General features: G+C 66.4%; 31 protein-coding genes (2 of these 31 running past the window's edge). 14 read left to right on the top strand and 17 right to left on the bottom strand.

The features are described from left to right. A protein-coding gene (locus tag ABD810_RS18480; protein WP_344941242.1) for an ATP-binding protein crosses the window boundary here: on the top strand, positions 1-558 show its 3' portion. Its footprint begins 135 nt before the window's first position; 558 of the gene's 693 nt are visible here — the last part of the coding sequence; its start codon lies off the left edge, out of view; it ends in the stop codon at positions 556-558. Here the strand turns inward: ABD810_RS18480 and ABD810_RS18475 are convergent. The 7 genes from ABD810_RS18475 to ABD810_RS18445 form a co-directional block, all read right to left on the bottom strand. Beyond that, positions 503-1,024 (bottom strand): hypothetical protein, encoded by a 522-nt coding sequence (locus tag ABD810_RS18475; protein ID WP_344941239.1) that lies wholly within the window; start codon positions 1,022-1,024, stop codon positions 503-505. The two genes, ABD810_RS18480 and ABD810_RS18475, sit on opposite strands and share 56 nt — an antisense overlap. Further along, positions 996-2,219, bottom strand: a complete 1,224-nt coding sequence (locus ABD810_RS18470) for an McrC family protein (RefSeq protein WP_344941236.1) — start codon at positions 2,217-2,219, stop codon at positions 996-998. The genes ABD810_RS18475 and ABD810_RS18470 overlap by 29 nt, the downstream gene beginning before the upstream one ends. Next, positions 2,216-4,297: an McrB family protein gene (locus tag ABD810_RS18465; protein WP_344941233.1), complete on the bottom strand. Its 2,082-nt coding sequence runs from the start codon at positions 4,295-4,297 to the stop codon at positions 2,216-2,218. Before ABD810_RS18465 ends, ABD810_RS18470 begins: the two co-directional genes overlap by 4 nt. 68 nt (positions 4,298-4,365) lie before the next feature. Then, on the bottom strand, positions 4,366-5,688 hold the full coding sequence (locus ABD810_RS18460) for an HNH endonuclease signature motif containing protein (protein WP_344941230.1): 1,323 nt from the start codon (positions 5,686-5,688) through the stop codon (positions 4,366-4,368). Next, positions 5,685-9,803, bottom strand: a complete 4,119-nt coding sequence (locus ABD810_RS18455; RefSeq protein WP_344941227.1) for an Eco57I restriction-modification methylase domain-containing protein — start codon at positions 9,801-9,803, stop codon at positions 5,685-5,687. Before ABD810_RS18455 ends, ABD810_RS18460 begins: the two co-directional genes overlap by 4 nt. Continuing rightward, entirely contained in the window at positions 9,800-12,667 is a 2,868-nt protein-coding gene (locus ABD810_RS18450) for a helicase-related protein (protein ID WP_344941225.1), read from the bottom strand. Before ABD810_RS18450 ends, ABD810_RS18455 begins: the two co-directional genes overlap by 4 nt. Further along, positions 12,664-17,811 (bottom strand): DEAD/DEAH box helicase, encoded by a 5,148-nt coding sequence (locus ABD810_RS18445; protein ID WP_344941223.1) that lies wholly within the window; start codon positions 17,809-17,811, stop codon positions 12,664-12,666. Before ABD810_RS18445 ends, ABD810_RS18450 begins: the two co-directional genes overlap by 4 nt. Before the next feature lie 243 nt (positions 17,812-18,054). Here ABD810_RS18445 and ABD810_RS18440 point away from each other — a divergent pair, with 243 nt between their 5' ends. Next, on the top strand, positions 18,055-20,148 hold the full coding sequence (locus ABD810_RS18440) for a UvrD-helicase domain-containing protein (protein WP_344941220.1): 2,094 nt from the start codon (positions 18,055-18,057) through the stop codon (positions 20,146-20,148). A gap of 82 nt (positions 20,149-20,230) precedes the next feature. After that, positions 20,231-21,151, top strand: coding sequence for a hypothetical protein (locus tag ABD810_RS18435; protein ID WP_344941217.1), 921 nt, complete (start codon positions 20,231-20,233; stop codon positions 21,149-21,151). Positions 21,152-21,216: 65 nt separating this feature from the next. On the opposite strand, the gene ABD810_RS18430 is transcribed toward ABD810_RS18435, so the two are convergent. Then, positions 21,217-22,770, bottom strand: coding sequence for a serine/threonine protein kinase (locus ABD810_RS18430; protein ID WP_344941214.1), 1,554 nt, complete (start codon positions 22,768-22,770; stop codon positions 21,217-21,219). Between the two features lie 171 nt (positions 22,771-22,941). Further along, entirely contained in the window at positions 22,942-25,818 is a 2,877-nt protein-coding gene (locus tag ABD810_RS18425; protein ID WP_344941210.1) for a DEAD/DEAH box helicase, read from the bottom strand. A gap of 641 nt (positions 25,819-26,459) precedes the next feature. Between ABD810_RS18425 and ABD810_RS18420 the strand changes: the two genes are divergently transcribed. After that, entirely contained in the window at positions 26,460-28,205 is a 1,746-nt protein-coding gene (locus ABD810_RS18420) for a serine/threonine protein kinase (RefSeq protein ID WP_344941207.1), read from the top strand. A gap of 129 nt (positions 28,206-28,334) precedes the next feature. On the opposite strand, the gene ABD810_RS18415 is transcribed toward ABD810_RS18420, so the two are convergent. Both ABD810_RS18415 and ABD810_RS18410 read right to left on the bottom strand, forming a co-directional pair. Then, positions 28,335-28,718 (bottom strand): hypothetical protein, encoded by a 384-nt coding sequence (locus ABD810_RS18415; RefSeq protein WP_344941205.1) that lies wholly within the window; start codon positions 28,716-28,718, stop codon positions 28,335-28,337. A gap of 501 nt (positions 28,719-29,219) precedes the next feature. Next, entirely contained in the window at positions 29,220-33,644 is a 4,425-nt protein-coding gene (locus ABD810_RS18410) for a P-loop NTPase family protein (RefSeq protein WP_344941202.1), read from the bottom strand. A 309-nt stretch (positions 33,645-33,953) separates the two neighbouring features. On the opposite strand from ABD810_RS18410, the gene ABD810_RS18405 reads away from it, so the two are divergent. Further along, complete coding sequence (locus tag ABD810_RS18405; RefSeq protein ID WP_344941199.1) at positions 33,954-34,517, top strand: hypothetical protein; 564 nt, start codon at positions 33,954-33,956, stop codon at positions 34,515-34,517. A gap of 45 nt (positions 34,518-34,562) precedes the next feature. Continuing rightward, positions 34,563-35,096, top strand: a complete 534-nt coding sequence (locus ABD810_RS18400) for a hypothetical protein (protein WP_344941196.1) — start codon at positions 34,563-34,565, stop codon at positions 35,094-35,096. Positions 35,097-35,322: 226 nt separating this feature from the next. Here ABD810_RS18400 and ABD810_RS18395 read toward each other — a convergent pair whose 3' ends face one another. Together ABD810_RS18395 and ABD810_RS18390 are read right to left on the bottom strand one after the other, a co-directional pair. After that, the gene (locus tag ABD810_RS18395) at positions 35,323-37,590 is read right to left on the bottom strand and encodes a hypothetical protein (RefSeq protein ID WP_344941193.1); all 2,268 of its coding nucleotides are present in this window, start codon (positions 37,588-37,590) and stop codon (positions 35,323-35,325) included. Further along, positions 37,587-43,424, bottom strand: a complete 5,838-nt coding sequence (locus ABD810_RS18390; protein ID WP_344941190.1) for a DEAD/DEAH box helicase — start codon at positions 43,422-43,424, stop codon at positions 37,587-37,589. The genes ABD810_RS18395 and ABD810_RS18390 overlap by 4 nt, the downstream gene beginning before the upstream one ends. Before the next feature lie 1,324 nt (positions 43,425-44,748). Here ABD810_RS18390 and ABD810_RS18385 point away from each other — a divergent pair. Continuing rightward, positions 44,749-45,822, top strand: coding sequence for a hypothetical protein (locus tag ABD810_RS18385; protein ID WP_344941187.1), 1,074 nt, complete (start codon positions 44,749-44,751; stop codon positions 45,820-45,822). 111 nt (positions 45,823-45,933) lie between these two features. Here the strand turns inward: ABD810_RS18385 and ABD810_RS18380 are convergent, their stop codons facing one another. Next, on the bottom strand, positions 45,934-46,773 hold the full coding sequence (locus ABD810_RS18380) for an SPFH domain-containing protein (RefSeq protein WP_344941184.1): 840 nt from the start codon (positions 46,771-46,773) through the stop codon (positions 45,934-45,936). A gap of 361 nt (positions 46,774-47,134) precedes the next feature. Continuing rightward, on the bottom strand, positions 47,135-47,878 hold the full coding sequence (locus ABD810_RS18375) for an IclR family transcriptional regulator (RefSeq protein ID WP_344941179.1): 744 nt from the start codon (positions 47,876-47,878) through the stop codon (positions 47,135-47,137). A gap of 108 nt (positions 47,879-47,986) precedes the next feature. Here ABD810_RS18375 and ABD810_RS18370 point away from each other — a divergent pair, with 108 nt between their 5' ends. The 6 genes from ABD810_RS18370 (at position 47,987) to ABD810_RS18345 (ending at position 54,822) form a co-directional block, all read left to right on the top strand. Continuing rightward, on the top strand, positions 47,987-49,135 hold the full coding sequence (locus tag ABD810_RS18370) for a CaiB/BaiF CoA transferase family protein (protein ID WP_344941176.1): 1,149 nt from the start codon (positions 47,987-47,989) through the stop codon (positions 49,133-49,135). 85 nt (positions 49,136-49,220) lie between these two features. Continuing rightward, the gene (locus ABD810_RS18365; RefSeq protein WP_344941171.1) at positions 49,221-50,552 is read left to right on the top strand and encodes an MFS transporter; all 1,332 of its coding nucleotides are present in this window, start codon (positions 49,221-49,223) and stop codon (positions 50,550-50,552) included. Between the two features lie 55 nt (positions 50,553-50,607). Then, a complete protein-coding gene (locus ABD810_RS18360) occupies positions 50,608-52,017 on the top strand; it encodes an aldehyde dehydrogenase family protein (RefSeq protein ID WP_344941166.1) in 1,410 nt (469 codons plus the stop codon). Positions 52,018-52,026: 9 nt separating this feature from the next. After that, entirely contained in the window at positions 52,027-53,127 is a 1,101-nt protein-coding gene (locus ABD810_RS18355; protein WP_344941161.1) for a zinc-binding dehydrogenase, read from the top strand. Between the two features lie 43 nt (positions 53,128-53,170). Further along, on the top strand, positions 53,171-54,055 hold the full coding sequence (locus ABD810_RS18350; protein WP_344941156.1) for an alpha/beta fold hydrolase: 885 nt from the start codon (positions 53,171-53,173) through the stop codon (positions 54,053-54,055). Then, the gene (locus ABD810_RS18345) at positions 54,052-54,822 is read left to right on the top strand and encodes an enoyl-CoA hydratase/isomerase family protein (RefSeq protein WP_344941153.1); all 771 of its coding nucleotides are present in this window, start codon (positions 54,052-54,054) and stop codon (positions 54,820-54,822) included. Before ABD810_RS18350 ends, ABD810_RS18345 begins: the two co-directional genes overlap by 4 nt. Before the next feature lie 70 nt (positions 54,823-54,892). On the opposite strand, the gene ABD810_RS18340 is transcribed toward ABD810_RS18345, so the two are convergent. After that, positions 54,893-55,444, bottom strand: coding sequence for an amidohydrolase family protein (locus ABD810_RS18340; RefSeq protein ID WP_344941148.1), 552 nt, complete (start codon positions 55,442-55,444; stop codon positions 54,893-54,895). Between the two features lie 133 nt (positions 55,445-55,577). Between ABD810_RS18340 and ABD810_RS18335 the strand changes: the two genes are divergently transcribed. Continuing rightward, positions 55,578-56,528 carry an AsnC family transcriptional regulator gene (locus ABD810_RS18335; RefSeq protein WP_344941145.1) on the top strand — a complete coding sequence of 317 codons (951 nt, stop codon included), beginning with the start codon at positions 55,578-55,580 and terminating at the stop codon, positions 56,526-56,528. Here the strand turns inward: ABD810_RS18335 and ABD810_RS18330 are convergent. Next, positions 56,503-57,671, bottom strand: partial view of an NAD-dependent succinate-semialdehyde dehydrogenase gene (locus ABD810_RS18330; RefSeq protein ID WP_344941142.1) — the 3' portion only. The gene runs 247 nt beyond the window's last position; the window shows 1,169 of its 1,416 coding nt (coding positions 248-1,416); its start codon lies off the right edge, out of view; its stop codon occupies positions 56,503-56,505. The genes ABD810_RS18335 and ABD810_RS18330 overlap by 26 nt on opposite strands.

Genomic DNA, 57,671 nt, shown 5'->3' with positions numbered 1-57,671 from the left:
CAACCCGGCTCGGCCGCACGACGCGCGCGTACCGTGGTCCGGGAAACGCTCCAACAAGCGGGGCTTGACGACGACGCCATCGCCGATGCCGAAGTCATCGTCGCGGAGCTGGCGGCGAACGCCGAGAAGCACGCACCCCAGCCGTACGAACTGCGCATTTTCAGCGTGGACGGGATCCCCACTTGGTGCGAGGTCGTCGACGGCGATCCCCAAATCCATGAGATCCACGCGGTCCTGAAGCGCCTCAACACGCCCGAAGGGAGCAGCCTGGACCTACTCGCTCTCGCGGACGGCGACCTGTTCACTGAGAACGGCCGTGGCCTTCTGATGGCGTACCAGCTCTCCCACGGCCGCTGCCGGGTCTACCCGACCACAGCCCTCGCGACCAAGACCCCCGGCAAGGCCGTCGCCTTCGCCCTCCCCATCCGCTCAGGCAGCCGCCTGGTCTTCCCGCCTCCGGCATCGGTAGCTGAGCAGCAGGGACCTGCTTCGCGAGTACGGCTCAACGCCTGGTCTGCGCCGACACCGGCCGGATGTTCGCCAGGTAGTCAGGAATGACGTCGGCGGGCTCACCGCTCACCGTGGCCAGCGCGTCGCGAAGAAGATGCGCATCCGCTTCAGCGAGCTCCAGCAATGGCCGCCGCAGGCGTATCGACCATGCGCCCGCTCGCTTGTCGGGGAAGGTCTCCAGCCGAGGCACCAGCGGAACGAGATCGACGCCGGTGAGATAAGGCGTGAGCTGCTCCACCTCGATCTCACAACCCCGCGTGAAGTCACGACCTGCGATGCTGACCGGCTCCTCGTAGGCGACGACATCGGAAACGACCTTCGCCAGACCGATCACCCGCGTACGATCTCGCGTCGGATTGTGCCAGCAACCTCGGGTGGTGAGCACGAAGAGCTCGTCCCCAACCTTGAGCTTATTCACCTCGCTGCGGCTCGTCGGAGGAAAGGCCATCCGGCCTTCCCGGAGCACCCAGGCGACAGCCTCGCGTTCACCGAGAATCAGCAGGTACGAGCTCACGATCGTCACCGTATCGAATAATTGATCCAGCAAGCCGATCGACGGTATCGAGCAGCTCGGCCGGCTGCAGGGTCAGGTCGATCGCGTGTTGCACGATTTCGATCCCTGCCCGGTGCACGACGTGCCGGTACGGCTCCGTCTCGCCTTTGGCGTAGACGAGGTGACCGCGCCGCAGGCCGAGCACGGTGCAGTAGGCGAGCATCTGGTAGAGGTCGCCATTGCTGCCATCAGGCCCGGTGATGATCTTGTATTTGCTGTCCACCACCGTCGCGGGTCGTTCGACTCCGTCGGAGCCAATGACATAGCGAACCAGGTCGGGACGGAGCGGCACCCATCTTCCCTCATCGAGATGGTGGCGCCGGTCCTGGAGGTCGGTGCGACCGCCGTACGAACGGAAGGCTTCGGACAGCGCCAAGCAGATGAAGTCCTCGAAGACCCGCCACATCTCGATCAGCACGCCGTCCACGCGCACGCTCGTACCGTCGTCGAGCTCGTACGACGCCCCGCGCAACACGAGCTCTGCGAGTCCCAGCGCGGTGTGATAGCGGGTGTTCAACCGGGTTGCCCGCCATTCCGGCAATGGTCTGCCTGGCGTCAGGATCGACACTCCTGCGAGCCGCGCAAGCACGTGCCGCAGCATCTTGCGGGTTGGAGCCGCGAGGCCAGGAAGCCGCAACAGCCGGGTCGTGGCCGCAAGAAGCAGCCGGTTCTCCGCGATGTCCACGGTGAACTCGTCGTAGCGCACCTCGACCGGGAGCGGCAGGCCGTACCGCCGCCGGATCTGGTCCGCCTCCCGGATCCGCCCGCGGACGACCTGCAGCGACTCCTCGACTTCGAGGTACCCCTGAAGGACTCCCTGCCGCAGCGCCCGGTCAGCGGCTCGGGCGTAGGCGTGCGCGAGTGCGGGAAGCAGGTCCGGATGCTCGCCGGCGTCGACCGCCTCCTGCCGCCATCCCTTCAGCGAACGGGCATAGCCGAGAAGGAAGAACAGCCGATCCATCGGCATCTTCGGCCTGATCCGGATCTCGACGCCGCCGATTGTCGCGGCACCCACATACCCGTTGTCGCGGATACGCCACAGCCCGGCTCGCGACCCGGGAGCGATCCGTACGACTTTTGCTGCAACAAGAGCAGCGGCCTCTTCGGCCGAGAGCTCAAAGTCCTGGGGTGGAGCGCCCTCGACAAGAGGGATCACGAGAGTTGCAGCCGTAGCGTCTCAAGCCCGTACCGCTCGGCCACATCGACACCGTCGCCGTAGTGGTGCTCTTCGAGCAGCGGGAGGATCTGAGTTCGCCAGACCCGCTCGAACCCTCTCGCGTCTTGGTAGATACGTGGCCGCATCAAATAGGACGGGCCGATCTTGAAGTCGCGATCCTCGATCCGGGCGTTCAGCTCATCGAGCAGCAGTGCCGCCTCCTCCGGAAGCTCTCGGCCAGCCAGCCAGCGACGGAGGACGTCTGCGGTGGGCTTCTCCTCCGGGTGCAGCTCCACGAACGCGAACCGCCGCCGCATAGCCGCGTCCACCAGGGCGATCGATCGATCGGCGGTGTTCATGGTGCCCAAAATAATCAGGTTCTTCGGTAGCGTGAACGGCTTCCCCGCCTCCTCCGCCGAGGAGTACAGCAGGTCGATGGCCTTGTCGCGATACTCCAGCAGGAAGTACAGCTCCCCGAAGATCTTGGCGAGATTGCCCCGGTTGATCTCATCGATGATGAGTACGAAAGGCTCCTCCGGACGTTGCCGGGCGGCGTCCACCAGCCGCAGCAGTGGACCAGGTAACGGCTTGAACGCGACCCCCTGCCCGTCGGCGCTCTGCACCGGCCGGAAGCCCTCGAAGAAGTCCTCGTAGGAGTACGCAGGATGGAACTGCACCAACTTCACGTTCTCCGGCTTGCCGCCGGCCAGGTGCTGGGCGAGATGCTGCCCGAGGAAGGTCTTCCCCGTTCCCGGGGGGCCGTACAGGATCAGTTGCGGACGGTCCCGGAGCAGTTCGACACACTCCTGGAGCCAATCCTGATCGACCAGTAGATCGGCCGCCAACTCCGCGGTGGCGTCCGGAAGCGCGAACTCGCGTGCAAGCGGTCGGTCCTGGCGAGGCTCGATGAGCCGCTCCAGGTCGTCGATGAACTCGGTTAGATCCAACACGTCGTGCTGTGTAGCCAGCTTGGCGGAGATCTCGTCCGGCAGATCATCGGCGAAGTCAAGCGGAGCATCCGCGTTCGCCCACTCGACCGGACGCTGCAGATTAGCCCGATTCTCCACACTCGCCCGGAACCCGGGCCCACCCCGGAGATAGCCGAGATAGACGTTCCCGCCGTCGTTACTGAGCACCAGGTCGTCCTCACGCATCCGGCTGAGGAACGCGAAGAACTCGGTCGTCTTCTTGAGCTTGTCGTTGTAGGACCCGTGAGCGTAGTCCTCATCGACGGCAACCTTGATCGCTTCTTGGGTGACTCCCGGTGGCAATTCACGAAGCTTGGAGGCGGGCAATGAGCAGTAGCCATCGGCCAGCCAGTCCTCCATCAGGCTGACACCCTGCACATTCGATCCGCGGATCAGCCAGGCTCTACGGGAGCGTTCAGCCGCTGCATCATCGTTATCAGGGTCGACCACGAGCTGGTGCATATCGGCTCCGGTAATCCGCCGCGCCGGCGACACCTGCCCGAGCACGATATGCAGGCCGTCGTCTTCGAGCAGCCGCTCCCAACGCTGCCGCAGCTCTCCGTCAGGATGCGCGGCGTCGGGCAGGCCACCGTCAGCGTCCAGTGCCCGATACCACCCATCGGGCCGCTCACCTTGGAGCAGAGCCACAAGACGACTCCCGTCCAAGCCAGTCTGCCCTGCGAGATCGCTTGCAGCCACCCAGCTTCCCTCGGGTACGGATTCGAGCAACCGTTTAGCCATCTCGAACGCCGCCCTGTGCTGCTCCCAATACTTGTAGCCGGCGTGATAAACCTCAGTGAATGACTGCACGTCGGAATGCTTACTGACAGCGATTCGGCCGAGCGGGGTCAGCTGCCATCGGCCATGCGCTTTTGTGACCCAGCCAGACTTCACGAGGCCGCCACTTTTGAATTGCAGAGCGAGCTCGGGGGTGTTGCTTTCGACGCCCCCCTGCTTCCACTGCTCCTCCACACCAGGCAGCCGGTCTCTGGTCACAGGCCACAACTGGGAGACAGGTAGCCCTTCGGGAGATTCGGCCAGCACCTGCGCAGCCTCGAAAAGGATCTTCCGGGTGAGTACCATCCGTGATGCCCCAGCCAGTGGATCCATGTTCACGGCCTCCCGTTATGAAAGCGATTAAAATAGTAGACGCGTCTACTTGTGCGGGGAATGCCGGACTAGAACTGCGGAGCCGTTAACAACTTTGGGTCTGCCGCCGTGACATCCGCCATCTCCGCATCCACCCACCATGCAAGGTGACGCTCACGCGCAGTCTTCCGCAGCTTCTCTCGAAGGATGTCCCGGCTTCGACCTCGAGTCTTGACAGCGTGACAATTAGGGCAGAGGGCAATCATCGTGTCGGGGTGATCCCTGCCACCCCTGGCGTAATCGTCAATATGATCTACGTCAAGGATCGGCCCGCCACCGACGGCGGTGTCCGACGGAAACCCAGGGTTCTCACAGTCAAAATTTTCACAGGAATCCTTACAACGTATTAGGACTGCCCGCCTGGCGGGCGAACTTCGTCGCCGGTCGGATGACTGATCCGAACCCATCCGCTGGCCAATACCCTGCCTGTCGTACTCCCCCGCAAGCTCGCACAGGTACCTATACTGCGCACGTTCGCTGCGGTGCAGGAAGCGGTCCCGCCCAAGACGGATGGGCAGGAGAATGGCGCGACCCATATTCACCGTGGGAAGTTCACTGAGCACCTCGACAGGAATATTCCCCATCAGATCAGACTTGGCCATCTGCCGAACCCGATCCAGCACGGTGCGGCACTCGTCCACCGCAGTCGAGTTCGCAAGAACGAATCGACGGTAACCGGCGCCACCGTACTGACTATCACAGCGCCAGTAAAGGTCCCACGTTTGGGCGTCCTCCCATTTGATCCCACCCGCGCGCCATCCCCACCTCCGAAGCCGACGTTCTGGGTGCTCCGAAAGGAGCCGAATCTCGGCAGTGAGCGCCAGCACACCTCTCATACCCCAGCCTACAAGGATGTGGCTATTACGCCGCTTATTATCCCAAAGAACTACTTCCAGAAGCTTTTCAGCGATATCTGCGAAGTGCGGGCCGAGGGCTCTCTCGCAGGGACACTTCAGCTGCTGGTCAAAAAGCACGCGGCCCTTGGCCGACACGACGGCGATGTCGATGGCACGGCCGCAACAGTGGGAGGTCTTCACCGCGACGCACGCTGCTGAGGACTTGAAGCGCAGCACGTCTCCTGCCCATATCACCGCCTCCTGCCGCAGATAGTTGATCAACCAGGTAGGCGGGCCAACATGCTGGGCGCCATCTCTCCGATATAGGGGGAGGTGCAGATGCCCATTCCTGTCCTCAGCTGGCCACACCAGCCAGGCCTCGGGCTCGTCCTCTTGTTCAGGCCAAAGCCCATCAGCACACAGCTCATCAAGCGTCGCCAAATCCGCTGGCTGTTCACCGGGCAGATAGGACGAGAGATCCGCCAACCCCTCCCCGTTGAGGATGATGAGCGTCATATGCTTCGCTCCGGGTGGCGGGGGCCGTGGCCGGGGGGCGGGTCCAGCGGGGTGTGGTACGGCTTCCGCCCGTCGATGGCATCCTGCATGGCGTCGTACATCTCCAGGATTGCCGACTTGGTGCGAGCGAATAACCCCGGCGTAACGTTCCGGAAGGCGCGGAAGGTGTCCATGATGTAGTCCGCATCGTCATGGGACACGCCGTAGAGATGGAAGTAAGCGGCGTCCAGTTCGGCTCGCAGCCAGAACCGGCGCTCCTCATCCCACCGGTACGGCGCGTCGTCATCGCCCTGATCGCGGGCGAACGCCTCTGTGCCGTAGGAGGTGTAGGTGAGCTCTAGCACGCGTGCTGTAACCCAGTCGCGCAGCCGCTCGCCGGGTTCCCAGAGGCATTCCCGCTCGTACTCGTCCGGCCCAATTACCGGAAGTTGACGAACGGTAAAGTACTTCAAATGGGTGCCACTACTCTTCTGCCGCACAACGTAATCCAGAGCAAAGGAAGACAGATTTCCTATAAGGCAAGCCGCAGGTCCTTTGTTAGGAAGCATCAATAGGGCAGTGTCAGGTGTGGCGGTGCGAGGCAGGACAGAAATTATCATGGTTCGAACGTCGGAACTGCGGCAGATGTCGCGCCAGCCGAGGAGCCAGCCCTTTGTCCAGTGCCGGGTCCGTCGGTCGCCGCTGACTACCTTCGGGGGACACAGCCGATTCTCGACTTCCTTTTCCGGCACCCAGTAGCGCGGGATCGTCACGTAGGAGGGGTCGTCCTTCTCGGCCGAGGAAGGCCGGGGAAGCGTGCCGACATTGGCTTGGGCCTCGGTCTGCCCTTCGTATGTGCCAAACCGATCGTCGAAGTGGTGAATCATCTTCGCTTCGTACAACGGAAGCAGTCGCTCACCGTCACGCGAAAGAGCGCTGCCTTCCAGTTTCCAACCCTCGGCGAGCATCGACTCCAGGATCTCGTGGTCTGCCGCGCTGGGACGGAATAGATCGGAGTCATTAGCCATGTGGAGCATCGCTCGGAACGACAAGTCCCAGGGGTTAATACCCTCTCCGCCGAGGTGCTCTCGCCAGAGCACAGGAACCCGGCGGTAGATACCAATGGTGATGTCGGCGTTCCGCTTGTGGTCGAAGACCGGGCATGTGCCGGTGTTGGGATTCAGCCGTATGATGTCATCAGGCGTGAGGGTGAACTGCCGGTCGGCGACCTGCGTCACCTGTCGCAGCCGGAAGGCCAGATCGATCCGCTCCTGAGGAGACCGACGGCCCGTCCCGGTCCAGAGGCAGAACCGGAACGAATGGTGAACGTTGGCGAAGAGCTTCTCCTCATTTTCGAAATCGTAGAGCGAGGCGAGCGTCTTGGTTGTCACCATGTCCTTGAAGAAGAACTGCGTGGTGGCGTCGGTCGCGATGCCTGTGGGTAGCACCATGCCCACTCGACCGTTCGGGGAGAGAATCGTCCGGCCCGTCTCGGCGAAGACGGCGTAGGTGTTGATGTCACCGCGACCCGTCAGCGGATAGCGGCCTGAGTCACGCAGCAGCAGCGCCCAACCGTCCGCCTGACGCAGCCCATTCGTGAACTCAGCGAAAAGCAGCCGGTCGACCTCATTCTCGCTGGTGGCAAGCGCCGCGATTGCCTCCTTCCGCGCTGCGGCGTTCTTCGCGTTCGCGACCGTCTCGTCTCTACCAGCGAAGAACTCCTTTTCCTGGATCTTCACCCGTTCCCAGGGGGGATTGCCAAGGACGCAGGTGAAACCGCCTTCCCAGCCGGTGTCCGGGTTGATATCCAGGCCGGAGCGGCCGACACGGAAGATTTCCGGGAACTCCAGGTGCCAGTGGAAGAAGCGGTACTGTTCGATCAGTAGCCGCAGTTCCTCGGCACGCTGTGGTACCAGAGAGGCACCGGCTTCCAGACTGCGGAGGGTGGCGCTGGTGATGGCTTCAGGAGCCTCGGCATGCTTGCGCCAGACGAACGCCGCACACCAGGCATGGGCGATCCGGCGAGCTCGCGTAAGGTCCTCAGAGCTCTCTAGTTCCTGAAACCGCCGCTCCTGTTCGCGGACGTCGGCGACACTGGAGACCGGGAGCGTGGCCAGACTTCGAGCCTGCTCAGCGAGCTTCTCATTGCCGGGCAGCTCAGCCTCGTCGAATAGCGACTCCTGCCCTCCTCGGAGTGCACTACCGGGTTCTCGTGAACCGCGCTGGACTTCCCGCGCGTTCTGCTTCTTCAGAGCACTCGCGAAGCTTCTGTCGTCGCCTTCGATGGGCTTGAATGCGGCGTCAGGGATACCGGCGGCGATGAGTCTCGGGGTGGTGCCAAGCAGGGCGTTGCCGACCTTGATGTGGGCGTCGAGGAAGGCGAGCGGCCGGCCAGGCTCCAGGGATTCGATCCAGAGGGAGACCTTGGCAAGCTCGGCCGCGAGGGGGTTGATGTCGACGCCGTAGATACACTTCGTGGCGACCTTGTGCATTGCCGCCCGTACAGCCGAAGGCACTGGCTCGTCCTCGCCCGTTGCCATTGCGGCGTACCGCTTCGCGATCCGGCGGGCGGCGGCGACCAAGAAGTGTCCAGAGCCACAGGCCGGGTCGCAGACGGTGATTCCCAGAAGATCGTCGGCGTTGCCGGACTTGGCGTGTTCGTTTATGACCGGGTTAAGCGCGGTGTCGAGCAGCGATTCGATGAGCGAGCTCGGCGTGTAGTACGACCCGGTGGTCTTTCGGTCGTTTCCCGAGACCTTGTCTCTCAGCTCGAAGTGCGGACCCATGCCGTTGGACGTGGCGTAAGGGACGAGTTCCAGGAGGGACTCGTAGATGCTGCCGAGCTCATCGGCCCCCAGGTGCTGGAAGTCGACGTCGCGCGGGCGGCCGTCCTTGTCCCGGACTGTGGACATCCTCCGAATACCGGTCAGCAGCGCCTCGTTGGAGAGGTCGCACCAGAGGAACTGGTCAGGCTGCGGCTCGTCGGTCAGTGTCCGAGTGGCATTCGCCGTACGGAAGAAGAGGCCGCCGAGACCTGGCAGACCGAGGGCGGGCAGCCCGTCGTCGTCTCCCAAGGCGGCGATGACCTTGGCAGTAGTGTTCCAGAGGTCCGTGTGCCTGTCGCCGGAACGCCGGACTGCGAGCCGACGCAGACGGCGGCTGGAGAAGTAGACGGCGTATCGTTCCGCGGCGTCCGGCGACGCTTTCGGGTCGAGCAGGGCCCCGCGGTCCTCGGCGACGCAGATGAAGATGAGCTGGTACACGAGGCGGAGCAGCTCGTGGTGGAAGTCTTCCCGGCGGAGCTTGCCGGATTCGAGCTGGTCGCGGAGCTTGGGGTTGGCGACAAGAAACCCGGTGCCGAGCGCTTCGAGGGCGTCCTTCACCCCGTTGCGCATCTGCTCTCGGGCCTGCACGCCGGTCTCGGCGGCGAACGCGCGCCACTTTTCCAGCCAGCAGTCGGCGCACGTGGGGGTCGAGTCGCCATCCGAGAGCAGCTCGAAGCGGGAGGCGTGTAGCAGCGTGTAGAGCAGTACGAAGTCCGAGTACATCTCGCCGTCGAAGATGGCTTCGAGGTCGAACTCGACGTATGCGGAGCCGACGAGCGCGGTGGAGTCGCGGAGGATGCGGAGCTGCCGGCCGTTGGAGAGCACGCCCCACAGGTGGTCGTCGGAAAGGTTGAGAAACTCCTGCAGCATCGACTGCGGGGCCCGCTTGGTGACACCGGCGGTGCCCTTGTCGAGCGGAGTGTTCCAGCCGAGGAGGTGCATGGGCACGCTGTGCCAGAGGTGCGAGATAGGGAATTCCTTCTCCCCCGCGCTGATGCTGCCGCGGTTGAACGGGACCCGGCCGAAGCCGAACTCGTTCAGGAGGATGAGCAGCCAGCGGTCCCGAGTGATCGACGTGGCAGGGTCACTCTCAGGAAGCTTGTCCACGCGCTCACGGAAGGCACGGTAGGCGCCGAGCAGGTACTCCCAACGGCGGGCCGCGGCATCACCGAGTCGTTCGGCCGCCGCGAGGTGATAGTCCTCGGATCGCATACCGGGAAGGTCCCGGTCGGCGGCAGCGATGCGGGAGAGCACGTCTTGCGGGATGAGGCTGCCCGCCACGTCGACGGCCAGGTATGCGACGTTCCTCATCGGGCACCACCGGCCGGGAGGTAGACGTAGACGCCGAGCACGTCAGCGGGGTGGTTGGCGGTCACCTTCAGTCCTCTCGTGCCCGCGCCGACGGCGCCGCGGACCCGCTGGTGGGATTCTGCGAGTTTTGTGGCGAGCGCGTCGCCGCGGATGCCCAGCTCGGCGGCGAACTCCAGGGACAGCTCCCGGCGAATACCACCGGTCTCCTCGTCCACGGTCTCGGTGACGAGCTCGGCGATGGCCCGTTCGGCTGTGCGCCGGACCAGTTCGGGCAGGGTGTTGGCGGGTCGCGCGGTGAGCAGTTCGTTCACCTCGTCGTCGGTCAACCATTCCCGCCCGTCGACTCCGCCGCGGTAGCCGACCACCTGGGCGTCCTCGGCGACCAGGGTGCGGGTTCCGGCACGACCCGGAAGGGTCACGTGGAAGCGATAGCGGACGAGGAGCAACGTGGTGCGTGCGCTCACGGAGTCCGTACGGATCACTCCGCAGCGGCGGGCCGGCCCTTCCGCGTCAAGCGCCGAGTCCAGGACCGTTCGGGCCAGGTTTCGGACCATCGGGTCGGTGCGGACCAGTGCGTGCGTGCCTACCGGGGCGGGGATGTCCGGGTGGAAGTCCAGGTTCGCGGTCTTGCCGTTGGTGGTGAGGCCGAGCGCGTGGCGTACGGAGACCGGGAACTGGCGGGTGTCGGCGTGGAAGCCGTCGGCACGAGGCTCGATGGTTGCCCCGAAGCCGGAGAGCGAGTCACGGGCAAAGCGCGATACGTCCGCGGAACTGCCGAGGGCAGCACGGATCTCCGCGACCTCCCGCTGCACCTCGTCGAGCTTGACGCCGGAGTGGGCGTATTTGGTGAGGGCCTTGGACTCGCGGTCGGCGGCGCTCTCCCAGGCCCGGTGTAACTGGTCTCGTGTCTTCGTCACGCCGAAGTCGAGATCGAGCTGGTCCTGGTTGTCCTCGTTCCGCAGGAGCAGGCCCTCGATCAGCGACTTCACCACGTCCTCACCGTTGGTCGGGACGGGTACGGCGACACCGGTCCGGCGGGCGATGGTGCGGTGCTTGCGGATGAGCACGTCAAGCACGACGCCGTCGATGCCGTTGTCCAGGCCGTAGAGGGTGACCGCGCGCACCAGGGGCCTGCGCTGGCCGAACCGGTCGACGCGGCCTTCACGCTGCTCGTGGCGCGTCGGGTTCCACGCCAGGTCGTAGTGGATGACCGCCTGGAAGCTCTCCTGGAGGTTGACGCCCTCGGACAGGCAATCCGTCGCGACCAGGACGTGCCTGCCGGGTTCCTCGGCCAATTCGCTGATGGCCTTCTGCCGCGCCTCCGGGGGGAGCTGCCCCGTGACGTGGCGGACGTGGGCCTTCTTGCCGAGTGCCTTGGCCAGGTGCTCGGCGACGTACTGGGCGGTGGGGATGAAGCGGCAGAACACGATCGGGTCGTAACCGTCGGCGAGCAGCGCCTTGACCTCGTCGATCAGCGCGGCCAGCTTGGCGTCGTCCTGCGCGCCCTCGATCTTGAGGAAGGCACGGGCCATGCGTCGCAGCCGTTCAGTGTCCGGCGACGTCGCGTGGTCCTCGTCTTCCTTCTCCGTGAGCGCGCCGGCGGCGGCGTCGAGGCCTTCGAGGGTTTCGTCGTCGGTGAGGTCGAGGACGCTGGACCGACCGAGCTCGTCGGCCTCGCTGTCGGTTTCGGCGGCGACGGTGGCCGAACGCGTCATCAGAGTCTCGGCAGCCGCCCGAGGGGACGATGCCACCGATCGCAGCATTGCCAGAGCGGACCACCAGGAGACCCGCTGGCGCAGGCCCGTGCCGGGCTTGCGGACGGTCTCCCGGGCGTAGGCGAGCACCTGGCGGGCGAGCTTGCCGTACTCGCCGGTGAGCGAGTACGAGACATCGCGGACCTGGCGGTCCTGCGGGAAGGGGGTCTCCTCGTCCAGGTAACGGCGGATGTCGCGGCGGCGGCGCTGGACGAAGTGCCGGGCAAGCGCTTCCCGGCCCTTGACGCTGTCGAGATCCACGGTGGCCAGCGCGGGGTCCAGCAGCGTGATGAGGTCGCGGAAGGCTTCCTCCTTGCCGCTGTGCGGCGTCGCGGTGACCAACAGCAGGTGCCGGAGCGGGTCGTCGGCGAGCCTTTGCAGCAGCCGGTAGCGGAGCTGGCTCTGCTTGCTGGACGACCCCGCTGAGACGCAGGTGTGGGCCTCGTCCACGATCACCAGGTCTGGGCAGGTCTGGACGAACCGCTGGTAGCGCCGGTCCGACTTGATGAAGTCGGTGGAGACCACGGTGATCGGATGCCGTTCGAAGATGGACTCGTCCAGCCGGAGTTCGCGCTCCAGTCGGGTCGCGGTGGAGGCCAGCACCAAAGTCGCCTCGATGGCGAACTTGTCGCGTAGCTCTGCCTGCCACTGCTCCGCCAGCGCGGGCGCGCAGAGCACCGTCAACCCGGACGCCTCGCCGCGTTCCAGCAGCTCCTTCGCGATCAGGCCCGCTTCGACGGTCTTTCCGATACCGACGTCGTCGCCAATGAGCAGTCTGACCGTGTCCATACGTAAGGCGAGCAGCAGCGGGACGAGTTGGTACTGGCGCGGCTCCACGGCGATGGAGGCCAGGGAGCGGAACGGCCCGGCCCCTGAGGTGAAACCGATCCGTAGTGCCGTACGCAGCAGGCCGGCCGCGACGCTGTCACCGACCTCGTCCGCCGTCGGAGGTGGGAAGGTCGCGTCGGTGACCTCGTCCGCGAACAGGCACGCCTCGAAATCGGTGTCACCGTTAAGAGGACGGACCCTAAGGAAGTGGTCATCGCTCCCGGGCTGGATGACCCACTCACGTCCACGGGCGGTGACGAGAGACCCCGCGGTGCGGCTCATCGGCTCCCCCTGCCGGCGCCGAAGACGCTCGGGTATCTGCGCACGATCTCGTCCCACTCCTCGTCGTGTCTGAATCGGATGACCAACCAGCCGAGATCCATCAGCCGGTCTTCTGCCTGCATGTCGCGCTCGCTCACATTCGGGAAATCGTGGTGCGGTCCGTCAACGAAGATCGCGACGTTTCCGGCCTGCGTTCGATAGAGGAAGTCGGGTTTGGCCTGGGCACCCGCGACGATCTCCTGAGCTCCGTCCGGTAGCCGGTAGTCGCGTTCGCGGAGGAAGTCGACGAAGCTTCGTTCCAGCTCGCTGTCGGCGGAGTCGCGGAGAGCGCCGACGTGCTCCTCGGCGGTCCGGTGGCCGCCCGACGGCTCGGTGTCCGATTCCGCCAGCTCGCGAAGGATCTTCACGACGCTGTGCCGGTCGATCTGCTCGTGCCACCACTGGTTGGTGTAGGAGAGCAGGCAGTCGTAACAGCCGCGCTCGCAGCGCTCGCGTGCTCCGGGAGCGTGGCCGCGATCCTCACCGGTCCCGGGATCGATATGGATGATGTCGAGAGCCTTGGCCGCGACCCGCCGGAGAGCACCACGCTCATCGTGGAGTCTGCGCAGCACACCGGCCCCGCCCTCGGCGCTCTCGATGAAAAGCATCCGCGCGCGCCCCCGCGTGTCGGGCAACGGCTCGCTGCTCAGTTCGGCATCCTCCAACTGGAACTCCGCCTCGATGCCACGCTCCAGCGCGTACCGCAGAGTGGTGGCGACGGACTCGTCGACCGGTTCGGCCAGCCGGATGACGCAGATGTTCTTCCGGTCCTCCACGAAGGGGACGACTTTGGTGATCCGCTGTGCCTTCTCCATGGAGATCAGGCCCGCGTCCTCCGGCGCCTGGTTGGCCGCGTCAGAGTCCTTCACCCACCGGCCCTTGACCGGGTCCAGCCAGTAGCCGATGTCGTTACGGTTCTTGCGCCCGCGACGGCCCTGATTGATGATGCGGACGGTCGCGGTATCACCGTAGATCAGCTCGGCCAGCGGACCGTCCGTCCCCTTGACGGCTGCCTTGAGACGGCCTGAACGACTTCCGTGGGTGCTGAAGCGGTAGCTCGTCCTCAGGTCGAAGCCGGCCTTGCGCCGCTCTTCCTCGTCGGAGGAGATCCTCTGCCGACGGATGGTGTGCACCGTCTGCAGGTGCATCAGGCCAGAGAGCGAACCGCCCAACTCGGCCCCGCACTCCTCGCACGCCTCGGTGCCTGCCTCGCGGTCGTGCCAGTAACCGCACTCCGCACAGATCCGCGCCTCGGCGGTGGCGACCTCTCCCGAGTCCCCGGCGGGCACCTGGATCTTGGCGACCTCGTACCGGCGACCCTCGTGGTAGATCAGTGCACCCGGTCCGAACTCGCCAATCGCGATGAACCGGGGACGCTGGATATAGCTGGCCTTCTTCCTCTCCCCCGGGATGTAGGCGGCCAGCGGAAGCCGCGGGAAGGAGTAGCCGGGCAGGAAGCCCTCGGAGGCGAAGTAGCGGTAGGTGTAGAAGTCGCTGAACTGCCGCTCGGTTTCCTCGTTCTTCAGCAGCCGAAGTTGGTTCTCCGCCTGGCGACGCCGCCCCTGGGCCTGATTGCGGGACTGCGGGGTCGCCGCGTGGTCCAGGACCCGGCGGTTCTGTTCGGCCTGCTCGGCGGTGGCCGCGCGGAACAGGTCCCGCCACCGGTCGCATGCAGAGTCGAATCCGGCGGCCGCGTTGCGGATGGTGTCCTCAACCCAGCCCTCGTACCACCAGGCGCTGTCGCCGAGGCTCTCCTTGGCCAGGAGATCGGCCACCATCTTCTTGGCCCGAGGGAGGGCGCGACGGAACGCCTGCTCGTCGTCCAACTGGAGCCGCAGGTTGGCGTGGATCGGCAGCTCATCCAGAAGCGAGACGTCGAGGACCTCAGGCATCCGGGAGTACAGCGAGGCTCCCGTCTCGGCAAGCCAGATGGCGTGCACATGAGAGCGGACGAGGTCTTCGTTGGTGAGGTCCAGCCGCGGCGGCTGAACGCGGCCGGCGACCATCTGCTCGGAACGCCGGAAGTAGTACTGGTCGTGCGGGCTGCCGGTGGAGCAGTAAGTGGTGATCAGCGCGGGCTGGCCGCTCCGTCCCGCGCGGCCTGAACGCTGGGCGTAGTTGGCCGGAGTGGGAGGGACGTTGCGCATCGCGACGGAGTTGAGGGTGGCGATGTCGACGCCCAGCTCCATCGTGGGCGAGCAGTACATCAGAGGCAGCGTGCCGTCACGGAAGCGTTTCTCGCGCTCTTGACGTACATCCGCCTGGACCTGGGCCGTGTGCTCGGCCGCGTGGATACCGGCCAGGTCCTTCGCGACGGTGGCGTAGAGCTCGCGGAAGAACTCGTTCACTCGGGCGCCGACCTCGGGGTCGACGGTCTTGCGCAGCGGATCGGAGGCTCCGGTCTTCCCATCGCCCGCCCGCCAGATCAGCTCGGAGGACTTGACCCGGTAGCCTCGTGCACCGTCTCGGGTCTGGTCCACCTGGACGAGCAGGCCGTACTTCTCCATGACCCAGAGCAGCTGGGTGATGATCAGCTGCGCGTCGTCGACGGAGATCTTGTGCGGGAAATGCGGGAAGGCGCCGGAGCGGCGCAGGTATCGGCCGAGCGCAGACCGGCCGGTGAAGTTGATACGTTCCCGGCTCTCTCCAGGACGCCCAGATTGAGCGAAGACGGTGGCGGCGCCGACCCTCCCCTCTGGATCGCCAAGCGCCCACACGCCGGTCAGGTGCTGCTCGGACTGGTTGAAGATCCGTTCGTATCCCTCCAGCGTGAGCACGTCCACGTCTACCGCGAGCGCGCGGCGCATCTCGTCGAGCACGATGCGGGCGAGTTCGGCGCGGTGGCCGGGTTCGTCGTCACGCAGGGCCGCGTGAGTCTGCTCCCAGAACTCGGTGTCGGCGGCGATCTCGTTCAGGGCGACGTAGTCGAACTTCAGAAGTCCGGTCTGTTCCAGGTTAGGCATGGTGATGCGCCAGCCCCGTGCAAGGTCGACGTAAATCAAGTAGGAAAGGGCCCCGCGTAGAGCCTTGAGCACGTGCTCTCGCTGGCCGAACTTCACGTCGGGGTTCTGGGCGTACGCGGTGAGCGGCAGGTCCAGCGCCTTGGCCACGCGCTGGGCCACGTCGTCGTGACGCAGGCCGTCGTCCCCGACCGTCGCGGCTGCCCGGTAGACGGCACCGCGCACCTGGGTCACCTGGACGAAGTCGTTGAGATGGCCCGCCTGAAGGCTCGCGTCCTGCCGGTTGTCGACGAACGTGAGCAGTTTGCGCGCCTTCTCGTCGAGGTTCTGCTGTTCGCGCAGGTTCCGGACGATGCTGGTACTGATGATCGACATGGCAGAGCTGCGGCCCTCGCTGGCGAAGGTCGCCAACTTGGCGAAGTCCTTGCCCCGGACCTGCTCATAGGAGACCCGGCAGCGCAGGCAGAAGCGGAAGGGCTCGCGGAAGTACCAAGCCCGCTGGCCTTCGCCCGCGGGGCTCTCACTGCCTCCGGGACCGATCCAAACTTCGCGCGGAAGGTAGTCCTTGTGGGTGACTCGGACCTGGCTGCCACCGTCCGCTGCCGTCTCCAGCCACGAGTCGGGGAGCCTGCCCGCGGCGACAGGGTCGGCGGGCCAGGGATGGTCGGAGCTAACGTACAGGTAGCCGTTGGCCGCCTCGCCGCCGGCCACGTTGGCCTCCTGGCGGGCACCGTAAGTGCCGTCCTTCCGCCGGGAGACCACCAGATAGTCCTGGCCGCACTCCCGGCAGAAGGCGAGCGGAAGCAGGATCTTCTCGCGGTGTCCGGGGACGCTCACCTGGTACTGGCTGGTGATGTACCGCTCGTCTTCGGGTTCCAGGCTGACGTAGGCGGTATCTCCCTTGGACAGGAACTGGTGCAGACGGAAAGCGAAGAGCGGCCTGGCGGTCTCCGGATGCCGTGCTCGGGCTCCCTCCTGGAGGACCTTCTCGATGACCTCGGCGCATTCGTCCACCGGCCGCCCAGTGAGCTCACCCAGGGTCGTGGACGCCTCGGCGACCCTGGTGGGCTTCTGGCGGATCAGCCGCTCGCTGCCCTGCTCCCTGGTCAGGCCGAACTCCGACTCGATCCAGCTCGCCAGCGGATCTTTCGCCAGTTCCAAATACAACCGGCCAGCACCCGCATTCTTCATCGACGCTACGAGCTCGGCCTTGCCTGGCTGCTTGTCGGCGGTCGCACGGACGAGCGTCTCACCGATCACCCGGTCGGGAGCGACATCGATGCCGAAGAGCCTGGTGCCCACCCCGGCGATGACGTCCTGCGCCTCGGCGAACGTCTCGGTGGTGGCCATGGTGGCCGAGGTTCCGACGCACTGCAGATCAGGGGCCATGCAGGCGTCACGTAGGCGCCTGACGAGAAGACTGACGTCGGCACCCTGGCGGCCTCGGTAGGTGTGCAGTTCGTCGAGAACGAGAAAGCGCAAGCCCTGTGCGGCGCCGATCAGATCCCTGCGCTCGGCGGGCCTGGTCAGCAGGTATTCGAGCATCACGTAGTTGGTGAGCAGGATGTCGGGCTTGCGGGCGAGGATCCGGGCGCGCGTTTGCTCGTCTTCCTGCCCGGTGTAGCGCTCGAAGCTGACCTGCCGGCTGCCCCTGGGCAACCCCCAATGCAGGTAACGGGTGAGCTCCTCCAGCTGGCTATTGGCCAACGCGTTCATCGGGTAGACGACGATCGCCTTGACCCGCCCCGGCGCGGGATCGCGCAGGATCGAGTCGACGATCGGCACCATGTAGGCAAGGCTCTTGCCCGAGCCCGTTCCGGTGGTGAGCACATAGCTACGGCCATCGCGAGCGGCCTCGACGGCTTCCCGCTGGTGCTGGTGGAGGGTGATCGTCCGCGTGCCGGGGTCGTTCTCGTTCGCCTTGGGACGGAAGAACTGCTCGCAGGCAGGGTGGAGCACGCCTTGCGCGATCAGCTCGGTGATGGTGCCGCCACCGGCGAAGCTCGGGTTGAGGGAGACCCACGGATATGGCCAGCGCACCCGTGCTTCCCGCTCGTCTCTCAGGTACGCGGCGATACGCGGGTCACGAACGCTCACCAGTGACGTCGTGAACTCGTCGTAGTCGGTGATGAGCTGTTCATGCACCTGAAAGACATCCATCCCCTACCCCACCACTCCTTTTCTGCACAACTGTCCGAGAGTGACCGTTTTGCCGCGTTTAATGGCCCGCGGTTACGGCATCGCCAGATGATCTCCCGAGTAAAGGTAGACCCAGGTATTCATCTAGAGAACTCAAATCACGTTACATTGAGCTATCAGTGCGAAGCTCGCCCGCTGTACCAACATGGAGACGGTCAGTAGCGAGCCTGAGTCCGGGGAGGATGCGGCATGGCGAGGCTCGGCGTGTACCGGGACTTTTTCCGCCACTTCCTCAAGCTTGAGAAATCCGTCCAAGACCAGGTCATCGAGGTTTTCTCAAAGTTCCAAGAAGCCACCCACGCCGGGCTGCACCTGGAACCGGTCGCCAACGCACGCGATCCGCGGATGCGCACCATCCGCATCACGCTCTTCTGGCGGGGGGTCGTGCTGGCCCCTGACAAGGGCGACCTGTACGTGCTGCTCAACGTGCTGCCCCACGACGAAGCCTACGAGTGGGCCAAGCGGCGCCATATCACCGTTAACGCGGCCACAGGAGTCATCGAGCTACGCGACCTCGTGACTCTAGAAGAGCAGACAGCGTCCGCTGCGGCATTCACCGATACATCAACACCACTATTCGCCAACGTCAACGACGCTGATATGGAACGTCTTGGCATTGACCGTCAGGTGCTCGACCTCGCTCGCACCTTTAACAGTGATGACCAGCTCGATAAGGCACAGGCGTTCTTTCCCAAGCAGCAACACGACGTGCTGGTTGGCCTGGCATCCGGCATGACCGTGGACGAGGTCTGGGCGAGCCTCCCAGCACCTTCGATAGAGACCTCGCAGTTCGACCCCGAAGATGTCGTGGCGGCCGTCGAACGCTCTCCCGAGCAGGTGTTGCTGGTCAGCGGGCCTGCCGAGCTGATGGCAGCGTTCGCGAAGCCGTTCGCCTTCTGGCGGATCTATCTGCACCCGACCCAGTACGACGCGGCTTATGGTTCCTTCAGCGGACCAGCGCGTGTGACTGGCGGCCCCGGTACGGGCAAGACGGTCGTTGCCCTTCACCGGGCGAAGCACCTTGCCACGGACTCCAGCGACGAGAAATCCGTGCTGGTGACCACCTTCATCCGAACTCTGCCCTCCACCATGGAAGACGCGCTGCGCCAGCTCGTCGATGACGAAGACATGATGAGGCGAGTCGAGGTGCGGCACGTCGACGCCGTCGCCTACAGACTCGTCACCGGGGGCACAGGTAACCTTGCCCTACTCCGCCCAGAGGATGAGAAGCCTCGGTGGACACGAGTCATCCGCAGCCTTGGGCTTCCGTCGCGGTTCGACGAGGCTTTCCTGTCCCACGAGTGGCGGGAGGTGATTTTGACTCAGGACATCAACTCGCTGGAGGAATATCAGCAGGCACCCCGGCCGGGACGTGGACGAGCGGTAGGCCATCTCCAGAAAGCTCAGATCTGGGACGCCATCAGCGTCTTCACCGACGCACTGCGGGCCGACTCGGTGTGGACCTACGAGACCATCTGCCTTGAAGCAACGCGTCTGCTCAGAGACGGCGAGCGCAAGCCATACAAGCACGTCATCGTGGACGAAGCGCAGGACCTCAGCCCGTGGCATTGGCGCCTTCTCCGAGCGGCATCCGTCCACGGCCCCAACGATCTGTTCCTCGCCGGGGACACCCATCAGAGGATTTACGACTACCGGGTCTCGCTGAAGAAGCTTGGCATCGACATCACGGGCAGATCCACTCGACTAAAGATCAACTATCGGACGACGGCGGAGATCCTGGGCTGGAGTCTGGTCTTGCTCCGCGGCGAGCGGCTCGACGACATGAACGGCGGACTCGACACGCTCGCCGGCTATCGATCAGAGGTCCACGGCGCCGAACCTTCCCTGTACGGCTTCCCGACCCAGCATGCGGAGCTGGAGGCTCTGGTTGAAACCGTCAGACGGTGGACCGACCAAGGTGTCGCTCCCGGCCAGATCGGAGTGGCGGTGCGCTCCAACATGCTCGCCGATCAGGCGGTCGCCAAACTGAAGGCCGCCAGCATCCCCGCGGCGGCGCTGGCCAAGAAGCACACCGACTCCGAGGTCGGCGTCGGAACGATGCACCGGATGAAGGGGATGGAGTTTCGTTGCGTCGCGGTGATCGGCGTTGGTGAGCACGCAGTTCCGCCATCGTCCGCGATCACGCCGGCGGAGGAAGATCTGATTGCCCACAATCAGGACCTTCAGCAGGAACGCTGCCTGCTATTCGTCGCCTGTACGCGCGCCCGGGAGGAACTCGCCGTCTCCTGGCACGGTAATCCCAGCACCTTCCTGCCCGTTTGATCTCTGGTCCACCACCAGGGTTGTCGGTTGTCCGCTTCATAATCGGGGTCACAGGATCACGCCAGTGCCACGAGAGGTGATCATGGCAATTCCAGACCCCACAGTTGAGCGGGTCAAGCTCGCCAGAGCAGGGCGTGAGTGGTTCTCCGACGTCATGTTGACCAGTCTTCTGCTCGGCCACCGTCCTCGGCGATTCAACACGCCCTACCAGCTGTGTTCTCAAGGACGGCAGTTGCTGAGCCTGATTGATGCGCCGGCCGGCAACAGCGGCGGCGATCCGGCGGTCTACTGGGAGTTCAAGCTGAACGCCTTACAACCTGGCCACGAGAACCGCTGGTCTGATCTCGCCTTCCATTGGCCGGATCGGCTCCTAATAGTAGAGCTGAAGACCGAGGCGGGAAGCGTCCGGGAGCGCCAAGTAGACGAGTACATTCAACTTGGTCTTCATCACTACCCGGACATCCGCGTCGATTTCCTCTACATAACCCGAGATCGCGTTCCGCAGGCTCCAACAGGACTCCCAGAGCGGACGCATTACCGCACGACGACCTGGGAGCACGTGGCCCAGGCGATCGACGCCGCGTGGAACGGCGTCTATGGCGAGGACGGACTGCATGCGGCTCGGTTCGTAAATTGGATCCGCACCGACCTCATGACAGGCAAGCCCTGGAAGAGGGATGAGATGATGACCACCCCTCCTGCGGTAGACACGCGGAGCCAGGCTGACGAGATAGCGGATGCCCTGCGGATAGCTGAGCTGGTGCAGGAAGACCATAAGCAACGCGCGCTGCCATACAACTTCGCTACCAGGAGCGACGCGGAGGACTTCCGCTCCGCGCTACGGGAGGAGTTGGTCCGAATGGCTACCACAGGGGACGAACGCATCAACCACGTGCGGCCGTGGGTATGGACCGTAAGTAGCACCGGGAACCCGCTCACCCCCGCAGGCCTGGCCAGTGGAGTCGAAGTCCGGCTCTCCTACTACAAAGCATCCATTGCCTGAAGAGACATGCCAAGGGCGTTAGCGAAAGAGGGCGTACTCCAGGGGTTGTACGGGACGTCAGTGCATTACATGGAGAGCCGTGAGAGGCTGTCGCGGACCCTTACCGCGTCAGGGTGCTTCTGGCCGTACAGCCGGGTGAGGTCTTCCAAGAGCCCGGACAGGATGTGCCGAGCCTGTTCGGTGTCGCCTGCACTTAGCTGCAGCAATCCGATCTGCCGTCTCAAATCCAAAGTACGTGGATCGTCCTCGCCGTAGAGGTCCCTCTCATCTGAAAGCAGGCCTTCCAACATGCTCAGCGCCGTGCCCATCTGACCCATGAGGGCCTGGCAGGTTGCTTCCTGTCGGCGGCAGTGAAGTACCGCGTCATCCTGCGGACCATGCTTCTTGGTCAGGTCGTGATTCAGCTCTGCGAAGGCAGAGGCTGCCCGCCGGTAGTCGCTGCCCTCGAACAGCACCTCCGCCAGGTGGAGGCGCAGAGCAAGCACCTCATCCTCCATAGGTCCAAGCGCCCGGCCGGCACGGGCCACAACGGCGTCGAGAACCTCAACAGCCTGGCCATAGCGTGATTCCTTGGCCAGGGCTCTCGCCTCGCTTCGCGCCCGGGCAATGTCACCCTGGCTGAGCTGCCACTCGCCGTCCGTGTCGGACGTTGACAGGCCGATAGTCACAGGGATGGCCGACGGCGCGGTAAACGTAGGTGGGCGGGGGACGACACGGCTGATCACGTCCGCATACATGCGTAGCGGGCTCGGGGCCGGGCTGACGATTCCAGGAATCGCGTGCAGGTCAGTCGCGAAGGGCAGCAGGCAATCATGGACCTCCTTTGCCTGGGCAGGGCGGTTCTCCGCGCGCTTCTCCAGCAGACTCAAGACGAGCCGGTCGAGGTCCTCCGGCACCTCGGGCCGCTGAAGCCGAACGGGGGACGCCGGCTCATTCACCTGCCTGTCGAAGATGTCGTACTCGGTCCGGCCGTCGAACATCCGCAAGCCGGTAAGCAGCTCGTGCAGGACGAGCCCGAGCGAGTAGAGGTCACTCTGTGGACCTAGCGCAGCGCCCCGTATCTGCTCGGGGGACATGTAAGCAGGTGTGCCGAGGACTGTCCCGGTACGAGTGAGCTTGCTCAGCTCGGGATCGTGGAACATGGCAAGGCCGAAGTCCAGGACTTTGACGGTGCCCTCACTGCACAGCATGAGATTCGACGGCTTGAGATCACGGTGAAAGATGCCTCGCTCGTGGGCGGCATGCAGCACAGCCACGGTCTGGGCCGCGACCGCCACAGCCCAGCCGATCGGGAGTCGACCTTGCTCGCCCAGGAGGTGGTCAAGCGTGACGCCGTCTACGAACTGCATCACCATGAACGGGCGAGGATCAGAGTGCGGGTCGTGGTGGACATCCGCATCGTAGATGGCGGGTGTGCCGGGGTGCTCCAGCTTGGCCATAACCCGCGCCTCGTGGATGAAGCGTTTTACCAGAGCTTCGTCGGGCCGGCCGTAAGGGAAGCGGACAAGCTTGACCGCGACCCTGCGGTCAAGCTTCTTGTCGTAGCCACCGTAGACCTCCCCCATCCCGCCCCTGCCAAGGGGAAAGTCATCCAGTTCATAGCGGTCGCCGATGATCATCCGCCCCGCCATCCCTAGCCCTCCCAAGAGCCGTGTTTGCGGCAAAGCTACACTGGCCTACCTTCCGGCCGTAGATATCCATGCGACCGCCCGCCGAATGGCTGGCCCATCGGACACGTCCACGCACGCCTGCCCTTTGCTGATGGCGCCACATGCTCTGGACCGCGAGATTCAGGCATGAATCGATGGCTTGCCCTTGATTCTTCTATTCTCACGGTCACAGGCAGCACATTCGTATCTGAGGTCGGGCTGGCCTCGTACGCCTGCTTCGTAGCGGATCAGCATGCGCTGGCAGCGGCCGCAGTCGTCGCCTAGTTGCCCGCTGCCGGGGGCTATGCCTGAGCGGCGGCGCTGAGCGCGGCGGACGGCGTCGGCGAAGGCTCGGTGCTCGGTGCGCAGCACCACGCCGGGGTCGGTACCCAGCAGCGATGTGGACGAGGACCAGACGACGTCACCGATGACCGCGCCTGACTCCAGGATCGGTGTGAGCGGCCGAACGTTGATTCCCTCCTGCCGTGCACGTAGGGCCTCGGCGGGCAGGTAGCCGTCCGGCTCCGGCTCCACCCAGATCGTCACTGCTTCGGTGTCCGGGTCCTCATTGCGTATTCGCCGCAGTGCCGGGAGAAGCGCGGGAAGCTCGCGTAGTGGTGCCCGAGGGAGCCACATCTCGACGGTCGCGGCTCGGGCGAGGTCGTCGCTGAGCCAGTCCATGACCCCACCCTGTACATCTTCTGTCGTGCCGTGGGACAAGGTCAGCAGCTTCTCCCACGGGAGGTGTTCCGCCCGGTCGAGCAGGTGGGCGAAGAACGTCCAGACCGCATCGCGCCGGGCACCCCGCCGGTGCAGGTTGTCGAGGGCACCGATGACCACCAGGTTGTCCCGGGCACGGCTGGCCGCCACGTTGAGCAGGCGCGCTCCCTCGCTTCCGGCGCTGCCCTCGGTGAACCAGGGATGCGGCGGCGAGACGCCGTGCCCGGTGTCCACCGTGTCGTAGACGACGATGTCACGTTCGCCACCCTGGAAGCGGTGGACCGTCGAAGCGGCCCACTCGTCAAGGCGTGTCTCGGGCAGGAGCGACTCCAGGAGGCGTGCCTGGGGCGCGAAGGGCGTGATCAGCGCGAGGTCATGGAGATCAGTGGTCGTACCGCCGACCATCGCGGCGACCAGTTGGGCGTGCATCAGGTTGTACCGGGAGAGCATGCCCTGCCTGCGGGCGGTGCGCGCTTTCAACCTTGACGTATCGATGAAGATCAGTTCACTGCTCGCCCACGGCGCCCTGCTCCTCGCCACCCTGCTCGCCACAGCGGGGGCGGTGACGAGCGGACTCTCCGGGTAAAAGGCGGTGCTGACGACGTCACCGATGGGTCGGCGCATACGGTACTGCTCGGCCAGCGCGGCCAGGCGAACGGGCGCACGCCCCGCTGACACAGCCGTCGCGATGCCCCCTTTCTCGAACGGGCTGCGCTTCAGCCACTCCTCAACCGGCGGAGTGTCGGCGACGGCGATCGGTGGAAGCTGGCGGAAGTCGCCTGCGATGACGGTATGGCCGTGTCCGGCACCGGCAACCAGCATTGCTAGGGCCGCTGTGGTCATGCTGGCCTCATCAAGGATGACCACGTCGAACGTCAGCTCTTTGAGCGTGTCGAGGACCACCTGGTGGGCTGTGGCGGCCACGACGGTCGCCTCGCGGCAGACCTGACGCCGCACGTCGCGCATGCTCCTGTCCAGCTCGCGCTGGAGAGCTTGGAGGTAGGTGATCTCCGTCTCGATCTGGAGCCGTGTGGCCTCTTCCTCGCGTGTCAGCTTCTCTTGGCGGCGCTTGAGGGCACTGAGCACCTGGCGGCGCTGTCGGAGGTCCCGGCCAACCTCCACCCGGCGCCGGGCCACCGGTTCGCCACGGGCGGCGGCGATCTCGTCGACGAGGATTCGACCGGCCTTCCGGTCGACCAGCGCAGGATCCGCCGGTTGGCCGAGACGCACGAGCATGCCTTCTTCGGCGCCCGGCAAACGCTTCAACGCGGCACCGATCGCCACGTCCAGCGCCGCGTTGGTCGGAGCGGCGAGCAGCACGCGCTGTCTGCGCGCACAAAGTTCCGCCACCAGCGCGGAGATGGTCGTCGTCTTGCCGGTGCCGGGCGGGCCCCACAGCCAGGTAAGGCCGGGTGCGAGCGCCAGCTCGACGGCGTTGCGCTGCCCTTCGTTCAGCCCTTGCAGCGCGTGCTTGGGCAACGTGACGCGGGCTGCAAGAGGTAGTGGATGTTGGTCTGTCACGACCGCCAGGGCCGCGCTCGCGTCGAATCCCGGTCCGCCCTGAGCCAGCTCGTGCAGGCGTCTACTCTGCGCGACCAGGAGCCATGACAGGTCGAGGCGCAGCGTCGCCTCCTTGACCACGGGAGCGTCCGGCGGCAATGAGAGGGTGACGACGTTGCCGAACACCGACACCACTTCGACTTCAAAGTGCGCGTCCCTGACGACCAGGGTTGCCGGCGTGCCCTCGGCAACACCGAGCTCCCCCTGCGCCTCGAAGCGCATCATCCTCCGGCTCCCCGCTCGACCGGCTTCGTTGCCCATAGTGAGCGGCACGTCGGTCTGTGTGCGACGCTTCGAGACCGCCTGCAGCTCGTCACCGAAGGCACGAGAGGCGCTCTTGGCCACGTCTTCCCAGCTAGCGGGTACGGGACCTGATGGCGGTGCCGGTTCGACCATGGCAAGCCCGAGTCGGCTCGTGAGACGGCGAACCTCCGCGGCGGCCTCCAGCTCTTCGGATGCGCGCTCGTCAGGCACTCTCACCGGATTGGCGCGGTCCCGAGACGGACCCTTCGGCGGTACGTCTTCGCTATCCGGTGCGGCGAAGAAGCGAGGCACCCACATGTCGCCGCGGAGGTCAGCGATCGAATGCCTAGCGCAGATCTCCCACAAATCGCCCGGGTCCACGCGTCGCAGTCCGGCCTGGTGGACAGCCTCGAGCAGAGCATCCTGCGCTACCGGGCCAGAAGATAACGCCTGCTGGACAACCTTGACGAGCTTCCGCTCCAGACCTAAGCCCATGCCGCTCCGCCCCTCGCCATCGGTTCAGCACCGGTCACGGCAGACCGGTGACCAGCCGTTACGAGCGAGACAGCCGCCGTCAGATCTCAATAGACAGCTGACGAACGACCCCTCGTCCCCCCGAGACGGTTGACGCGACGATACGGCCGTTCCGGTGTTATTGTCTAGATTGCAGAAATTACTTGTGTTTGGCATTCACATACGCTCTAATGATCGGTCCAGGCAAGAGCGCAAACGCGTACCCGCTGGCCGCCCGTGGCACTTTCGGTGATCGCCGAAGCGGCCCAACGAGTCCGCCAGGAGACTCGCGGCCCTCTGATGACGTCCACCGGCGAGGGGAGGTTTACGGCATTGCCAAGGTCCTGGAGGGCACGCAAGCCCCCACACCGGAGATGCTGATCGGGTCCTGCGGCTAAATCGGACCCAATCCTGGTCCTGACCGTCGACACGAGCCGGCTCATGGGCGACAGGATCTTTGCACGCGAAGCTCCCTGCGGCCCGAGCGTGGCACTTGATTTGTGGCGCATATGTACTTCATGCCCATTGATCCGGAATGATCGGCCCATTGTCGCGTTCCAGCGGAAGCACCACGCGCCGAAGGGGTCGAGAAGGTGATCGGAGGAGGAGCATGGCCTCAGCGTGTGGAGGCGCTGTACCCGGGTGATCCGGCAGTGATCGGCCCTTATCGGATCGCAGGCCGGCTCGGCTCTGGTGGGATGGGTGTCGTCTACGCAGGAGTGGATGGGTACGGGGTACGAGCCGCGGTCAAGCTCATCCAGGCCGCCTACGCGGGCGACCCGGAGTTCCGTGCACGGTTCGGCCGCGAGATCAATCTGGTGAGCCGCGTGCAGGGAGTCTGCACGGCGAAGGTGCTGGCAGCGGATCCGGCTGCCCCCCAGCCCTGGCTGGCCACCGAATACGTACAGGGCCCGACATTGGATCAGTTCGTAGCCACCCAGGGCTCTGTCGAGGGGGCCGAGCTGCGGTCTCTCGCGGCAGGTCTCGCGGAGGCCCTCGTAGCGATCCACGCAGCGGGTGTCGTCCACCGTGACCTCAAGCCCACGAACGTGATTCTCGGGCCGGGCGGTCCTCGCGTCGTCGATTTCGGCATCGCCAGAACGCTGGATGCCACAGCCATCACCCGCTCCGGCATGGTGATCGGCTCACCGGGCTGGATCAGCCCAGAGGAGTATTACGACCAGCCGATCACTCCTGCTGTCGATGTCTACGGGTGGGGTCTGCTGGTCACGTATGCGGCGTCCGGGAAGGCGCCCTTCGGGCCTGGCCGACCGGAAGTCCTCGCCTTACGGACACTGCACGAGTCAGTCGACACCCAGGCGGTTCCCGACCAGCTCCGCCCGCTCGTGGATCGCGCACTGGCGAAGGATCCGGATCAGCGGCCTTCGGCGCTGGAGGTGCTGGCCGCGGTGATCGAGGAACCTGGTCAGCGGCCCTACCGCACCGTCACGATCACCAGCCTCCTGGACCGCACCTGGGCGGGCCGGATCCCCCCGGAGGCTCCGTGGCCATCCGTCACCGATCCGCCGCACCCTAACGCTGCCCGCCGGCGTTATCTCGCCGTGGCGGGAACCGCGACGGCCATCGTACTAAGTGTGTTCGGGATTGCAACCGTGGCCGCGTCAAGCGGGGCGAAGGAGCCCCAGGGGCGGGAAGACAAGGCCGGTGCATCCGCCGTGGCCATGTCCACCGCACCCACTCCTAGCACCACAATTTCGCCCACTCCGCCGACGATTTCTCCGTCGCCGGTAAGTGACCGAACATCCACCCCTTCGTCCACTCCCACCCCGACGCCTACTCCCACCGTCTCGGTCGGCCCGACGCGTACCCCAAAGCCGAGAACCGTCCACTTCGCAAGCGAGCGCGGTATCGAAGCGGAACTGCCCATCGGATGGGAGGCGTCGGGAAGTGCCGACGTCTACTGCATCCTGCCTCCCTTCACCCTGGGCATCTCCCGCGCCAACTGTCTCGGTGGCCTGGAGATCAGCCGAGGCAACGAATACGATCCGACCAGCGAGTCCTTCGGCTGGGACCAAAGCAACGCGGTTTGCAATCTCGCAAGCCAGGCGTTCAAGCCCCCGAATGACGCCTGGCGCTATGACGGGTTAACTCGTCCTGGCCCCAAACTCCTCCTCCACAACTACGTGTCGGTCGGCGGCCACCGCGCATCACATGCCCGGTGGAAGTACTCCTGCTACTACCGGACGATGATTTCGGAGATCTGGTACGTCCCTGATCTGAAGGTCGTTTTCTTCGCGGACGGCATCACCGACAAGCACCGGTCTGCCTACCTCAAGATCATGTCTTCGGTGGACTTCTCCCGGCTGGTGAAGCTGCTGCGCAAGCCGACCCTTGAGGAGACCAATTAGTACGAGCGCCTCCGACGACTTACGCCCGCTTAAGGAAGCCGTATCCCGAGTTGGGTGATTCCACGGCTGTGTCGACATCTCCGGCGACACCAGATGCGTGAGAATCCGGGCGTGTACGCGAGTACGGAATCAGGCCGCGAGTTCGGCATGCAGGCGGTCGCGGAACTCACGTACCGCCACGGTGGTGCCGTACGGTTCGAGGCGGGCGGCGAAGGCCTGGATGAACTCGATCGAGCGAGCGGAACTCAGGGCCTTGGCCATCGGGATGGCAGTCCCGGCGGAGTCGAGGGCCTGTTCCAGTTCGCCCATGCCCAGGTACGCGTCGGCGGCGTGAATGCGGTTGAACTGAGCCGAACGAGGAAGACGCTCCCGGAACTCGCTCACGGCGGCTTCTGCGCAGTCCGCCGCCGGATGGTACTGGCCGAGCAGACGCCAGCAGTTGCCAACCTCGACACTCAGTTCTGCCGCCATGGGGATCCAGAGGTACAGAAGATTCGCGACGCCTTGGACCACCTCGCCGTCCTGGACGAGCCCGACTTGTCGCTACTTACCGAGAACGTACGCGGCCTGCTGCTCGCCCACCAGCTCTCCGAAGGTTACTGTGCCACGTACGTCACATCACTGATCATGGCCGGTGCTTCCGGTAAGGCGGTCGCCTTCGCGCTGCCCACAGTCTCATGCCCGCGCCCGGGCTTCCCATCGCTTCCGGATCTGCGCCTCGGCCTCGCGCAACTTCGTGCGTGGGTATGGCACCACCCCGTGCCAGGAACCAAGACGGAGCCCGATACAGCCTGACGGCGGCCCCTTGGCACGCGTCTGGGTGGAAACCGCACCGAGTACTGCAGTGGATCGGCGTCGTGGTCAGTCCTTCACCGCGCCGGCAGTGAGACCGGCGGCACAACCTGTCGCACGAGGAGCCCGGGTTCGCATCGAGCCCTTCCGGGCCGAACGAGCACCGATCGACGGGCGATCGACCAGGCCCGGGCTCCTTCGTTACTGCGCGACCTCCAAATTTCAGCCGAGGCTCGGCCGTCGGCTGGGCCAAGCCCTGGTCAGCAGCGGGTCGAGACGATAGGCGCCATCGGCATCGCGGTCGAAGACGCCCAGAGCCTCCAGGCAGCGCACCGCGGCCGACGGGTCTGCACAGGCACCGGTGAGAGCCGCGGCCGCCACTAGATCCCCGAATGGCAACCCATCGGTTTCCATGAGAGTGCGCAGTTCGGTGAAGACGGCAGCTAGCGACTCGTCCGCGGTGAGCCCCACGCAATCGACGAGGTCGGCGAGGCCCTGGGAGCCGTCCAGCTCCGCGCCGAGCCGGCGCAGCGCCTCGTCCTCGCTGTCGGTCTCCGTGCACAGCCTCAAGGCCTTCTCGACGAGGTACGGCCAGCCGGAGGTCGCCGCGAGCAGGCGGTCCCGGTCATGCTCGTTCCCGAACCTGCCGGTCTCCACCGACCAGACCTGGAGGGTGCGGCGGTCGTGCCGGCGCAAGGTGACCACGCCGAGCTCCGGGATGTCCTGTGTGAGGACCCGCATCCAGAACGGCATGGTTCCCGGGTCCGCGATCAGGACCACGGCGCGGGTTACACCGCCGCGGTTCGGGCGGTTTTCTATAGCGGTGCGCAACCCCTCCCAGCATCCTTCAGGTTTGGTGCCGATGTAGGGAAAGTCGGAGAGCACGACACGTCGCTGCCCCGGAATGCCGCCGGTCAAGGCGTCGGAGAATTGCTTGCGGCCGCCCGCGACAATGATGTCGAAGCGGTGCCCGAGCTCTTGTACAACCTCGGTGAGCGTGGTTCTGACGTGGTCGATCCCCGTGGCGGCGGATCCCAGCACGAGCCGGACCTGATTGACGTGATCGCCCAGAAGGTCGTTCACCTGCGCGATCGTCAGCGGCCACCTGGTTCCGTCCCGGAGCGCGCGGCGGGTCTGCTGGGCGAGGAACTCGGGTGGGACCGACTCCGACTCCGCGCGCAGCAGTTCGGCGGTCACCTCGTCCCGGCTGCCGATCATCCGCAACGCGTTGGACGAACGCAGTCGCCAGCCCACTCCATCGTTGTTCGGCCGGAGCACCCCCAGACCAGCGAGTTCCTGCAGGTAGGAACGGAAGCTCTCAGCGTCGAGCTTGGCGAAGCCCTCGTGCCACCAGGAGCGACACTCGTCTGCCAGCTGGGTGTCCGAGAGGCGTGTGTCCATGGTGCTCTCGTAGGCGTGGTGGGCGAGCACGTTGGCGATGACGTTGTACCTGGGGTCCAGATTGAGGGTGTCCCGGAAGGCACTGATCATGTCGCGTCCCAGGTCCGGATCGGACTCCACGGCTTCCACGTCCTCTGCCGTGATGGTGTACGGCGGACCGTCCTGGCCCCTGAGCCGCCTGGCGTGCATCCTCTCGACCAGCCGGTGACCGAACATCTGGAGCAGAAACGGCTGGTAAGAGCAGTGGTTCAGAATACGATGCACGAGATCCAGGTCGGCGAAGACGAAGCCGAGGGCACCGAGCGGTGTCGTGATCAGATCAAAGGCATGCTGCGGGCTGAGCGGTCCGATCACCGTGGACTGACCGAGATGACTGAACGGGCCGTTGCCGTTGAGCTTCGTGAACCGTTGGACGGAGTGCAGCCCCGCGAAGACCACTTTGGCGCGGCCCATCGTCTCCAGGCACAGCTCCTTCAGTCGCTTCGTCTCGCGGAAGCCCGGCGCATCGGATTCGAAGAACCCGTCCGACTCGTCGAGCAGGATGAGCAGCCTGCGCCGCGTGTCGGGACTCAGCCAGTCGAGAATGCCTTCGCGGACGGTGGCGTGCGCGTCGCGTCGGCTCTTGGGCTTGGGTGGGGGAAGCACCCCCGCTGTCCTGAGCGTCTCGCTCAGCCGATCCCAGACCGCGCCGGCGCCAAGGCCGCCGCCCTCGATGGAGGTGATGTTCAGCTCCAGGTGTACGGCAACCCTCGCCGGCTCCCGCTCGAATCTTTCCTTGCTGTCGCGTAGCAGAGCCGACTTGCCGAGACCACGCCCTCCGAAGATCACCTGCGTGCCGTCCGGATCCAGGATGCTGCGGCGCTCCCTGTCACGGCCGTAGAACATCTCGGGCGAGACCAGCATGCGCTTGTGCCGGACGTAGGGGTTGACCGAGGAGAAGGGCAGCGTGAGGGCCATCGTGACATCCAGTTGGCTGGAGCCGTTCGCGACGGCGTAAGCGAGCACCGCGTCATCGATCACCACGACCGGAGCACCGCTCGCGACCGCTCTAGCCCCGAGTCTGCGCCGGACGGCCGACGGCATTGTCCCGAAGTGCGCCACGAGAACGCTGTCTCCCGACGTGTCCTGATCGACCCAGCCCATGAGAAGATCGGCGGTGGGCCTGTCCCAGACCAGCAGGACCCGCAGCCGACCGCCGCGCTGGTATCCGATGCCGAGCTTGGTGCCGAAGGCCGGGACCAGTGCCTTGCCGATCACCGAGACCCCGCTCAGCTCGATGAACCGGCGGGCCCTGTCTCGGGGCAGATCGTCCCGCCGTTCTGCTCGCTGCGCCTCGATGCCGAGCAGTCGAATCACCGGCAGCAGATCCCGCTGGCTGATGTTCGCCCTTTCCTCCGGCCTGGTGTGGCCGAGCTTCGCCCACAGCTCCAGCGCCCCCGCCGCGTTACCGCGCGCGTCCGGTGACAATCCTGAGTAGTCCAGGACATCAAGACCGGCGTAGCGGCCACCGTCACGTACGGTCGCGAGGAACTTCTTGGTGAGACCGTCCGCGAGCACCTCGGGGATCGCGGGAAAGAACCGCTCCAGGTCCTTTTGCTCGCTTGGGACCGGCATCTTCTCCCCTGTGCCGAGGAGGTAGATGTGCTCCTCGGCCGTGGCGAGCTCCCCTTCGTCGATCAATCTGCGGACCCGCCTCAGATCGGGCTCGGCGAGGTCCGGCCGTTCGCTCAGCTCTCGCAGTCGGTCACGCAGCCGTCGTGCCGCCTCCTCCCGGAAGGAGGACAGGCTCATCGCGACCTGTCCGAGCGCGGACCGTACCTGATGGAGGTCCTGGCGAAGGGCGGGGTCGGCCAACCGCAGTGCTTCTGCGAGGTCGCTCTCTTGCTCGTCCGATATTTCGTTCCGCGGGCGGGCGTGGCCAAGCTCACCAAGGAGCCGGGCACGCTCCGCGGTGAGCTCCGGTCGGGTTCGAGCTTCGGCCGAGAGGAGCCCGTCCAGGGCCTGCGGACGCGTGAGCAGATCCCAGTCCCCCCCGTTGCGGGGCAACCACCCGTTCTTCGCCAGCTCGATCATCTGCTTGGCCACCGGATAGTTCTCCGCCTCCAGTTGCGCGTCGAATGCCGCGCTCCACCCCATGGCGGCCGCATCAAGTAGATTTCCGGGTGTCGACTCGTATGGGGCCACGGCGAGGAAGATCTGCGGGTCGAGAGTCGCTCCAGGCACTTTGAGAAGTTCCGTGGTAAGGGCGAGATCTGCGGGGACCTCGCCCAGCGGCAACTTCGCGTCCCCCTCCAGCAGGTCGAATATCTCCGCCATCGATCTGGCAGCCGCCTTGCCCGCAGCCGCTACCAGCGGGTCCGTATCGCCCGAGTGTGCGGCCAAGCCGGCGAGCACCCCCTCCTGGCACCCCCGGATCGTGGCGCGCATGGTGGCGATCTCTTCGGTCGCCCATGTGCGCCCGCCGGCCATCTGTCGGTTGAGCGCCGTGACGGCCTCGATCCACTCGGACACCACCATGAGTGACTCCGTGATCAGGCCCAGCAGGTTCCGTCGGGCCAACCCTTCCACCGGCTTGCCGGAGCTCGCCCTGATGTGGCGATGGTCGAGCTTGTCGAGCTCCTTGGTGGCCTCGTCCGGCTGGGAAAGCCTACGCACCTCCGCGGCGACCCGGTCCAAGGCGGCACGGTCATCCCGCTGAGCGGCGGTCAGCAGCGTGCCGAGCAGCCCTTTGGCCGGTTCCAACCATTCGTTGGCCATCTCGGTGGCCCGCTGAAGGGGCATCTTGCGGGAGGAGTGCAGCCGGACTCCGGCAGCCTCGGCCGCCGCCGCGATCCTTCGCTCGAGCTCGGAGACGTCGGCGACCACTCCGATCAGCGGAGCCTCCAGTAAGGTTCCACGTAGCGCTCGTTCACCGACCTCTGCGGCCACCTTTCCGAGGCACTGTTCCACACGGGTGGAGGCGCTGATGAGCAGTGCCCCGGCCGAGTGCTCTCCCGTGATCAGCGCTGTCCTCAGCAGCGCCGGCACGGTGAGCAACAGCGTCAGCGGTTCTGGTTGCAGGACTCCGTCGGCGAGTTCGACGCGCAGTCTGGCCGCGCAGGCACCGGTCTCCGATCGCACCGCCTGGGCGAGAGCTGCCACACGCAGCGCCCACAGCCGAGGCTCCGGCCATCTCGCGGCCTGTGCCACGGCGTGCGCCATGCCGAAACGTCCCTGCGCGAGCAGAGCGGCTATTCCGATGTCCACTTGTGACGGAGCCCCTGCCGGACTCTGCTCTGCCCCCCGAACCGGTGCGGTCACAGCCATCTCAACGCCGGGCTCTTCAGCGGGCTCGCCGGTCACGGTCCTTCCGAGGTCACTGTCCGGTTCGGATGGCCCTGTGCTTTGATCCGCCGGCACGACTGTCGATGAGCCGACGTCTGTGGATGAAGAGGCCGCGACGGCTTCCGGCTCCTCGTCATGGCCGCTCGTATGGTCCATGACCGGTTCTGCTGATGGCTCTCTTGACGCGGGTACCGACTGGGCAACCGGCGTGCCCGGGGCACGGTCCGGCCCTTGGACAAGCTGTCCCGCCGTCGCCAGGCCGGTGAGGACCGTCAGCTCACGCGGGAGCGCTCCAGCGCGCGTGTAGTACTGCGCGAGGAGGGCCGCGTCGGCGGCCGCGCTGCCACCTTCCGAGGCGGCCAGTTCGACGAGTTTCCCAAGCGCCAGCAGGCCATCCGCCAGTTCCCGCTGCTGGCCATCCCAGGCAGGGGCGGCGAGCAGCGTCTCCACCACGGCTGCCAAGCCGTCCATCTGAGGACGGAAGTCTCCATGACCCCTCACATGGGTCAGCCCCGTGAGCGCAGCGAGGCGAGCGCGGTCGTCGGTGTTCGCCTCGACCACGGATATCGCCTTGAGGGCTGCGGGCACACTGTCCTCAGGCAGAATCACGGTCTGAACGGCGAGCCAAGCCTTGGCCTCATCCAGGACCTTCGCCAATGCGCCCAAGGGTTCCAGGTCGGCGGGCGCCGGCGCGAACCCAACCTCCAGTGCCATGCGGATGCGCTCTGCTGCCTCGCGTGCCTGGGACAGCGCCTTCTCCAGCCCATTCCGGACGCCGACGGCCTCATCAGTTAAGTGATCGGAATCGGACATGTTCCGGGTCCCCTTTTCAAGGGTCGTTTGCTCGCCTGCGTCGGGCTCGATCTGATCGGTTTCGTCAGGACCTGCGAGGCGGGCGGAGGGCTCGGCGAACGCGCTGTCGAAGGAGAAGTCTGGAGTGGCGGCGACGACCGCCTGGGCGGCGGCCAGCATGGCATCGCCCTGATCGGCCGGAAAGCCGGGCGGAAGCCACCAGTCATAACGGGCCGCGTGGAGCAGGACCCGGGCGTCGAAGGCGCTCGAAGCCATCGCGGCCCACAGAGCCCAGCACCTCTGAGCGGCGGACCAACGAGACGAGGCAGGCTCGGCATGGGAAGCACCGGGCGAAACGAGCTCGGTTACGAGCTCTTCCTGCACACGTCGGGCGAGATTCAGGGACAGTCCGACGGCGTCCAGCGGCCTCATCCGGCGCAGGCCGTTCAGCACCTGCATCCCGAGCGAGGGACCAACACGCGTCATGTCCTTCATGCCGAGATGACGGAGCATGTGAGCGCGTGCGTGCTTTTGCATTCTGGCCAGGAGCAGCCGCACATCCTCGGCGGTGACTCCCGTTAGTACCTGGCCCCAGAGGCCCGGCACGGCGTTCAATGCCTCAAGGAAGCGGTCCAGCGCCGCATCCGCCTCTTCCGGATCTGCCGGCTCGTAGTTCGGTTCCCGCCGCAGGCCATAAAGCGGCTGAGAGTCCGGTGATTTTTCCATACTTCTCCGAGTTTCTCCTATGGCAGCATTTGCCGGATTTCCTGACTACCGATATACGCGCACTGCGTGTGGCGTGGACTCGTCAACCTCCTCTGCGATGGCCGCGGACGAGGGTGTAGCCGGGGGGCAGTTCGCCGCTGTATCCGTACCGCTCGCGGATCCGCCGATACTCCGCTCTGGCTTCGTCCGTAGCATGATGGCCCGGCCGTAGCCGGCGCAGGAACGGTTGAACTTCGTAGGGACGCAGGAAGCGGATCAAACGCGATTGATCATCGGGTCGTTCTCGTTCTCGTGATGTTTCCACGCTGTCGCCCCACAGGTCCTCTGAATCCCCTCCGTCGTCGCCCTTCGGAAAGAATGGTGTCACCGCAGGACGCCACACCAATATCTCCACCGGCGCGTCCCCCTCCCGAGCGGGAAGACGAATCATCCCCCTGCCGTCTCGGCCCCCGCGTTCCACCTGGAGAACACCCGTGTCGATCAGCTCTGTGACGACCGGCTCGAGGATCGGGCGGGCACCGGCCGTCAACTCCGCGTCGAAGACGACGTCGTCAAGACATTCCCGTGCGAGAGCCGCCACGCCTTCGGGATCGAGCAGTCCGACGCGGCGTATCGCACGCAGGACGCGCGCACGCAAAGTGTCGGGACCTTTCTCACCCGGCTGACCGAGGCCCGGCGCACGGTCCCGCGTGAGCACCCAGGCGGCATACAGATGTTCGATCAGGTCACCGTCGAACAGCACGGGACCGTCCAGGAGCGTAGAGGTCGCGTTCAACGTCGGCGCGCCACGAGACCAAGAGAAAGTGAGGACGATGCCAGGGAAGAACTCCAACGGCCAGTCCACTCCGGTCAGCCGCAAAGCAGCCCCCGTGCGTTCGACCCTCACCTCTTGTTCCGCGTCCGCGGGCGCAAATTCGGAACCGTCATGTCGCAGGCGCAGCCGTACAGCAGCGTCCGCGAGGCCGAAGTAGGTCATCTCCTCTGCTACCCGTTTCGGCAATGGGGCTGTCCCCTGCAGCGTGTGACTGAGCCGCAGCGGAAGCGTCCAGCTCAATTGCGAGTCGGACACCGAGAGCAACGTGCTGTCATCGGTCTCGTCGATCGGCTCGTCCACCAACTCCTCGGGTGGTGCGTCAGGCAACTGACCGAGCCAGCCGAGCCCCAGCGGAGTCAGCGGATCCACATCTGCGTAAGGGCCAGGAGGATAGGACGCCCGCCACACCCCGCCTCCCTGCCAAGTATCGTCGAGGCGCAGGTGCACGCCGGAAGGCAGGACATTCTTTTCATCGGCGCTTCCACGAATGTCGTCGGAAATGACCGTGTTGGCGTGGCAGACCGCGGTTGCGTAGTCGATGCCTTGGAGCCGGGAGGAGGCGCCGTTGTACATCCTGAGTCGCGGACCGATGGCCGTATAGGTGATCGTGTCCGCAGGGCCAAAACGGCGGCGAGAGGTCTCCGGGGTCTTGCCGAGCGCGGACGCCACGATTCGCAGATCACCGCCGCCAAGCGGTCCGTCATCACCAAGTCTCGCGGCGAGAGCCGCACGGGAGAAGGCATAGTGCCGCCATCGGCGCAGCGACTCCGCCGCGTTGAGAGCCTCGTCGATGGTGCGCATCACGCCACGGAGCGCCGCAGTGAGCGCTTCCTCCTTGGCGTCATCAGCGAGGATCATGGGCAGGGGGCCGTCGAGCAGTTGCCCGCGAGCGGGTCCCAGGAGGTACCGGACGTAGAGCTCCAGGTCGTCGGCTGCGGCGTCCGCCGCCGTCCGAGCGCGCGACCGGACCAGCAGATGTCCGTCCACCTCGAGCCCCTGGCCCTTACGCCTGAGTCTCTCCAGGCGCGCTCGCGTCACCGTGAGTTCCTGTCCGAAGGCATGGAAGTCCGCGACGATCCGCTCGGCGGCCACCGGAACGACGTCCCCTGCCGGGCCCTCTTCCGGACTCGTGGCGCCGAACGGCGCACCAGAGACCCAGCCCGGCAACGAGCCGTCTTCGCCCAGCAGCGGGTGAGCTCCCTCCTTGTAGACCACCTCGGCATAGAGCGGCTCCGATCCGGCGGTGAAATTCACCATCGCCCCGACCGGTGGCACGTCGACTTCCACGTCTCCTGTTGGAATCACGGAGAAGCGGTCGAAATCCACCGGACCGCCAGGGTAGCCGCCGTAATGAATGTCGTAACCGAAGTAAACGGCATTGAACGCCACTGCCGTGTGCAGGATGCCTCGGCGGGCTGCCACCGCCTCCAAGTACCGAACCAGCCGTTCGGCCTCGACCGCCGGCAAGGCCGCATAGCCGAGGGGCAGCGCCGGGGTGAACAGCGGGTCGTCTACATAGGGTTGCCACACGGTCACAGGGCACTCCCTTCGGCACGTTTCGCTCTGGCCTGCTCACGGCGCACGTTGCCGGTGTCGCGCCAGCGCTTCCCCATCTGCACCACCCGGCCATCCGCGGCAAGACGCGTCAGTGACTCCTCGATCCGCGCCAGGTCGACGCCCGGATTCGCCCCGAAGTAACGGCTAGTAAGCACGGAATTCGGCAGCCTCACTCGTCTGCGCTCCGCGGCGTAGAACCATGACTCCTCACCGTTCAGCGCAAGACGCAGATCGAACGCCGTAAGGCCCCGGGTCACGTGCCAGAGGAGGGCGGCGACCTGCTGGTCCAGGCGTCTGGCCAGACGCATGGCGTCGGTACGAGCGCCGGCGGGGCGAGGGCGTGGAGTGGCGAGCGCCTCGGCAACCGCCGGACGCGTTTCCCCCAGCGGCCGAACGTGGAAGTCCCAGCACGCGGAGCAGCGGTTGGTGGCGGTCGTGCAGCATCCCGTGGGAAGGTCGCTGATCCCGAAGTAGTCGGCGAACTTGCGGTTGGCACACGTCGATCTGTCTTCGAAGAAGTCCACCAAAGCCGCCGTCTCGGCCGCCGCACGAGCGGCCCTGCCGGACAGCGCGGCCTGGAACTCCTCCGGCAGATCCGACCGGTGCGCGATGACTCCGGTGACGAAACGGCGGGAGGGCGCGGCCGAGACGTCGATCCTGCCGCGGTCATGCAGGTCGGCGAGGAATTCCCAGGTAGCAGCCGGATGCGGCGCCACGTCCTGATAGCTGGGCACCTCCTTACCCAGGTGTGCGTCCAGCTTGGCGACGTCCAGGTGCGCAAGGTGAAGAGGCCCGTGCCGCGGGGGAAGCGCGAGCAGTGCGGTTACCGCCTTCTCGGCGACCTCGCTCATGTTCACCGCCCCCGGCTCGGTGGACTTCACGGCGACCACCGGCGGGAAGTCACCAAGGTCCTCCACCGCGCCGAGGTCCGCCAGGGCCGCGAACACCCGCGTCACCCCGTCGCGGTACTCCTCCGCAACACGTTCCTCGCCGGCTTCACCGGGGTCCAACCGGCCCGCCACGAGATCCTCCCCGATGAGCGTGTCGGCGACCGACGCCGCGTCGAGTATCCCCTGGCAACGCAGGACCGCCCGTCCCATTCGCGCCAGCAGAGCCGGTGGCAGATCCCGGCCGGCCATGAATCTGACGGTGCGCAGACCCTTCCCCGTTATGAGGGCAAGCCCTGCGTTCACACCGAGCCCGTCCCGGCCGGCTCTGCCGATCTGCTGGTAGAGGGCCGCCAGATCGGTGGGCGGGGACACGCAGAACACGGTCCGGACATCCGGTCGGTTGATTCCAAGCCCGAACGCCGACGTGGCCACCACGACGAGCGGGACGAAGTTCTCCTCCTCGCGGCGCGGCGCCTCTCGGAACTCGGTCATGACGGCGGCTTTCTCCGCTTCGGTCAGGCGCCCGTGGAAGCGAAGGACCCTGACCCCCGCGTCCCCCAGGTATTCACGCAAATGCGCGTGCAGGGCGACGACCTCCTTGACGGTGAGACAGTAGAAGATCGAGTGGTCGGTGATCTTGTCGAGGATCTCCTCGGTCAGGCCTGCTACCGTCAGAGGTCCGGCCGCCCGGATGGACCTGCGGAAGATGGCAAGCTCGGGACGGATCGGATTCTCCTGGACGGTAACCAGCTTTTCCGTTCTCCCCTGTCGCGGAGCAGGCGGAAGTCCGAAGACCCTCTCGCGCAGGCCTTCGTGAACGGTCCGGTTCGCCGTCGCGGTCAGGGCGGTCACCGGCAGGGCGAAGTCCTGGCGCAACTCGGCGAGGAGACCTTCGACACGGCGGAAGGCGGGACGGAAATCGTCACCCCATTGCACCGCCGTGTGTGCCTCGTCCAGCACGATGCGACTGATGACCCCGCTCCCTACGGCCTGCCGGACGAGCTCGCGCATACGGGTCTGGCAGAGGCGTTCCGGCGAGAGATAAATCAGCTTGATCCCGTGATCGGCCCGACCCTGTAACTGATCGGCGACCTCTGTCTTGCCCGCCCTTGAGCTCGACTCCCGCAGCGGGGCCACCAAGGCGCGCACCGCGCCGCCGATGGACCTGTTCAGCTCCAATGCCTGGTCATGCATGAGTGCCACCAGCGGCGAGACCACGATCGTCACACCGGGAAGAACAAGGGCGGGAAGCTGGAAGCAGAAGCTCTTCCCGAAGCCGGTCGGCAGGAGACCGAGAACGTCACGCCCGTCCGCCACAGCACGGATGACCTCGATCTGGCCGTTCTTGAGCGTCGCCGGGATCTCTGACAGGTGAAGGAGCCCGCCAACCTGTGCGGCTCGCCTTAGCACCTCGTCGGCGAGCTCACCCCGTTCGCGAAGCCTTCCCACCTGGTCGGCCGTCAGGGCGAGTGCCCGGATTCCACGGGTCTCCGGGAGCAATGTATGCTCGGCGAGGGCTTCGTCGGTCGAAAGCGCAGCCGCCCGGCCTTGCTCCATTAGATGATTCATTGCGAAGAATCGCCATATACGGCGCCACCCTTCGACCATGGATGTAACGTTCCCACCTCCGGGTTCACCGGTTTCCGGGTCCGGGCGCAGCAGTGCAGGCTCCAAGGAGCCGAGGAACATCTGCCTATAGGCGCGGCGGAGCGCGGTAGAGCCGGCGAGTTTCCGATCAGAGATGATGACGACGCCTCGATGCCGTTCCGATCTGATCAGGCGACCGACCGCCTGTCGCAATTGCAGCGCCGCCAGAGGCAGGTAATACCGCATCGTCGCGGCCATCTCTGGGTCGTCCGCGTCAGCCGATTCCGCCCGCGCCGCCACGGCGGCTCTCCGCGCCTCGATCACCGGTGCGGCGAACGGTGCGAACGGCAGTTTGTTCACCCATACCAGCCTCAGCCTGTCGGGGTCGGCGACATCGACTCCTTGCCAGAGACCCTTCGTACCCACGAGCATGCCGCCGCCGTATTCGGCATCCGTGAATTCCGCGAAGGCGCGATTGTTCCCCCGTTCCAAGGCCGAGATCACCGGCGTTTCGTCTCCCCGCCGCCGTAGCTCCCGCACGAGGTGATCGGTGATGCCGCCGGCGGTGGACCTCGCGGTCGTGAGGACGAGCGCGCCGCCGTCATGGTCTCCATGCGCACTCGGACGGATCATCTCCGTCGCGTATCCGGCGAGCTGGTGCGCGACTGTCCGCATGGCGCCCTCCGTCTGCTCCGCCCATGAGGGGAAGTCGGCGAAGCACACCAGTTCGGCCTGCTCCGCCAGGTTGAACGGATTGGGGAGATGCAGTTCTCGTGTGTGCTCGGGAAGTCCGAGGCGATCACGGATGAAGGTCCACGATCCGCCTACCCGCAGGGTCGCCGAGACGAAGTACGTGCGGGCGTACACCGTGAGGAAACGACGCCAGGCCGGATCTTCAGGAAGGTCGATCGGCGAGCTCGCGATCCGAAAGCGGTAGGTACGCAGACCGGACTTCAGCGCCTCGATCTCTTCGGCGAACACCACCTGGTTCGAGGTGCCCGGCGGCAGCCCATCCGCCCCGCCGGACGGTAGCAGCGCGGGTGAGGGACCCAGCACCGCGTCGATGTCGGTGGAAAGCCTGCTCGCCGAGGTCTGCGCCGCCTTCACCCGGCTGAGGAGCCCCTGGACTCGTTCGGTGGCGAAGAAGTCCAGGCCGGCCCGGTGTTCGGCGAGAAAGGCTGCGAGCGATCCTGCGATGGACTCGGCGACTCCGGCCAGCCTCAGCAACGACGCCGCCAGGACGCGCACCCGGGCGGCTCCGGCGGTGCCGCCATAAGGGCTGGCGAGCGTCACCGCCCGGCTGCCGATCAGCGCTCCCACGCCTGCCGATCTGGCGTCGAACGCCTGGCTCGCGACTTTGGGGAGCTGCTCGTGGTCCAGGAGATTGCCCAGATTGGCGACCGTGGCCGCCACCGCGTCACGTTCAGGACAGCGAGGCGCCTCCTTCACCCAGGCCACGGCTTCCGCGTACAGGTCCTCGACGGCGCGGTAATCGAGGCTGACCGTCAGCGCCGACGTCGCCGCGTCTTCGAGCTGATGTGCCTCATCAATGATCAGAAGCGTCTCCGGTCCCAGTGCCGCGAGCTCGCCCACGTGAGCCATAAGCAATGCGTGGTTGGCGAGGATCAGCCGGTGTCCCTCAATGGCTTCCGAAACCAAATTGGTATGCCGGGCGATCGGCTGGGGAGCGGCGGCGTCGTAGTCACCGCTGTTCGCCTGCGAGAGCGAATCGAGCCACGCGGCCGCCACCGGACCCAGGTATTCGAAGAAGAAGGCCGGAACATCCACCGGATCAACCGAGCGCGCCGACCAGAGATTCACCGGATCGCGGGCGGCCAGCAACCTGAGCAGCAGAAAGACGAGCAGCTCACGAAAGCCGCGCGCGGCGAGAAACCGGTTGTGCACCCCTGGTCGAGACCGGCGTGGACGGTCGAACGTGGTGGCGTCCGCCAGCGAGATCATCAATGCTCGCAGCGAGAGGCGGTTCGCCCTGCCCTTGACCACATCACTGATCTGGAGCAGCCCTGGGACCACCGCATCGAGACGGGCGACGTCCGCGGCCAGTTGCGCCTGGAGTTGTTTGGTGTAGGTGGCGACGATCACGTTCCGATTTGTTCCACCGCTCAGCCAGTCGAGCGCGACCGCGAGAACCGCGAGGCTCTTACCCGTGCCGGTAGGAGCCTCCACCAAACCCGCCACGCCCTCCCTCGCCCACTGACGGAGCGCCGCGGTCATCTCTTCCTGTGCCTGCCGGCGGCGAACTTGTGCGCCATGAGAGACCGAGGCCAGCCGGACCGGATCCACCGCACCGTCCGCCCCGCAAATTTGCGCGGGCACGGTCATCGTGACGCGTCCAGCCTGGCCGCCACGGGCGGGTGGCACCACCATCAAAGCCTGCGTGAGGGCCACCACGTCGACATGCCCGTGCGGGCGGCTTTCGCCGACAAGTTCACCCGTACCAGCGATCTCGCGCAACAACCGCCATGCGCTGGAGTCCGGGCATACTGAGGCCACCAGGTCGGCAAGTGCCGCTGGCCATCCCGCGAGGTGTCCCGCCCCTGCCGCCATAATCCTTGCCAGAAGCTCCGCATCGTCCCGCGCGTCATGCCAGGACAACTGAGCTACGTCTATGTCGAGGTGTCGGGCGAGTCCGGCGAGACGATGAGCGGGCGCACCCGGCCACAGAGCGAGTGCGAGATAGAAGGCATCGACATACTCTCCGGTCAGTGGAGGCAGGTCCTCACGTTGGAAGGCCTCATTCAGCAGAGGAAAGTCCGCGCTGGTCCCGTTGTACGCCACGACGCAATCAGCTCCGGCCGCAAACTCCCGCAGCGCCTCCAGCGCCCCCCCTGGCGGGATCGCCTCCGCCTGGTGAACGTCGCGCAGGTGTTCGTAAGTGATCTCCCAGCCGTCGTCGGGTAGCCGCACCCACCTGTCGAATCGAGCCTGTGCCCTCACCCAGTCGCTGTCGGCGCCGAACCGCACGGCCCCGATCTGGAAAATCCTCCTGTCGACGAACGGCTCCACGCTCGTGGTGCGTACCACCGACTCGAGGTCCAGCACGATCGCTCGGAGGGGCCTGCTCGTGACCAGGACCGTGTCACCAACCTCTTTTGCCGAGTCACCGCCGCCCGTTGAACGCAGCTTCCCGTCCGCCTGTACCAGAGCGCCGGCCGCGAGCGCTTCCGAGATCAAGCTCGCTATGCGAGCGGCGGAAAGGCGGGGAAAGCGGGCCTGGGCCAACGCCGTCAACTCAGCGGGTGTCAACCCATCGGGGGCGCCCTCGACCAGAGCGACGATCCGTTGTGCCGTTCCGCTGAGGTTGGGCTGGGTCACGGGACCTCCATGGTTCCACCGACTGCGTTCACGGCACTGTTACTGGGCGTATCTGTGTGACGCCTGATCTCCGCGACGGGATCACAGCCTGAGTCAACAGGATCGGCCTCATCTCACCCCTTGCGCTATCCGCCGACAGCAGCATATAGCTTGTGAATAGGATTCAGAAGCATTTTATCAAGCGTGCTTGACGTGGGTGCCCCCTCGCGAGCGTGGCCCACTGGTCGTCTACCAGCCCTCTAGGCGCCACTACGCCGGATAAGAGCACGTCACCGATCACCGCCGAGTTCCGCGTAAGACGGTCGTTCGCGCTCCCCGCGGCCTCGAGCCTATTCCCCCTTCCCTGCGCTGCCGGATATGTCTCCCGGCCTTGCCCGGCTTCCGGCGGAGGCCGGAACGGCATGACACACCTTTGTGTGTCGAGTTCACATTGGCTTAATCAAGCCATAAGCACACGTGACCTGAGGTTCCGGCCCAACCTGGCCGGAACCTCGAACAACCTGGCTTACAAACTCGGCTCACTGGGACGCGCCGAGGAGGCCTCCGCGGCCAGCCAGAAGTCCGTCACTCTCTACCAGCAGATCGATCAGCCGCACGAACTGGCGAACGCACTCAACGGCCTGGCCCGTCCGTCTGCGCGTGTTCGGTAAGAAAGGGCGTGCTCGCGACGCCGCCGAACGTGCGGTAGCAGTCCACGATCGGCTCGTCGCGGACGAGCCGAAGCACCTGCGCGATTTGGCGGTAATGCTGCAGAACCTCTCCTGGTACCACTCCGCTCTGGGTGACCTGGACCTCGCCTGGGCGACAGCCGACCGCACCGCCGGCATCCGGCACCGGCTGCACGCCAAGGATCCTGAGGCCATCGAGCCGACCTGCTGCTCTCCCTGCGCGCGGCCGCAGGGTACGCGACGGCGACCGGATGATTTGACGAGGCGGCACACGCCGCCGCGCTCAGGGTCAAGGTGTTCGAAGCCCACGAGGAGCCCGGCGTGGAGCTGCCGAGGCGCTCGCCGACCTGTCCGGCTCCCTGATCGGGACGAAGCGCACCAAGGAGGCGGCGGAACGCGCCGAGGCCCTGGCCGCAACCATCCGCGAGGTTCCCGGGCTGCATGCCTTCTGCCTGGACCGGCTCGCCTGGTGCCGCGCCCAGCTCAGCCACCCCGCAGACGCCGTACGGCTGGCGCGGCGGGGCATCGCGCTCCTGGAACCGTTCGCGGACGATGACCTCAACCCCCACCTTCCCGAGCTGGGCCTTCTGCTTCATGCGGGCTTGCCACGTCGGGCTCGATATGTTGGCGGCAGCTGGAGGGATCGGGAGGACGTAGTGGATCTGATGGAGCTGGCCGGCGATCTGAAGGGCGAGCTGGTGGAGTTCGCGATGTCGCCCCGGTTCGGCCAGGCTCTCGAGAAGGCGATCTCGGCGGCCTTTCCCGGCGGGGTGGTCGACGACGAGGCGCTGCTGTCCGCCACGATCGAGTCGTTCATCTACAACCAACGCCTGGAGTTCGGGCAAACGGTGCTGGAGATCTTCGCCGAGCGGTTCACCGGCGAGGCCCGGGCACTGCTGCTGTCCTGGTCGGACTACGTGCAGGGAGTCTTCGAGAGCAAGGAACCCTACGGAGACGACGGCGTCATCGCCGTCAACCGCATCGACGAGCTGACTTACCGGGTCCGCTCCAACATGGGCGCCGAAGGGATCAAGCACCTCGTCCCGGGTGCGGTGATGATCGGAAATGTCGTCCCGGTGGGCGACGACTGGATGATCAGCGGTGCCTCGATGGGCTTCCCTCCGGAAGACGCCAAGGACGCGCTGGCGGGCGTGCGGCAACTTCAGATGAGCCATCCCAAGATGGTCTTCCGTAACCCGGCGAAGCTGGCCCGGGCCCGCGAAATTCAGGCGCAGCAGCGCGAGTCGTTCATCGGCCTCTATGGAAGCGATCTGATCGTCCTGCCGGGGAACGAGGTGGACGAGAAGATGATCGCGTTCTACCGGCACGACTACGAGCGCGCGGGCAGCAAGGCCGGGCCATGGACCGAGCCCGACCTGCCGCCTCTCGGCTTCGACTCTCAGGAGATGGTGGGGATCATCTTCGATGAGGAGGACGGCCTGGGCTTCTACCGAGGGTTCGACGTGGCGCAGGAGGTCTTCGCCAACCCCGAGCTGATCATCCGCCGGCGGTACCGCGACGTGGTGACCGGCTACCTGCGGGGCGAGGACGTCACGCCTGTGCCGCTGAGACGACTCGCCGCCCAGGACCCCGACAAGACCGACCGGCTCTTCCGCAAGCTGCTCAAGAAGCCGGGTTTCTCCTGGGAGCGAGACGGCGAGGCCCTGCTGCGCAAACACAAGCCCGGCTGGTTCGCATCTCCGCCACTCCCCAAGGTCATCCCGGTCTGACTCGTGCTCCCACGACTGCGCATGGCCGAGCGCAGTCAAACAGGGCCCAGGCCGCGCGCTGCGTGCCGCTGAGCGAGCTGATCCCAACCCTGCTGCCCATAGGCATCAGGTTCACGAGATCAACGGGCTCTTGTCCCTGGCAGGCGCCATGTCGGACGGCGTGGCCGCGGCACCATCCGACCGGCCGTCCTCCTCGACGGGTGTCGCTCTTTCCAGGAACCTGAGCAGCTCTACAGGGAAGGGCAGCACGAGCGTCGAGTTCTTCTCGGCGGCGACTTCGACCACGGTCTGGAGCAGGCGCAGTTGCAGCGCGGCCGGGTGCCGTGCCATGGTTTCGGCGGCCTGGCTCAGCTTGGCGGAGGCCTGCAGTTCTCCGTCGGCGGTGATGACGCGGGCCCGCCGCTCGCGCTCGGCCTCGGCCTGGCGGGCGATCGACCGCTTCATCGACTCGGGCAGCGCCACGTCCTTGATCTCCACGCGGTCGATGTGCACCCCCCAGCCGAGCGCCGGACTGTCGATCATCAGTTCCAGGCCCTGGTTGAGTTGCTCCCGGTTGGACAGCAGGTCGTCGAGCTCGCTCTTGCCGATGATCGACCGCAGCGAGGTCTGCGCGACCTGGCCGATGGCGGACACGTAGTCCTGCACGTCGACGGCCACCCGCATCGGGTCGATGACATTGAAATACACGACGGCGTCCACGCGGACCGTCACGTTGTCGCGGGTGATGCCGTCCTGGCCGGGTACCGGCATCGTGATGATCTGAAGGTTGACCTTCTGCAGACGGTCGGCGATCGGCACCAGCAGCGCCAGCCCGGGTCCGCGGATCGCCGATCGCACGCGCCCGAACCGGTAGACGACGCCCCGTTCGAACTGCCGGACGATGCGCACGCTCGTCGCCAGCCACGCCGTGCCGAGGATCAAGGCCACGAAGATCACATTAAAGATGGTCATCTCGCACCCCCTGGGTGCCCGTCGGCGCAGGTGAAGCACGAGGCCGACTACCTACTCATTAATATCCTAATCCGCCGTCACGGCCCCACCCACGGCCGCTTGTCACCACCCGCGGCACCCCGCTGAGGAGGCTTCGGGGGTCGGTCCATACGGTCTGCCAGGCGGTGCGGTGCAGGTCGCACGCGTACGCCGAGCGTGGCAGGTCGGTCGGGTGGTGACCGGAGGGCCGGCGACATCACGTCGGCGACGACCGCGCGGAAGCCGATCATGACGTCGCCGGCGAAGGCGGTCCGGGAGACGCCGACACCCGAACCAGGGGCGCGTCCTTTCGCTGGATCGCTCTCACCAGCCGAGCGGACGCTCAGCCCGCGCCGAAGGACCTGCTGATCTGCCTGGTGCTCTGCATGACGAGTTCGCCCAGCTCGGCGCCGCCGTCCTCCGGGAGCCGGTGGAGCGGGAGGAAGACGCTGAGTGAGGCGACCGGGACCTGGCCAGCGGACATGATGGGGGCGGCGACCGAGAAGATGTCGTCGCGGAGTTCCCGCTTGGCCAGGGCGTAGCCCCGGGCGCGGACGGTCGCGAGCTCCGCTTCGAGGGTGTCCCGATTGGTGATCGTCGCCTCGGTGTACCCGGGGAGCGGGCTGCCCAGCGCTTCGGCCAGCTCCAGCGGGCCCAGGTAGGCCAAGATCGCCTTACCGTTCGCGGTCGCGTGGCATGCCGACCGTGTGCCGGCGGGCCAATGGATGCGTACGGGCCGGGTCGCCTCCATGCGTTCGATGATGACGATCTCGCGTCCTTCCCGGATCGCCAGGTGCACGGACTCGCCGGTCCGGTCCCGTAGTTCCGCCATGACGGGCAGAGCGGCCTCGCGCACGCCGGTGTCGGCGTCGACACGCATCGCAAGGCCCAGGGGCTTGGTGGTCAGCACCCACCGCGTCGTCTCGGCGCCGGCCGGCCGGATCCAGCCGGCCGACGCGAGCGCCTGCAACGCACGCTGGACGGTGCTCTTGGGCAGGTCCATCTCCCGGGCGAGCTCGCTGACCCCGACGGGCTGGCGAGTTGCCACCACATCCAGCACGCGCAACGTCGTGACCACGGATTGCATATTGACAGGCTCCAAACCGGACTTTAGGGTCACAGGCACTTAATGGAACAACTTCCCCGTTTGTGCCACATCGTGGCACAACAGAGGATCTTACGGCAAGAGTGTCAATTGAGTGATCTCCCACTGGCGGGCGTCCGCATCGCGGACTTCTCGCAGGCCCTGTCCGGACCGTTCTGTACGTTGCTGCTGGCCGACCTCGGCGCGGATGTGGTGAAGGTCGAACGCCCGGGCACCGGCGACGATTCCCGCAGTTGGGGACCGCCGTTCGTCGGGGACACCGCCGCGTACTTCCTGACCATCAACCGGAACAAGCGCAGCATCGTGCTGGACCTGAAGTCGGAGGCCGGGCGTGAGGCGGCGTCAAGGCTCGTCGCGAGCGCCGACGTCCTCGTCGAGAACTGGCGGCCGGGCACGGCCCGGCGGCTAGGACTCGGCCACGAGGAGCTCACGGCACGCCACCCGCGGCTGGTCTACTGTTCGATCTCGGGTTTCGGCGCGGACCGCAGTGACCCCGGGTACGACCAGGTCGTCCAGGGCACGTCCGGCTGGATGAGCCTGACCGGCCGTCCCGACGCCGACCCGGTGAAGACCGGGGTGCCCATCGGTGACGTCGCCGCGGGCATGTCGGCGGCTCAGGCCGTGATGGCCGCGCTGCTCCGCCGGGAGCGCACCGGTCGGGGCGGCTATCTGGACATCGCCATGCAGGATTCCCTGGTGTCCATGCTCGTCTACCACGCGGGCAACTACTTCGCGACGGGCCGGTCGCCGGTCAGGACCGGTAACCACCACGGTACGGTGGCGCCGTACGGGACCTTCGAGGTGGCGAACGGCCTGGTCAACATCTCAGTCGGCAACGACCGGCAGTGGGAGCGGCTGTGCACCGCGCTCGGCCGGCCGCAACTCGCCACCGACTCCCGCTTCTCCGACAACCAGTCCAGGGTGGTCAACCGGGACGCGCTGCACAAGGAACTCGGGGCCACCCTCTCGTCCATGACGAGGCAGGCCGTGCTCGCATGCACGGCCGAGGCAGGTGTGCCGGCCGGCCCGATCCGGGACCTGGCCGAAGTTTTCACCGATCCAGCGGTCCAGGACCGCATGGTGCTGGAGGCCGATCACCCTCGGCTCGGCACCGTCCGTGCTCCAGGGGCTCCGTGGCGTATCGACGGGGAGACCGCCGGAGTGCTTCGCCCTCCGCCCGACCTCGGCGAACACACCGCTGAAGTCTTGCGGGAACTCGGGCTCTTCCCGGGATCCTGACAGCGACGGTCCCGAAAACCCCACAACTTTGCCACAACGCTCCGGCGACGAATGAGCCGGAGCGAGCCCCCTGAGAGGGACCATCATGACGCTCGAGGATGTCACGGCCGGCAAAGCCGCCGTGAGCAAAGGTGGCTACGTCCGCAGGGTCGTGGCCGCGAGCCTCGTCGGTACGACGATCGAATGGTACGACTTCTTCGTATACGGCACAGCGGCCACGCTGATCTTCAACAAGCTGTTCTTCCCCCAGAGCGACCCACTCGTCGGAACGATGCTGGCTCTGACCACGTACGCGATCGGCTTCGTCGCCCGTCCCGCCGGCGGACTGATCTTCGGCCACTTCGGCGACCGGTTGGGCCGCAAGCGGCTGCTCATGCTGAGCCTGGTCCTCATGGGCGGCTCCACCGTGCTCATCGGGGCACTGCCCACCTACAACAGCATCGGCCTCGCGGCCCCGATCCTGCTGGTACTCCTGCGGATCATCCAAGGTGTGGCCATCGGCGGCGAATGGGGCGGGGCCGTGCTCCTGGTAGCCGAGCACAGCAAGCCGCGCCACCGGGGCTTCTGGGCGAGCTGGCCGCAGATTGGCGCGCCGCTCGGCAACATGCTCGCCACCGGAGTGCTGGCAGTGATGGTCGCCCTGCTCTCCGACGAGGCGTTCATCGCGTGGGGCTGGCGGGTGCCCTTCCTTCTCTCCTCGGTGCTGCTCGTTATCGGCTACTACATCCGGATGTCGATCACGGAATCGGCGGTGTTCCAGGAGGAACGGCGCAAGCTCGAAGAGTCGCGGACCAAGCCCGCGCAGGCCCCGGTGGCCGAGCTCTTCACCCGCTACCGGCGGCAGCTGCTGATCGCGATCGGCAGCTACTTCGTGATCAACGTCCTGTACTACATCATGACGGCGTTCACCCTGGTCTACCTGGACCACGTCGGGATCGGGAAGGGCAAGGCGCTGTCGGCACTGCTCATCGCGAGCGCCCTGGAGTCCGCGGCCGTCCCGCTGTTCGGCCACCTTTCCGACCGGTACGGGCGCAAGCCGGTCTATCTCCTCGGAGCGGTCGGAACGCTGCTGTTCGCCTTCGCGCTGTTCCCGCTGCTCGGGAGCGGCAGCTTCGTCCTGATCACGTTCGCGCTCATCATCGGGCTCCTGCTGCACGGGCTGATGTACGGACCCCAGGCGGCGTTCTTCGCCGAGCTGTTCCCCACCCGGATTCGTTACTCCGGCTCCTCGCTGGGCGTCCAGATCACCACGATCTTCGCGGGGTCGCTTGCGCCGATCATCGGCACGTGGCTGCTGACGACGTTCAACTCGTGGGTTCCGATCGCCGGCTACATCGCGCTGTGCGCGGCCGTCACCTCGGTGACGCTGCTGTTCGCCCCGGAGACCCGCAACCGAGACCTGACGAAGATCCAGTAGCGGAATGCGGAGCTCCCACCCGGGAGCTCCGCAGGACCAACAAAGGACCATGCTCATGACACACCGAGACACCATCTACATCGGCGGCGAGTGGGTCGCGCCCACCGGCCACGCCCGCCGCGACGTCGAGGACCCGGCCACCGGCGCCGTCGTCGGATCGGTACCGGAGGCCGGGGCCGGCGACGTGGACCGCGCGGTCGCGGCGGCCCGGGCGGCGTTCCCGGGCTGGGCCGCGACCCCGGTGGCCGAGCGCGCCCAGGCGCTGCGGCGGCTGCACGAGGAGCTGACGCGGCGTACCGACGCGCTGGTCGCGGCGGTCCGGGCGGAGATGGGGGCGCCGGAGAAGCTCGCGCAGCGGGTGCAGGTCGGCCTCCCGCTCCAGGTGCTGGCGCAGACCGCGGACGTCGCCGAGAGCTTCGGCTTCGAGGAGCACATCGGCAACAGCCTGGTCGTACGGGAGCCGGTCGGGGTGGTCGCGGCCATCACTCCGTGGAACTACCCGCTGCACCAGGCCATGGCCAAGGTCGCACCGGCTCTCGCCGCCGGATGCACCGTCGTGCTGAAGCCGGCCGAACTGACCCCGTTGTCGGCCTACGTGCTGGCCAACGCCGTCGCCGACGCGGGTCTGCCCGCGGGCGTCTTCAACCTCGTCCCCGGCGAAGGCCGTGTGGTGGGCGAGGCACTGGCCGCGCACCCGGGCGTGGACATGGTGTCCTTCACCGGGTCCACCGCGGTGGGCCGTCACATCGGGGCCGTCGCCGCGGCCACGGTCAAGCGGGTGGCTCTGGAACTGGGTGGCAAGTCGGCCAGCGTGGTGCTCGACGACGTCGACGGTGACCTTCTGTCCACCGCGGTCAAGGTGACGCTGGCCAACTGCTTCCTCAACACCGGGCAGACCTGCACTGCCTGGACGCGGCTGGTGGTCCCGCGCGGCCGGATGGCAGACGTGGAGGCGCTGGTGGCGGAGTTCATCGGCCGACACCGGCCCGGTGACACGCTCGGCCCGCTGGTCAGCGCCGCCCAGCGGGACCGGGTGCTCGGCTACATCGACACCGGCCTCGCCGAGGGCGCCCGTCTGGTGGCCGGCGGCCCCGGCGTGGAGGGCCTCCCGGAGCAGGGATACCACGTGGCGCCGACCGTGTTCGGCGACGTCACCACCGAGATGCGCATCGCCCGTGAGGAGATCTTCGGTCCGGTGCTCAGCATCCTCGGGTACGACGACGACGCCGACGCGCTGCGCATCGAGGCCTCCACCGACTACGGCCTGGCCGGAGCCGTGTGGAGCGCCTCGAACGACCGAGCGGTGGCGTTCGCCCGGGGCATGCGCACCGGGCAGGTCGACATCAACGGCGGCAGGTTCAATTCCCTGGCCCCGTTCGGCGGCTACAAGCAGTCCGGCAATGGACGCGAGTTCGGCGTTCATGGCCTCGTCGAGTTCCTCGACGTCAAGTCCCTGCAAATGTGAGGTGGCGTAATGTCCGATACCCGAACCATCCGTGCCGCCGTGCTGCGTGAGGCCGGCGCGCCTCTCACCGTCGAGCAGATCCGGTTGCGTCCCCTCGGCCCGCGGGACGTGCGCATCGGCATCGAGGCGGCCAGCGTCTGCCACTCCGACCTGTCGCTGGCCCGCGGGGTGCTTCACCAGCCACTGCCGGCGGTCCTCGGGCACGAGGCCGCGGGCACCATCGTGGAGGTCGGTTCCGAGGTCACCGACCGCAAGGAGGGCGACCGGGTCGTCCTGCTGTGGAACCCGCCATGCGGCGAGTGCTGGCACTGCGGACGGGGCGAGCCGCACCTTTGCGAGCATGCCGCCGACCGCAGCGCGCAACCGCACGGCTCGGACGCCGACGGGACCGACCTGTTCCCAGGGCTGGCCACCGGGGCGTTCGCCCAGGAAACCGTGCTGCCCGCCGCGGCCACCCGGCTCGTGCCCGATGAGCTGTCGTTCAGCCAAGCCGCCCTGCTCGGCTGCGCCGTCACCACCGGCGTCGGCGCTGTGTGGACGACGGCCGGGGTGCAGCCGGGCGAGTCGGTCGTCGTCATCGGACTGGGAGGCGTCGGCCTGTCCGCCGTCCAGGGCGCACGGCTCGCCGGCGCCGGTTCGATCATCGCCATCGACCGGGAGGCGACCAAGTTCGACCTCGCCCGATCCCTGGGCGCGACCGACACACTCGAAGCCGGTCCAGACGCGCGCAAGCAGGTGCGCGCCCTGACCGGCGGCCGGGGTGCCGACCACGCTCTGGACTGCGTCGGGCTGGCGGCGACCATCCGCGACGCCTACGGCATGACACGCCGCGGCGGGCGGGTCACGATCGTGGGCATCGGAGGCAAGGACCAGAAGGTGGAGTTCTCCGCACTGGAGCTGTTCCACTTCGCCCGCACGATCACCGGCTGCGTGGCCGGCTCGCTGGACCCCGACCGCGATCTGCCCCGTCTTTACAAGCACGCCGTCGACGGCACCCTCGACCTGACCGCACTCATCAACCGGGAGACCGACCTTCACGGCATTGACGCGGCCTTCGACGACATGGCGGCCGGTCGGGTCGCCCGCGTGCTGGTCCGCCCCAACGCCTGAAGCGTGCTCGTCCACCGCAACGCCTGACCGGAAAGAGAGTGGAATGGTCATGGTCCGGACGCCCGACGGCGTCAACCTGTACGCCGAGGAACACGGCAGCGGCACGCCCGTCCTGTTCATCCACGAGTTCGCCGGCGACCACCGCAGCTGGGCGCCGCAGGTCGGCGCCCTCGCCACGCGGTACCGCTGCATCACCTACAGTGCCCGCGGCTACCCTCCCTCCGACGTGCCCGAGGACCCGGCCGACTACAGCCAGCGGCACGCGGTCGCCGACGCGATCGCCGTACTGGACGCGCTGGAGGTCGACCGTGCCCACGTGGTCGGGCTCTCGATGGGAGGGTTCTGCACGCTGCACCTGGGGCTGGAACATCCCGAACGGGTGCGTTCCATGGTGGTGGCGGCCTGCGGGTGGGGCTCGGCACCGGACCGGCGGAGCGAGTTCCGTGCCGAGTGCGAGCACCTCGCGGACTCACTGCGCGCCGAGGGCATGGCCAAGGTGGCCGAGCGTTACGCCCTCGGCCCGACACGGGTCCAGCTGGCCGGCAAGGACCCACTCGGCTGGCGAAGGTTCGCCGGGCAACTGGCGGAGCACTCGGCGGTCGGCTCGGCGAACACGCAGCTGAGCGTGCAAAGGGAACGTCCTCCGCTTTACGAACTCGCCGACAGGCTGGCGGGGGTCGACCTCCCCGCCCTTGTCATCGCGGGCGACGAGGACGAAGGCTGCCTGGAGCCGGGACTCATGCTGAAGCGCACCCTGCCACGATCGGGCCTGCTGGTGCTCCCGAAGACAGGGCACACCGTGAACCTGGAGGAGCCGGACGCGTTCAACAGGGCGATCCTCGAGTTCCTCGCCGCCGTCGAGGCCGGCCGTTGGGGCAGGCGTGACCCGCGGGCGCGTGGGCTGAGCTCCACGGGGCTCGAGCGATGACCCCCCATCTGCGGCTAGACGGCTCCGGGCCGGTCGCCACCCTCACGATCGACCGGCCCGCCAAACGCAACGCCCTGAGCCTGGAGATGTGGGCCGCGCTGCCCTCCATCATGCAGGCGGTCGAGGACGACGACGCGGTCCGCGTGCTCGTCGTGCGGGGAAACGAACACTTTTCCGCGGGCGCCGACATCGGCGAGTTCCGCACGCACCGGCGAGGAGCCGCGGCGGCTCGCCGTTACAGCGAGATCGTGCACGCCGCCGAGCGGGCGATCGCCACTCTCCGCAAACCGACGATCGCCGCCGTATCGGGCTACTGCCTGGGGGGTGGCTGCGAGATGGCGCTCGCCTGCGACCTGCGCATCGCCTCTGAAGACGCACGGTTCGGGATCACCCCCGCCAAACTCGGCATCGTCTACAGCCTTGCGTCGACCAAGCAGCTCGTCGACGCCGTCGGGCCGGCGTGGGCGCGCCAAATCCTCTACACAGGCGATCACCTCGACGCGGCCACCGCGTTGCGGATCGGCCTGGTGAACGAGGTTCATCCGGCGAACGATCTGCCCGCCCGGGTGCGCGAGCTCGCGGGGACCATCGCGAGCCGGGCGCCGGTGTCGGTGCGTGGCAGCGAGGAGATCATCGCACGCATCCTGCACGGTCAGCACGCCGATGACGACCCCGTCCGTGCGTTGTACGACGCTTCGTACACCAGCGCCGAATACGCCGAAGGCGTCGATGCCTTCCTGGAAAAGCGCCCGCCCCGTTTCCTCTGACCGCCCGGCTTCTCGCGGGCGAAGCGGTCGGACACGCCCATGAGCACCATGAGTCGAAAGGGAACGGGCCTCAGGCGGCGGTGAGACGTCTTCCTGCCCGCGCGCCTGTGTATTCGCCCTCTTCCACGGCGATCCGCCCATTGACCACGACCATGCGAATTCCGTCAGCTGGGCGCTGCGGCTGCTCGTATGTCGCTCTGTCAGTGATCGTCTCGGCGTCGAAGAGCACCAGATCGGCTGCGAGGCCCTGACGGATCAGGCCACGATCGTTGATCCCGAACGCCTCGGCCGGCAGTCCCGTCATCTTCCGAACGGCTTCCGGAAGGGACAGCAGGCCGGTGTCACGGACGTACTTTGCGAGGATTCTCGGGAAGGTGCCGAACATCCGTGGATGGGGCTTGCCGTCGTTTCCCGGTGGCAGCCCGTCAGACCCGATCATTGAGAAGGGATGACTGATCGCTGTGGCGACGTCGGCCTCATCCATGGCGAAGACCGTCATAGACGCCTGGAGTCGTTCTTGTAGCAGAACAGCGACCAATGCCTGGAATGGAGAGGTTCCTCTCTCGGTGGCGATCTGATCGAGATTCATGCCGTCGTACTGGTGGCTTGAGGAGGAGGCCACGACGATACGATCCCAGCCGACTCCAGCGACCCAGTTCTCCCACGTTCCGTCGTGAGACCTCAGGTCCTCCTCGGCTCGCGCTTCTGCTGCGAGGATGATGAAATGCCGTTGATGTGCTGTCTGAGGATGGATTATGACGGGATCTGAGCATGTCACAGAGGCGCAGATGTTCGACGAGGTCGACCTCGCACTCACGGATGCCCTTCAGCTGAATCCCCGGGTGAGCTGGACGACGCTCGCCCGTGCCCTCGAACTGTCCCCGATCACTCTCGCGCGCAGGTGGCAGGCTCTCGTCGATGCACGGTCCGCGTGGACGTCGGTCACGCTGGGCGGCTCCAGCTTCCGGGGAGCGATCGTCGAGGTGGCTTGCGCTCCTGGGACGGTGGCCAAGGTGGCATCCACGTTCGCCGAGCTGCCGAATGTCATCACCGTGAACGTGACCATCGGCGAGTACGACATTGTCGCGCTGGTCGTCGCACCTACGCTCGGAGCCATCTCGTCCGTGCTCCTCAGCGGGCTTCCGATCACACCGGAGGTCACGCGGGTGCGGAGCCATGTCTTCTCCCGTGTCTTCGGCGGACCGCAATGGAGGATCGGGGTGCTCAACCGGACCCAGTCCGACCAGGTCCGGAGTGAACTCGGACCGCCCCCCAAGGAGTTCCGGCCGTTCTCCGCAGCCGACCGGGAGCTCTTTCTGGCCCTGGGGACAGACGGCCGCCTCAGCTACACGGATCTGGCGGAGGAGCTGCGCACTTCCCCTCAGGTTGTCAAGCGTCGTCTGGACCGGCTGCAGAGGCGCGGAGAGATCGCTTTCAGGTGTGACGTCGCCCGGCCGCTGGCCAGCTGGCACTCGGCGCGGCCGTCGCGGCCGGTGCGCGGCTGCACTGGCGGGCCGACTTCGACTGGACGGGGCTACGCGTCTACGACGCCTTGGCAGCCGGGGAACGCAGCGCCGCAGACCTCAAGCAGGAACTGGACCTCTCCACCGCCGACATCCGCAAGGAGCAGGGCTCAGTTCCCGCCTACGACTGTTGTGGGCGGCGGACGCCGCGGCGGGGTCAGGTTTGGAGGGCGAGGTATTTGAGTTCCAGGTATTCGGTGATGCCCTCTTCGCCGCCTTCGCGGCCGAGGCCGGAGTGCTTTACCCCGCCGAACGGGGCCGCGGGGTTGGAGACGAGGCCCCGGTTTAGGCCGACCATGCCGGTCTGCAGGGCCTCGCCCACGCGCATGGCCCTGTTCACGTCCCGGGTGTAGGCGAAGGCGACGAGCCCGGCCGTGGTCGCGTTGGCCGCCGTGAGCATGCTCGCCTCGTCCGGGTACGTCGCTATCGCCGCCACAGGGCCGAAGATCTCCTCGCTGGTCAGCGACGCGTCCTCGGGGACTCCTGTGACTACGGTCGGAGCGTAGAAGAAGCCGGGACGGTCAAGCGCGGAACCGCCCACCTCGATGGTCGCGCCCTTGTCGGCCGCGTCCGAGACCAGGCTCGCCACCTTCGTACGGGCGGCCTCGTCGATCAGTGGGCCTACCTGTGACTCCGGGTCCAGCCCTGGGCCGACCCGTAGCGCGGCGAACCTCGCCCGCAGCCCGGCGGTGAACCGCTCCGCCACCGCCTCGTGGACGATGAACCGGTTCGCGGCCACGCAGGATTGCCCCATGTTGCGCATCTTCGCGAGCATCGCCCCCTCGATCGCGGCGTCCACGTCGGCGTCGTCGAAGACGAGGAAGGGGGCGTTGCCGCCCAACTCCATGGAGACCCGCAGCACGTGGCGCGCGCTCTGCTCCAGCAGCCGTACGCCAACCCCCGTGGAGCCGGTGAACGACAGCTTGCGCAGCCGCCCGTCGCCCAGCAGCGCGTCGGTCAGGCGTGCCGGGTCGGCGGTCGGCAGCACGTTGACGACGCCGTCCGGCACGCCCGCCTCGGCGAGCAGCGCGGCGAGCGCGAGCCCGCACAGCGGGGTGGCCTCGGCCGGCTTCAGGATGACCGTGCAGCCCGCGGCCAGGGCCGGTCCGATCTTGCGGGTGAGCATCGCCAGCGGGAAGTTCCACGGCGTGATCAGGTAGCACGGTCCGACCGGTTGCCGGGTGGTGACGATGCGGAAGTCGCCGCCCGGCGCCACCCGGTAGTCGCCGCCGATCCGGACGGCCTCCTCGGCGAACCAGCGCAGGAACTCGGCCGCGTACGCCACCTCGGCGCGTGACTCGGCCAGCGGCCTGCCCATCTCGAGCG

This window comes from Sphaerisporangium flaviroseum, from assembly GCF_039537005.1.
Taxonomy (GTDB): Bacteria; Actinomycetota; Actinomycetes; order Streptosporangiales; family Streptosporangiaceae; genus Sphaerisporangium; species Sphaerisporangium flaviroseum.
The sequence above is the reverse complement of the archived record's forward strand: the minus strand, read 5'-3'. Positions and strand labels throughout refer to the sequence as shown.

Excerpts from the sequence above, each read along its gene's own strand:
- ABD810_RS18465 (WP_344941233.1), bottom strand. The coding sequence starts at position 4,297 with ATGGATCCACTGGCTGGGGCATCACGGATGGTACTCACCCGGAAGATC.
- ABD810_RS18460 (WP_344941230.1), bottom strand. The coding sequence starts at position 5,688 with ATGACGCTCATCATCCTCAACGGGGAGGGGTTGGCGGATCTCTCGTCC.
- ABD810_RS18455 (WP_344941227.1), bottom strand. The coding sequence starts at position 9,803 with ATGAGGAACGTCGCATACCTGGCCGTCGACGTGGCGGGCAGCCTCATC.
- ABD810_RS18450 (WP_344941225.1), bottom strand. The coding sequence starts at position 12,667 with ATGAGCCGCACCGCGGGGTCTCTCGTCACCGCCCGTGGACGTGAGTGG.
- ABD810_RS18440 (WP_344941220.1), top strand. The coding sequence starts at position 18,055 with ATGGCGAGGCTCGGCGTGTACCGGGACTTTTTCCGCCACTTCCTCAAG.
- ABD810_RS18435 (WP_344941217.1), top strand. The coding sequence starts at position 20,231 with ATGGCAATTCCAGACCCCACAGTTGAGCGGGTCAAGCTCGCCAGAGCA.
- ABD810_RS18430 (WP_344941214.1), bottom strand. The coding sequence starts at position 22,770 with ATGATCATCGGCGACCGCTATGAACTGGATGACTTTCCCCTTGGCAGG.
- ABD810_RS18425 (WP_344941210.1), bottom strand. The coding sequence starts at position 25,818 with ATGGGCTTAGGTCTGGAGCGGAAGCTCGTCAAGGTTGTCCAGCAGGCG.
- ABD810_RS18380 (WP_344941184.1), bottom strand. The coding sequence starts at position 46,773 with ATGACCATCTTTAATGTGATCTTCGTGGCCTTGATCCTCGGCACGGCG.
- ABD810_RS18375 (WP_344941179.1), bottom strand. The coding sequence starts at position 47,878 with ATGCAATCCGTGGTCACGACGTTGCGCGTGCTGGATGTGGTGGCAACT.
- ABD810_RS18365 (WP_344941171.1), top strand. The coding sequence starts at position 49,221 with ATGACGCTCGAGGATGTCACGGCCGGCAAAGCCGCCGTGAGCAAAGGT.
- ABD810_RS18360 (WP_344941166.1), top strand. The coding sequence starts at position 50,608 with ATGACACACCGAGACACCATCTACATCGGCGGCGAGTGGGTCGCGCCC.
- ABD810_RS18355 (WP_344941161.1), top strand. The coding sequence starts at position 52,027 with ATGTCCGATACCCGAACCATCCGTGCCGCCGTGCTGCGTGAGGCCGGC.
- ABD810_RS18350 (WP_344941156.1), top strand. The coding sequence starts at position 53,171 with ATGGTCATGGTCCGGACGCCCGACGGCGTCAACCTGTACGCCGAGGAA.
- ABD810_RS18345 (WP_344941153.1), top strand. The coding sequence starts at position 54,052 with ATGACCCCCCATCTGCGGCTAGACGGCTCCGGGCCGGTCGCCACCCTC.
- ABD810_RS18335 (WP_344941145.1), top strand. The coding sequence starts at position 55,578 with ATGACGGGATCTGAGCATGTCACAGAGGCGCAGATGTTCGACGAGGTC.